The 55710-nt window shown below is 73.2% G+C and carries 42 protein-coding genes (1 of these 42 cut by a window edge); 24 read left to right on the top strand and 18 right to left on the bottom strand.

All coding sequences use genetic code 11. The features are described 5' to 3' along the window. Positions 1–10 precede the first annotated feature (10 nt). Entirely contained in the window at positions 11–1195 is a 1185-nt protein-coding gene (locus AB0472_RS29395; RefSeq protein ID WP_366360753.1) for a C40 family peptidase, read from the top strand. A gap of 18 nt (positions 1196–1213) precedes the next feature. Here AB0472_RS29395 and AB0472_RS29390 read toward each other — a convergent pair whose 3' ends face one another. Next, the gene (locus AB0472_RS29390) at positions 1214–2272 is read right to left on the bottom strand and encodes an NAD-dependent epimerase/dehydratase family protein (RefSeq protein WP_366360675.1); all 1059 of its coding nucleotides are present in this window, start codon (positions 2270–2272) and stop codon (positions 1214–1216) included. Positions 2273–2517: 245 nt separating this feature from the next. On the opposite strand from AB0472_RS29390, the gene AB0472_RS29385 reads away from it, so the two are divergent. From AB0472_RS29385 to AB0472_RS29365, 5 genes are all read left to right on the top strand, one after another. Beyond that, a complete protein-coding gene (locus tag AB0472_RS29385; RefSeq protein WP_366360673.1) occupies positions 2518–3882 on the top strand; it encodes an FAD-dependent oxidoreductase in 1365 nt (454 codons plus the stop codon). A 338-nt stretch (positions 3883–4220) separates the two neighbouring features. Next, the gene (locus AB0472_RS29380; RefSeq protein ID WP_366360671.1) at positions 4221–5372 is read left to right on the top strand and encodes a hypothetical protein; all 1152 of its coding nucleotides are present in this window, start codon (positions 4221–4223) and stop codon (positions 5370–5372) included. A gap of 40 nt (positions 5373–5412) precedes the next feature. Beyond that, the gene (locus tag AB0472_RS29375; RefSeq protein WP_366360669.1) at positions 5413–5697 is read left to right on the top strand and encodes a YkvA family protein; all 285 of its coding nucleotides are present in this window, start codon (positions 5413–5415) and stop codon (positions 5695–5697) included. Positions 5698–6144: 447 nt separating this feature from the next. After that, positions 6145–8640: a SpoIIE family protein phosphatase gene (locus tag AB0472_RS29370; protein WP_366360668.1), complete on the top strand. Its 2496-nt coding sequence runs from the start codon at positions 6145–6147 to the stop codon at positions 8638–8640. An 81-nt stretch (positions 8641–8721) separates the two neighbouring features. Then, entirely contained in the window at positions 8722–11463 is a 2742-nt protein-coding gene (locus tag AB0472_RS29365; RefSeq protein ID WP_366360666.1) for a SpoIIE family protein phosphatase, read from the top strand. Between the two features lie 3 nt (positions 11464–11466). On the opposite strand, the gene AB0472_RS29360 is transcribed toward AB0472_RS29365, so the two are convergent. Next, positions 11467–13302, bottom strand: a complete 1836-nt coding sequence (locus tag AB0472_RS29360; protein ID WP_366360664.1) for a glycoside hydrolase family 15 protein — start codon at positions 13300–13302, stop codon at positions 11467–11469. A gap of 131 nt (positions 13303–13433) precedes the next feature. On the opposite strand from AB0472_RS29360, the gene AB0472_RS29355 reads away from it, so the two are divergent. From AB0472_RS29355 to AB0472_RS29340, 4 genes are all read left to right on the top strand, one after another. Then, positions 13434–13640 (top strand): hypothetical protein, encoded by a 207-nt coding sequence (locus tag AB0472_RS29355; protein WP_352363163.1) that lies wholly within the window; start codon positions 13434–13436, stop codon positions 13638–13640. 118 nt (positions 13641–13758) lie between these two features. Beyond that, complete coding sequence (sthA, locus tag AB0472_RS29350) at positions 13759–15162, top strand: Si-specific NAD(P)(+) transhydrogenase (protein ID WP_366360662.1); 1404 nt, start codon at positions 13759–13761, stop codon at positions 15160–15162. A 294-nt stretch (positions 15163–15456) separates the two neighbouring features. After that, positions 15457–16929 (top strand): APC family permease, encoded by a 1473-nt coding sequence (locus AB0472_RS29345; RefSeq protein ID WP_366360660.1) that lies wholly within the window; start codon positions 15457–15459, stop codon positions 16927–16929. 12 nt (positions 16930–16941) lie between these two features. Continuing rightward, positions 16942–17901 (top strand): hypothetical protein, encoded by a 960-nt coding sequence (locus AB0472_RS29340; protein ID WP_366360658.1) that lies wholly within the window; start codon positions 16942–16944, stop codon positions 17899–17901. A gap of 67 nt (positions 17902–17968) precedes the next feature. Here the strand turns inward: AB0472_RS29340 and AB0472_RS29335 are convergent, their stop codons facing one another. From AB0472_RS29335 to efeU, 3 genes are all read right to left on the bottom strand, one after another. After that, a complete protein-coding gene (locus tag AB0472_RS29335; RefSeq protein ID WP_366360656.1) occupies positions 17969–19120 on the bottom strand; it encodes a HoxN/HupN/NixA family nickel/cobalt transporter in 1152 nt (383 codons plus the stop codon). Between the two features lie 147 nt (positions 19121–19267). Next, positions 19268–20539, bottom strand: coding sequence for an iron uptake transporter deferrochelatase/peroxidase subunit (gene efeB, locus AB0472_RS29330; RefSeq protein WP_366360654.1), 1272 nt, complete (start codon positions 20537–20539; stop codon positions 19268–19270). Between the two features lie 47 nt (positions 20540–20586). Beyond that, the gene (gene efeU, locus AB0472_RS29325) at positions 20587–22701 is read right to left on the bottom strand and encodes an iron uptake transporter permease EfeU (protein ID WP_366360653.1); all 2115 of its coding nucleotides are present in this window, start codon (positions 22699–22701) and stop codon (positions 20587–20589) included. A gap of 310 nt (positions 22702–23011) precedes the next feature. Here efeU and AB0472_RS29320 point away from each other — a divergent pair, with 310 nt between their 5' ends. Continuing rightward, positions 23012–23695, top strand: a complete 684-nt coding sequence (locus AB0472_RS29320) for a phosphatase PAP2 family protein (protein ID WP_366360651.1) — start codon at positions 23012–23014, stop codon at positions 23693–23695. A 37-nt stretch (positions 23696–23732) separates the two neighbouring features. Here the strand turns inward: AB0472_RS29320 and AB0472_RS29315 are convergent, their stop codons facing one another. After that, positions 23733–24650 carry a lysylphosphatidylglycerol synthase domain-containing protein gene (locus AB0472_RS29315; protein WP_366360751.1) on the bottom strand — a complete coding sequence of 306 codons (918 nt, stop codon included), beginning with the start codon at positions 24648–24650 and terminating at the stop codon, positions 23733–23735. 177 nt (positions 24651–24827) lie between these two features. Here AB0472_RS29315 and AB0472_RS29310 point away from each other — a divergent pair, with 177 nt between their 5' ends. Together AB0472_RS29310 and AB0472_RS29305 are read left to right on the top strand one after the other, a co-directional pair. Continuing rightward, positions 24828–25211 (top strand): BlaI/MecI/CopY family transcriptional regulator, encoded by a 384-nt coding sequence (locus tag AB0472_RS29310; protein WP_294007099.1) that lies wholly within the window; start codon positions 24828–24830, stop codon positions 25209–25211. Beyond that, on the top strand, positions 25208–26104 hold the full coding sequence (locus AB0472_RS29305) for a M56 family metallopeptidase (RefSeq protein ID WP_366360650.1): 897 nt from the start codon (positions 25208–25210) through the stop codon (positions 26102–26104). Before AB0472_RS29310 ends, AB0472_RS29305 begins: the two co-directional genes overlap by 4 nt. A gap of 58 nt (positions 26105–26162) precedes the next feature. Here AB0472_RS29305 and AB0472_RS29300 read toward each other — a convergent pair whose 3' ends face one another. Next, positions 26163–28508, bottom strand: a complete 2346-nt coding sequence (locus AB0472_RS29300; RefSeq protein WP_366360648.1) for a glycosyl hydrolase family 65 protein — start codon at positions 28506–28508, stop codon at positions 26163–26165. Beyond that, entirely contained in the window at positions 28505–29239 is a 735-nt protein-coding gene (locus tag AB0472_RS29295; RefSeq protein WP_366360646.1) for a beta-phosphoglucomutase family hydrolase, read from the bottom strand. The genes AB0472_RS29300 and AB0472_RS29295 overlap by 4 nt, the downstream gene beginning before the upstream one ends. A gap of 79 nt (positions 29240–29318) precedes the next feature. On the opposite strand from AB0472_RS29295, the gene AB0472_RS29290 reads away from it, so the two are divergent. After that, complete coding sequence (locus AB0472_RS29290) at positions 29319–29972, top strand: nucleoside/nucleotide kinase family protein (protein ID WP_366360644.1); 654 nt, start codon at positions 29319–29321, stop codon at positions 29970–29972. A gap of 100 nt (positions 29973–30072) precedes the next feature. On the opposite strand, the gene AB0472_RS29285 is transcribed toward AB0472_RS29290, so the two are convergent. The 6 genes from AB0472_RS29285 to AB0472_RS29260 form a co-directional block, all read right to left on the bottom strand. Then, a complete protein-coding gene (locus AB0472_RS29285; protein WP_366360642.1) occupies positions 30073–31890 on the bottom strand; it encodes a hypothetical protein in 1818 nt (605 codons plus the stop codon). Between the two features lie 47 nt (positions 31891–31937). Then, positions 31938–33644, bottom strand: coding sequence for a hypothetical protein (locus AB0472_RS29280; protein WP_366360640.1), 1707 nt, complete (start codon positions 33642–33644; stop codon positions 31938–31940). A 2-nt stretch (positions 33645–33646) separates the two neighbouring features. After that, complete coding sequence (locus AB0472_RS29275; RefSeq protein WP_366360638.1) at positions 33647–34549, bottom strand: carbohydrate ABC transporter permease; 903 nt, start codon at positions 34547–34549, stop codon at positions 33647–33649. Next, on the bottom strand, positions 34546–35457 hold the full coding sequence (locus tag AB0472_RS29270; RefSeq protein WP_366360636.1) for a sugar ABC transporter permease: 912 nt from the start codon (positions 35455–35457) through the stop codon (positions 34546–34548). Before AB0472_RS29270 ends, AB0472_RS29275 begins: the two co-directional genes overlap by 4 nt. 121 nt (positions 35458–35578) lie before the next feature. Further along, a complete protein-coding gene (locus tag AB0472_RS29265) occupies positions 35579–36901 on the bottom strand; it encodes a sugar ABC transporter substrate-binding protein (protein ID WP_366360634.1) in 1323 nt (440 codons plus the stop codon). A 276-nt stretch (positions 36902–37177) separates the two neighbouring features. Continuing rightward, positions 37178–38311, bottom strand: a complete 1134-nt coding sequence (locus AB0472_RS29260) for an ROK family transcriptional regulator (protein WP_366360632.1) — start codon at positions 38309–38311, stop codon at positions 37178–37180. Positions 38312–38634: 323 nt separating this feature from the next. On the opposite strand from AB0472_RS29260, the gene AB0472_RS29255 reads away from it, so the two are divergent. From AB0472_RS29255 to AB0472_RS29230, 6 genes are all read left to right on the top strand, one after another. Continuing rightward, entirely contained in the window at positions 38635–39540 is a 906-nt protein-coding gene (locus AB0472_RS29255) for a BadF/BadG/BcrA/BcrD ATPase family protein (protein WP_366360630.1), read from the top strand. 275 nt (positions 39541–39815) lie between these two features. After that, positions 39816–41747, top strand: coding sequence for a phosphatase PAP2 family protein (locus AB0472_RS29250; protein WP_366360628.1), 1932 nt, complete (start codon positions 39816–39818; stop codon positions 41745–41747). A 37-nt stretch (positions 41748–41784) separates the two neighbouring features. Continuing rightward, positions 41785–43536, top strand: coding sequence for a phospholipid carrier-dependent glycosyltransferase (locus AB0472_RS29245; RefSeq protein WP_366360626.1), 1752 nt, complete (start codon positions 41785–41787; stop codon positions 43534–43536). A gap of 187 nt (positions 43537–43723) precedes the next feature. Next, positions 43724–44647, top strand: coding sequence for a MurR/RpiR family transcriptional regulator (locus AB0472_RS29240; protein ID WP_366360624.1), 924 nt, complete (start codon positions 43724–43726; stop codon positions 44645–44647). Positions 44648–45061: 414 nt separating this feature from the next. Further along, positions 45062–45445, top strand: coding sequence for a hypothetical protein (locus tag AB0472_RS29235; protein ID WP_366360622.1), 384 nt, complete (start codon positions 45062–45064; stop codon positions 45443–45445). Between the two features lie 85 nt (positions 45446–45530). Next, positions 45531–47927 (top strand): SpoIIE family protein phosphatase, encoded by a 2397-nt coding sequence (locus AB0472_RS29230; protein WP_366360620.1) that lies wholly within the window; start codon positions 45531–45533, stop codon positions 47925–47927. On the opposite strand, the gene AB0472_RS29225 is transcribed toward AB0472_RS29230, so the two are convergent. Next, on the bottom strand, positions 47914–48726 hold the full coding sequence (locus AB0472_RS29225) for a peptidoglycan-binding protein (protein ID WP_366360618.1): 813 nt from the start codon (positions 48724–48726) through the stop codon (positions 47914–47916). The genes AB0472_RS29230 and AB0472_RS29225 overlap by 14 nt on opposite strands. Before the next feature lie 185 nt (positions 48727–48911). Between AB0472_RS29225 and AB0472_RS29220 the strand changes: the two genes are divergently transcribed. From AB0472_RS29220 to AB0472_RS29205, 4 genes are all read left to right on the top strand, one after another. Then, entirely contained in the window at positions 48912–49655 is a 744-nt protein-coding gene (locus AB0472_RS29220) for a TetR family transcriptional regulator (protein ID WP_366360616.1), read from the top strand. A gap of 160 nt (positions 49656–49815) precedes the next feature. Continuing rightward, on the top strand, positions 49816–50235 hold the full coding sequence (locus tag AB0472_RS29215; protein ID WP_366360614.1) for a zinc ribbon domain-containing protein: 420 nt from the start codon (positions 49816–49818) through the stop codon (positions 50233–50235). A 52-nt stretch (positions 50236–50287) separates the two neighbouring features. Then, positions 50288–50674: a nuclear transport factor 2 family protein gene (locus tag AB0472_RS29210; protein WP_366360612.1), complete on the top strand. Its 387-nt coding sequence runs from the start codon at positions 50288–50290 to the stop codon at positions 50672–50674. Positions 50675–50902: 228 nt separating this feature from the next. Continuing rightward, on the top strand, positions 50903–53671 hold the full coding sequence (locus AB0472_RS29205) for a hypothetical protein (protein WP_366360610.1): 2769 nt from the start codon (positions 50903–50905) through the stop codon (positions 53669–53671). 33 nt (positions 53672–53704) lie between these two features. Here AB0472_RS29205 and AB0472_RS29200 read toward each other — a convergent pair whose 3' ends face one another. The 3 genes from AB0472_RS29200 to AB0472_RS29190 form a co-directional block, all read right to left on the bottom strand. After that, positions 53705–54100 (bottom strand): PPOX class F420-dependent oxidoreductase, encoded by a 396-nt coding sequence (locus AB0472_RS29200; RefSeq protein WP_366360608.1) that lies wholly within the window; start codon positions 54098–54100, stop codon positions 53705–53707. A gap of 114 nt (positions 54101–54214) precedes the next feature. Next, a complete protein-coding gene (locus tag AB0472_RS29195; protein ID WP_366360606.1) occupies positions 54215–54973 on the bottom strand; it encodes a type 1 glutamine amidotransferase domain-containing protein in 759 nt (252 codons plus the stop codon). A 31-nt stretch (positions 54974–55004) separates the two neighbouring features. Then, positions 55005–55710, bottom strand: partial view of an aminotransferase class I/II-fold pyridoxal phosphate-dependent enzyme gene (locus AB0472_RS29190; protein WP_366360604.1) — the 3' portion only. Its footprint extends 467 nt past the window's final position; 706 of the gene's 1173 nt are visible here — the last part of the coding sequence; its start codon lies off the right edge, out of view — the gene reads right to left on this strand; it ends in the stop codon at positions 55005–55007.

The raw sequence follows: 55710 nt of genomic DNA, 5'->3' as shown, positions 1-55710 counted from the left end.
CAACCCTGCGATGAGCGCAGGCGTCTTCCCGACGGCCGACCCCATGATGAGCGCCGGCGCCTTCCCGACGGCCAACCCTGCGATGAGCGCAGGCGTCTTCCCGACGGCCGACCCCATGATGAGCGCCGGCGCCTTCCCGACGGCCAACCCTGCGATGAGCGCAGGCGCCTTCCCGACGGCCGACGCCATGATGAGCGGCGGCGCCTTCCCGGCCGCGGCGCCCGCCGTCTCCGTCCCCGTCCCCGTCCCCGGCCCGATGGACCCCGGCGGTTTCCGGATCATGTCGCCGAACGCGGCCGCCGCGTACACCGACGTTCCGCCGGTCGGCACCGACACCGCCTACGGCACCGGCATGTACCCCACGGCGGCCCCCGCCGCCCCTGCCGCGCCCATGGCCGCCATGCCGCAGGCCGCCCCCTACGCCGCGGCCCCCGCCGCCGCCTACCCGGCGGGCATGCAGTCCACCGACGGCGCGTACGCCTACGCTGCCACGATGGCCATGCCGACCGCGACGGTCGCGCCCGCCATGGCGGTCCCCGCCCCGGTGCCCACGCCGATGGCGGCACCTGTGGCCGCCCCCATGGCGGCGCAGATGGCGGCCCCCATGACAGCGCCCCCGGCACCGCCGACGGCCGCCGTGCCGACGGTCATGACCGCCCCGCCGGAGGCGATGACGGCTGCCGCGCCCGCCCCGGTCGTCACCGCCCCGCTCCCGACCACCCCGCTGCCGACCGCGGCCGCGCAGGTCCCCGCCGCGGTGGCCACGGCGGCCACGCCCGCGCCCGGCGGCTACGCCGACCCCGCCGCCTTCCTCCAGCGGGGCGTCCCGGCGGAGCCGGGCAAGGCGATGAAGGCCCTCGCGTTCGCACGGGAGCAGATCGGCCGGCCGTGTGTCTGGGGAGCCACCGGGCCGGGGGCGTACGACGCCTCCGGCCTGATCCAGGCCGCCTGGCGCGCGGCCGGCGTCACGCTGCCGCGTACCGCGCCGGAGCAGACGCTGGCCGGCACTCCGGTCACACTGGCCGCCGTCGAGCCGGGTGACCTGGTCTTCTTCTTCGACGACGACAGCCACGTGGGGATCTACGCGGGCGGCGGCACGATGGTGCACGCGCCGAGCCCCGGGGCGGTCATCCGCGAGGAGTCGATCTACACCGCCGGGGAGTCGGCGATCCACCGGGTGATCCGCCCGGCCTGACCTTGGCGTCCGTCGGGCTCAGGCCCTCCGCCGCCGGGTGCGCCAGCTCTCGTGGTGGTCCAGGAGGGTCTGCTCCACGGGCCGGTAGGCAAGGCCCAGTTCGCGGACGCTGCGGCCGTTGTCGACGCGGAAGCGGATGCCGAGGTGCTTGCGTATGTAGTCCTGGGTGAGGCCGAACAGCGGGCCCAGGACGCGTACCGGTGCGTGCGGGAGCGCGGTGCGCGGCAGGCGCGGGTCCCAGGGGTGGCGGGTGCGGATGATCCGGGACATCTCGTGGAAGGACGTCATCGTCTCGTTGGCGACGATGTAACGGCCCCTGGCCGCCGGGTTCTCCGCGGCCGCGACGTGCGCGTCGGCCACGTCGCGGACGTCCGCGGTGGTGAAGCTGAAGTCCGGGGCGCCATAGCAGAAGTACCCCTTGAACAGCTCGTCGAGCAGGAAGAGGCTGCCGGACTCGGAGGCGGGCGTGAGGGACGGGCCGAGGATCAGGCCGGGGTTGATCGCGACCAGGCGCCAGCGGTCCTGGGCGGCCTCGGCGTCCCGGGCGGCGCGCTCGGCGACCGTCTTGGCGTAGTGGTAGGGGTTGTTCGCCACGGTGCTGGTGGTGTTGAAGTAGTTCTCGGTCAGCACCTCGCCGGCCATCTCGCGGACGTCGGCGTAGTCGCCGAAGATCGCGCCCACGGTGGAGGTGAGGACCAGGGTCTCGACCTCCGGCGTGCGCTCCACGCCGGAGAGCACGTTGCGGGTGCCGAGCAGCGCCGGGTCCACCACGTCCCGTTGGCCGTCCCTGATCCGTTCCGGCATCAGGAACGGCGAGGCCACGTGGAAGACGGTCGCGCAGCCGCGGAACGCCTCGTCGAAGGAACCGTCCCGGAGCAGGTCGGCCTCGAACAGCTCGAGCCGGCCGGGGAAGGCCTCCTGGAGCTCCCACAGGGGCCGTACCTTCGCCGCGTCGGAGGCGCGGCGGACGGTCGCACGGACCCGGTACCCGCGCTCCAGCAGCCGCCGTACCAGATGGCTCCCGACGAATCCGCTGCCGCCGGTCACCGCGACGGCCGTCTCCCCGCGTGCTGCCACGCTCTCACCCCTCGCCCTCCGGCCACCGCGCCTCGGTGGGCCGCAGAGGACAGGGTGGTGCATGTGACGTGCGCCCGCCAAGCACCGGGGGCCGGCGCGACCCCCGGAGGCGATAAGCCGGACCCGATACACGTCATAAGATCGGCTTATGACGTCATAGGGCGGACCCGCGTACCAACTTAGGACTGCCTTAGTTTAGGCTTCCCGTTCGAGATCGATTGTCCTCACTCGAAGGGAACCTGATCATGCCGCGCCCCCTGCGGGTAGCCATCGTCGGAGCCGGCCCCGCCGGGATCTACGCCGCCGACGCCCTGCTCAAGTCCACGGTGGCCGCCGAGCCCGGCGTGTCCATCGACCTCTTCGAGCGGATGCCCGCCCCGTTCGGCCTGATCCGCTACGGCGTCGCGCCCGACCACCCGCGCATCAAGGGCATCATCACGGCCCTGCACCAGGTGCTCGACAAGCCGCAGATCCGCCTCTTCGGCAACGTGGACTACCCCACCGACATCAGCCTCGACGACCTGCGCACGTTCTACGACGCGGTGATCTTCTCGACCGGTGCCACCGCCGACCGCGAGCTGCGGATACCCGGCATCGAGCTGGACGGCTCCTACGGCGCCGCCGACTTCGTCTCCTGGTACGACGGCCACCCGGACGTGCCGCGCACCTGGCCGCTGGAGGCAGAGAAGGTCGCGGTCCTCGGCGTCGGCAACGTGGCCCTGGACGTGGCCCGCATCCTCGCCAAGACCGCCGACGAGCTGCTCCCGACCGAGATCCCGCCGAACGTCCACGAGGGCCTGAAGGCCAACAAGGCTCTCGAAGTGCACGTCTTCGGCCGCCGCGGCCCGGCGCAGGCGAAGTTCTCCCCCATGGAGCTGCGGGAGCTGGACCACTCCCCCAACATCGAGGTCATCGTCGACCCCGAGGACATCGACTACGACGCGGGCTCGATCGAGACCCGGCGCGGCAACAAGCAGGCCGACATGGTCGCCAAGACCCTGGAGAACTGGGCGATCCGCGACGTCGGCGACCGCCCGCACAAGCTCTTCCTGCACTTCTTCGAGTCCCCGGTGGAGATCCTCGGCGAGGACGGCAAGGTCACCGGCCTGCGCACCGAGCGCACCGCCCTCGACGGCACCGGCAACGTCAAGGGCACCGGTGAGTTCAAGGACTGGGACCTCGGCGCCGTCTACCGGGCCGTCGGCTACCTCTCCGACAAGCTGCCCAAGCTGCCCTGGGACATCGAGTCGGGCACCGTCCCGGACGAGGGCGGCCGGGTCGTGGAGGAGAGCGGCGGCCACCTCCAGTCGGCGTACGTCACCGGCTGGATCCGGCGCGGTCCGGTCGGCCTCATCGGCCACACCAAGGGCGACGCCAACGAGACGGTGTCCAACCTGCTGGACGACTACGCCAACGGCCGCCTGCACACCCCCGAGGCACCCGCGCCGGAGGCCGTGGAGGCCTTCCTCGCCGAGCGCAGCGTCCGCTTCACCACCTGGGAGGGCTGGTACCGGCTGGACGCCGCCGAGAAGGCGCTGGGCGAGCCGCAGGGCCGCGAGCGCGTCAAGCTGGTCGAGCGCGAGGACATGCTCCGCGAGAGTGGTGCCTGAGGCACCGGTACGTGACAGGTGAGAGGGGGCCGACGCACTGCCGTCGGCCCCTTTCCCGTGCCTGTCCGCCGCGCCTTTCCCGTGCCCGCCCGCCGCGCCTTTCCGCGGCGGGAACGGGACCCGCCCCTGGCGGATGGTCGGGCGGGCCCCGTTCCCGGCACCATTCTCCGAGGCCGGGCGGATCAAGGGCACGGGTGAACCGGCGTCGTATGGCGCACTCGGTTCACACCCCGGGTGCGGGGCGCACTCGCCGTACGCGGGCGGCCCCCGCCCTATGAGACGCGCTCCCGGGCGGTGATACTGGAGGACGCACTCCTCTCCCATCAGCAGATTGGCCCATGTCGAACTCCGCCACCGACCGTGCCGTCCTTCCGCCGACCGTCTGGGCCGCCCGCGGCCGTCACACGGGTCCGGACTCCGAGGAGGTGATCCGCAGGATCCTGCGCAGCCGCAAGGAGACCGGCGTCCTCGACGACTTCGCGGAACCCCCCGTCCCCGAGGACCCCTCCCGACACGTCTTCGAGGCCCGCGGGCGCGTCGACGACGGCGCCGTGACGGTGCGCGCCCGGCTGACCCTCACCGTCGACCCGCAGGGCCGGCAGGCGGGGCGGGAGTGGCAGCTCGTCGCCGAGGCCGACCGGCCCTGGGACGAGGCCTGGCCCTCCCCCGCGGTGCTGTTCTGGCCCGAGGGCGAGGAGGCCGGCGACGGCGGCGAGGCCGCCTGGGACTACCACCCGGCGGTGGCGGGCGTCAGGCTCCGCACGGTCAACCCGCTGCCCGCCGACGACAAGGACATGCGCCGGGTACTGCGGGACGCGGCGAAGGACGCCTGGTGCGTCAACCTCGTCGTGCACGAGGCGATGACCCCCGACGCGCTCGGCCGGCTGCCGCTGGTCCGGCAGCTGCCGCCCGGACTCGCGCACCGCGTCGTGGAACACCGGGCCGCGCCCCAGCAGTTCCGTGCCGTCAACTGGGCGCTGCGCGACCTCGGGGTCGAGGTCCCGCGCGGCGGCGCCGTGCTGCTGCCCCCGGACCCGGCGCCGTCGGACTACGACGCGCAGGAGTACGCGGTGCGCAGCGTCTTCCTGGACGGCTCGGAGCCCACCGAACTGATCGCGGCCGTACGCCGGTTCGCCGCGCTGCCGAAGCCCGCGCCGCGGGGCGCCGAGGAGGCACTGGCCGACCTGCGGGACAACTGGACCCTGATGACGCTGGAGGAGGAGCTGGCGCGCGAGCGCAAGCGCGTCGCGCAGTACGCCGAGGCGCTGGAGGCCATGACCAGGTCCCGCGACCTGTACCGGGAGGCCGCCGAGCGGGCCGACGAGGCGCTCGCCGCCCTCCGCGACACCCCCGCCCCGGCCGCACCGGCGCCCCAACCCGCCTCCCCTTTCCAGCAGTTGACCCGCGCCTTCAAGGGACTGCGGGCTCCGAAGGACAGTGCAGGACCGGTGGCCATGCCCGGGGACGAAACCGGGAAGACGGACCAGTGAGAGACCCCGGGCCGGATCGGGGCGGGACGACAGGACAGCCATGGACACCACCACGACCGTGCTCGTGATCTGCGCGATCGTCGCCGCGGCCCTGCTGGCAGGCGCCGTCGCCGTGCTCGTACGGCTGGTCCGCACCCGGCGCACCCTGCGCCGGGCCGGGCTGCCGACCGGCTCGCGCTGGGTGTTCTGGGGCGCCGTCCTGTATCTGGTGCTCCCCACCGACCTGCTGCCCGACCCGATCTACCTGGACGACATCGGCGTCCTGCTGCTGGCCCTGCGCTCGATGCGCGCGGCCCTGCCGCCCACGGAGGAGCCAAAACTCTGACCGGCCGGCCGGACCGCGAGCTTCGTGGTCACCGGGACGGCCGCGGCGGGCCGCGACGGGCCTGGCCCGTGCCGAGTACATCGCCGGGCCGGAGAGCGGGGGCTCCGTGGACCCGGGTCCGCTCGCGGAGCGCACCCGGAGCTCCGCCGGGGCGGTACGGCTCGCGAGGGCCCGCGGCTCGGCCTGCGGGGCGTGCACCCCGTGGGCGTACCGATGTGGCCGGATGCGGACGCCCTCCCGTTCGCCGATGGGCCCGGATGCGGACGCCCTCCCGTTCGCCGTGGCGGCCGTTCGGGAGGACGGTCGTCCGGTGCCGCGGCCGGCGGACGGGCGCCGAGCCGGCCGGGGCCGCCGCCCGGTCCGGCTCCCGGGGGTGCGTGTCCGGGTCGTCGTGACGCATTCTTGCTGTGTCACCCACCCGGCGGTGCGCGGACGAGGTAGGACCCGATGACTGGGAGCGACGAGCACGTGGGCCGGGCGCGTGAGCGGCTGACCGCGCTGCTGGTCGAGGCCTCGACCGGCGCCCTCGGCGCGGCGGACGCCCACGTCGCCGGGGTGTACCTGCGCTCCGGCGCCCCCGGACTGCTCCGGCTGGCCACGCTGGTGGGACTCCCCGGCCCGCTGTTCAGACCCTGGTGGCGGCTGCACATGGACCGGCCGTTCCCGGTCGCGGACGCCTACCGGCTCGGGACGCGGGTGATTCTGCCCAACGCGACGGAGACGGTGCGCCGCTATCCGCAGTTCGCGGCAGGCCTGCCGTTCCAGTTCGGTTCGGTGTACACACCCGTGCCGGGGGCGGAGCCGTCCTTCGGCGTGCTCACCGTGCTGCTCCCCGGTACCGCGGACACCGTGGACGAACTGCCGGACCTGGACCGGCTGAGCCGACTGGCCGAGCGGCTCGGTGCCGGGCTGCGCGAGCTGGTGGCCGAGGAGGGGGACGCGGCGGTCGCCTGGGAGGGCGAGCCGGTGTGCGTCCGGCCGCCCGCGCCCCGGCCCGGGCCGGCCCGGGTGGGCCGTTTCACCTGGGACCCGGTCACCTCGGCGGTGCACGCCGACGACCGGCTGCACGCCCTGCTCGGCAGGGCGCCGCAGGACTTCCCCGGCACCGGCGCCGAGCTGGCGGTGGCCGTGACGCCCGCCGACGCCGACGACGTACTCACCGCGCTGCAGGAGACCGCGGCCGGCAAGCCGCCGTACGCCCCCCTGCGGGTGCGTGCCGCGGACGGCGCCCCGCTCCTGCTGGAGCTGTGGCCGCCGTCCGGCGAAGCCGACCCGTCGCTGGTCTCCGGGATCGTCGTCGACCCGGGCCCGTCCGCCGCCGCCGACGGAGCGGCCGACCTGCTCCCCGAGGGCGTCTTCTGCCTGGACCGCTCCGGGATCGTCCGCTACGCCAACCCGGCGGTCGTCCGGCTTGCCGGGCGGCCCCGCGACGAGCTGCTCGGCCGGCCCCTGTGGGAGGCGATGCCGTGGCTGACCGGGCCGTCGTACGACGACCACTGGCGCGGGGCGCTGCTCGCCCGCGGTCCGGTGCACTTCCAGGTCCGGCGCGGCGACGCCGTGGCGGGCGACTTCCTCGCCCTGTCGGTGCATCCGGGCTCCGACCTGGTCACCTGCACGGTCGTCCCGGCCAGCCGGATCGACCCGCCCGTGCACCTGTCCCCCGTGGCCGGGCCGGGCGCGCTCGGGCGGTCCGGCGGCTCCTCGATGACCCCGCTGTACCGGCCGATCGCCCTGGCGATCGCGCTGACCGACGCGGTGACCGCCCGGCAGGTGTCCGCGGTGGTGATGCAGGAGCTGCTGCCCGCGTTCGGCGGCCGCCGGCTGGCCATCTACCTGCTCCAGGACCGGCACTTCTACCTGGCCTGGGAGACGGGCTTCCCGCCGGGCTTCCTCGCGCCGTTCGACGGCATGGGTCTGGACGCCCACATCCCCGGCGTGGAGGCCCTCACCACCGGCCGGCCGCTGTTCTTCGAGTCGATGCGGCGGCTGGCGGACACCTACCCGGGTCTCGCGCTGGACGCCGAGGTGGGCTCCCGCGCCTTCCTGCCGCTGATCGCCTCGGGACGCCCGGTCGGCACCTGCATCCTCGGCTTCGAGTCCGAGCGGAGTTTCGGCACCGAGGAGCGCACCGTCCTCATGGCGCTCGCGGGCCTGATCGCGCACGCGATGGAGAAGGCCCGGCGCTACGACAGCGAGGCCGCGCTGGCCCGCGGTCTCCAGCAGGCGCTGCTGCCCCGCCGGCTGTCGGAGCACCCGCGGGTGGAGACCGCGGGACGGTACCTGCCGGGCACCCAGGGCATGGACGTGGGCGGCGACTGGTACGACGTGGTCGGTGCGGGCGACGGCCTCGCGCTGGTCATCGGCGACGTCCAGGGGCACGGCGTGCAGGCGGCCGCCACCATGGGACAACTACGCAGCGCGGTCCGGGCGTTCGCGCTCAGCGACCGGCCGCCCGACGAGGTGCTCAGCGGCACCAACCGGCTGCTCATCGACCTCGACCCGGGCCAGTTCGCGAGCTGCTGCTACCTGCGTCTGGACCCCGCCACCGGGCGCGCGCGGATCGCCCGGGCGGGTCATCCGCCGCCCCTGCTGCGGGCCCCGGACGGCAGCACCCGGGTCCTGGAGATCCCCGGTGGTGTCGTGCTGGGCGTGGACCCGCGGGCCCGGTACCCGGTGACCGAGCTGGAGCTGGCGCCGGACGCGATCCTCGCCCTGTACACGGACGGTCTCGTGGAGCGGCCCGGCGCCGACATCGACGACGGCATCGCGGCGCTGGGTGCGGCCCTGTCCGAGGCCGGGGCGGCGCCGGGGCGGCGCGGCGCCCGTACCCTCACCGGGGTGGCCGACCGGCTCACCGCCATGGCCCGGCACGCCACCGACCGTCCCGACGACGTGGCGCTGCTGCTCGCCACCCGCCGTCCGGGGGCCGCAGACCGGGGGTGACCGGGACAGAACGGGGTATCGGCCCGGTTACCCCGGGGGACGCTCTCGCCTCGCGCGGCCCGGCAGTGTAGACATGGGCTCATGGTCCGTCAGCCCGGCCGGTCCGACACTCGGCCGTCCCGATCCGGGACTCCGCGCGCGCCGCTCGCCCAGCGGGAGCCGAGCGGGCCGGGACGTATCCGGTCCGGACGGCTGTGGTCGGCGCTGAGCGGCCGCAGCGTGGCCTGGCAGGTGTTCGTGCTGCAGGTGGCGATCGTGCTGCTGCTGGTCGTCTCGGCCGTGCTGGCGCTGGTGCTCCAGGTGGAGCGCGACAGCAGCATGGAGGCCCGCAACCGGTCCCTGGCCGTCGCCCAGACCTTCGCCGACGCCCCCGGCACGGCGGCCGCCCTGCGGCTGCCCGACCCGACGACGGTGCTCCAGCCGCGGGCGGAGGCGGCCCGCAAGGCGACGGGCGTGGACTTCATCGTGGTCATGAACACCGACGGGATCCGGTACACACACCCCAAGCCGGACCGTATCGGCAAGAAGTTCGTCGGGACCATCGGGCCCGCGCTGGCCGGCGGGACGGTCACCGAGGAGGTGCACGGCACCATCGGGGAGCTGGTGCAGGCCGTGGTCCCGGTCCGGGACACGGACGGCACGGTGGTGGGCCTGGTGTCGGCCGGCATCACCACCGCGCACGTGGGCGGCACCGCCGACCAGCAGCTGCCGCTGCTGCTGACCGCGGCCGCGGCGGCGCTTGCCGTGGCGACGGCGGGCACCGCGCTGGTCAGCCGGCGGCTGCTGCGCCAGACGCACGGTCTGGGCCCGGACGAGATGACCCGGATGTACGAGCACCACGACGCGGTGCTGCACTCGGTGCGCGAGGGTGTGCTGATCGTCGGCGGCGACGGCCGGCTCATGCTCGCCAACGACGAGGCGCAGCGCCTGCTGGACCTGCCGGCGGACGCCGAGCGCCGCCGGGTCCCGGACCTCGGCCTGGACCCGGAGACGGCGACGCTGATCGCCTCCGGACGGGTCGCCACCGACGAGGTGCACCTGGTCAAGGACCGGCTGCTGGCCGTCAACCAGCGCCCCATCGAGGTGCGCGGCGGACCGCCCGGCAGCGTCGTCACCCTGCGCGACTCCACAGAGCTGCGGGCCCTCTCCGGCCGCGCCGAGGTGGCCCGCGAGCGCCTGAACATGCTGTACGACGCCGGGGTGGGCATCGGCACCAGCCTGGACGTCAGCCGGACCGCCGAGGAGCTCGCGGAGCTGGCCGTGCCGCGGTTCGCGGACTACGCCTCCGTCGACCTGTACGAGGCGGTCCTCAAGGGCGAGGAACCCAAGCCCGGGGACGCGCTGCGGCGGGTGGCGTGCAGCGGCATCCGCAAGGACGCCCCGCTGTACCCGGTCGGCGAGAGGTTCCAGTTCGTGCCGTCCTCGCCGCAGGGCCGCAGTCTGGAGACCGGCGAGTCGGTCGTCGAGCCGCGGCTGCGGGAGGCGCCCGGCTGGCGGGCCCAGGACGTGGAGCTGACCGGCCGGATCCTGGAGTTCGGCATCCACTCGCTGATCACGGTGCCGCTGCGGGCCGGGAACATGGTGCTGGGCCTGGCCAACTTCTGCCGCGCGGAGAAGCCCGCCCCGTTCGACACCGAGGAACTGGCGCTCGCCGAGGAGCTGGTGGCCCGCGCCGCCGTCTCCATCGACAACGCCCGCCGCTACACGCGCGAGCACAGCATGGCGGTCACCCTGCAGCGCAGTCTGCTGCCGCGCAGCCTGCCCGCGCAGAGCGCCCTGGACATCGCCTACCGCTACCTGCCAGCCCAGTCGGGCGTGGGCGGCGACTGGTTCGACGTGCTGCCGCTGTCCGGGGCCCGGGTGGCGCTGGTGGTCGGGGACGTGGTGGGGCACGGGCTGCACGCGGCGGCGACCATGGGGCGGCTGCGCACCGCCGTGCACAACTTCACGGCGCTGGACCTGCAGCCGGACGAGCTGCTGGGCCTGCTGGACGAGCTGGTGGGCCGCATCGACCAGGACGAGACTCCCGAGGACGACGCGGACGCCGCGGCCACGATCACCGGCGCGACCTGCCTGTACGCGATCTACGACCCGGTGTCCCGGCGCTGCACGGTGGCCCGCGCCGGTCATCCGCCGCCGGCGCTGGTCAGGCCGGACGGCACTGTGGAGTTCGCGGACGTGCCGGCCGGCCCCCCGCTGGGTCTGGGCGGGCTGCCCTTCGAGACGGCCGAGCTGGAGCTGGCGCCGGGCAGCAGCCTGGTCCTGTACACCGACGGGCTGGTGGAGGACCGGCAGCGGGACATCGACGAGGGGCTGGACCTGCTGGCGGGCGCGCTGGAGTCGGCGGCCGGCGACACCCCGGAGGAGACCTGTGCGGCCGTTCTGGAGCGGCTGCCGGCCCGCCCCAGCGACGACGTGGCGCTGATCGTCGCCAGGACCCGGGCGCTCGGGGCGGACCGGATCGCGGAGTGGCAGGTGCCGGCCGATCCGGCGGCCGTCTCGGACGTGCGGTCCAGGGTCACCCGCCAGCTGGCGGACTGGGACCTCGACGAGTTGTCGTTCACGACCGAGCTGATCCTCAGCGAGCTGGTCACCAACGCCATCCGGCACGGCCGGGCGCCCATCGGGGTACGGCTGCTGCGCGACCGGACGCTGATCTGCGAGGTCTCCGACGGCAGCACCACCTCCCCGCACCTGCGGTACGCGGCGAGCACCGACGAGGGCGGCCGGGGCCTGTTCCTGGTCGCGCAGATGGCCGAGCGCTGGGGCACCCGCTACACGCCCGCCGGGAAGGTCATCTGGGCGGAGCAGCCGCTGCCGTGATCCTCAGCCCAGCGCGCGGTCCAGGTTGAAGGCGGCGCTGATGAGGGAGAGGTGGGTGAACGCCTGCGGGAAGTTGCCCTGTTGCTCGCCGGTGCGGCCGATTTCCTCGGCGTACAGGCCGAGATGGTTGGCGTAGGTGAGCATCTTCTCGAAGGCGAGCCGGGCCTCGTCGACGCGTCCGGCGCGCACCAGGGCCTCCACGTACCAGAAGGAGCAGATCGAGAAGGTGCCCTCGTCGCCGCGGAGGCCGTCGGGGCTGGCCTGCGGGTCGTAGCGGTAGACGAGGGAGTCGGAGACCAGGTCCTCGGTGAGGGCGTCCAGGGTGGACAGCCACTTGGGGTCGGTCGGGGCGATGAACTTGGCCAGGGGCATCATCAGGAGCGACGCGTCGAGGACGTCGCCGCCCTCGTGCTGGACGAAGGCGCCGCGCCGCTCGGACCAGCCGCGGTCCATGATCCACCGGTAGATGGTGTCGCGGGACCGCAGCCAGCGGGGCAGGTCGGCGGGGAGGCCGCGCCGGTTGGCGAGGCGGATCGCCCGCTCGATGGCGACCCAGCACATCAGGCGTGAGTACAGGAAGTTCTTGCGGCCGCCGCGGGTCTCCCAGACGCCCTCGTCGGGCTGGTCCCAGTGGTCGCAGACCCACTCCACCAGGCGGGTGACGTCGTCCCACTGGGCGCTGGAGATGGGTTCGGCCCATTTGTCGTAGAGGTAGATCGAGTCGATGAGGGCGCCGTAGATGTCGAGCTGGAGCTGGTCGGCCGCGGCGTTGCCGACCCGGACCGGGGCCGAGCCGCAGTGGCCCTCCAGGTGGGTCAGTTCGCGTTCGGGCAGGTCGGAGCGGCCGTCGATGCCGTACATGATCTGCAGCGGGCCGGAGGCGAAGCCGTCGCCGGGGCTGATGTAGGTGGTCACGAACTTCATGAATGCCGCGGCCTCGCTGCTGAAGCCGAGCCGCAGCAGGGCGTAGACGGCGAACGCGGCGTCGCGGATCCAGACGTAGCGGTAGTCCCAGTTGCGTTCGCCGCCGACCTGCTCGGGGAGGCTCGTGGTGGGTGCGGCGACGATGGCGCCCGTGGGCGAGTAGGTGAGCAGTTTCAGGGTGAGTGCCGAACGGTGCACCATCTCGCGCCAGCGGCCGCGGTAGCGGGACTGGTGGAGCCAGCGCCGCCAGTAGCAGACCGTGGTCTCGAACTGCCGCTCGGCCTCGGCGCGGGCGCAGCCGCGGGGGGCGATGTCCGCGCCTGCCTGGTCGAGGGCGAAGACCGCCGACTCGCCCTCGGAGAGCTTGAAGTCGGCACAGGCGTCCGGGCCGTCGCTCTCCAGGGCCACCGTCGAGGTGAGCAGCAGGGACATGTCCGCGGACTCGAACAGCGCGGTGTCACCGAGCGTGCGCAGGGTGTGCGGGTCGGCGCCGTAGTTGAAGCGGGGGGCCACCCGGACCCGGAAGGGCACGGTGCCGCGCACGCACAGCACCCGGCGGATCAGCCGGTGCCGCGCGCGCTCGGCCGACTCGCCCGTCACCGGCATGAAGTCCTGGACCTCGCCGACCCCCTCGTCGGTGTAGAACCGGGTGATCAGAACGTTGGTGTCCGGGAAGTAGAACTGTTTGGTCCGGGCCGGCACCGAGGCGGCCAGCGCGAAGAAGCCGCCGCGCTCGGCGTCCAGGACCGCGGCGAAGACGCTCGGGGCGTCGAAGGACGGGCTGCAGTACCAGTCGATCGTGCCGTTGCTGCCGACCAGGGCCACGCTGCGCAGATCGCCGATCAGGCCGTGCTCGGCGATCGGCAGGTAGCGCGGGCTCCCGGGCGCATTCGGGTAAAACGCCTGCTCGGCCATCGTGACGGCCTCCCCGGAACGGATGTACGGTCACCTTACAACCGAAAAGGGGCGAATTCCTTCCCGGGATGCGGGGTGCGGCCGGGCGGGCAATCGTGAGAGTGTGCACCCCGCTCCGCGAAGGAGGGACCATGTCGACCTCAGAATCCGAAGCGTCCCGGCCGTCCGACGACCGCGCCACCCCGGACTCCCTGCTGCACAGCGCCCCCGGCACCGGGGTGGCGCCCGAGGACCTGGTGATGGCGTCGGGCCGGGACGTCACCCCGGAAACACTGGAATGGGCCAGGAAGAAGATGGAGCGCGAGGGGCCGAACTGCGTCGAGCGGCTCCTGCCCTGACACCGGCGACCCGCGGGGCCGGTGAGGGGCGCAACGGGCCTGGCCCGCGCCGGATTTCACGCGAAGGTTGCCCGTTCACCCTTTCGAAGCGGGGGCGGCTGCTGACAGACTTCGCAGGGTGCCCGACTTCGACATGCTCGTCATCGGTTCCGGACCCGGCGGTCAGAAGGCCGCCATCGCCGCGGCCAAGCTCGGCCGCCGGGTCGCCGTCGTGGACAGCCCCGACATGGTCGGCGGCGTGTCCATCCACACCGGGACCATCCCGTCCAAGACCCTGCGCGAGGCGGTCCTCTACCTGACCGGCCTGACCCAGCGCGACCTGTACGGCCAGAGCTACCGGCTGAAGGAGGACATCACCGTCGCCGACCTGACCGCGCGCACCCAGCACGTGGTCGGCCGCGAGGTGGACGTCATCCGCAACCAGCTCTCCCGCAACCACGTCACCCTCTGCTCCGGCGTCGGCCGGTTCGTCGACCCGCACACCGTCGCCCTGCGCGAACCCAACGGCGACGAACGGCTGTTGACGGCCGAGCACATCGTCATCGCGACCGGCACCCGGCCGGCCCGGCCGGACAGCGTCGAGTTCGACGGTCGCACCATCATGGACTCGGACAACGTGCTGTCGCTGGAGCGGGTGCCGCGCTCCATGGTCATCGTCGGGGCCGGCGTCATCGGCATGGAGTACGCGAGCATGTTCGCCGCGCTCGGCAGCAAGGTCACCGTGGTCGAGAAGCGCGCGGCCATGCTCGACATGTGCGACGTCGAGGTCGTCGAGTCGCTCAAGTACCACCTGCGGGACCTGGCCGTCACCTTCCGGTTCGGGGAGACCGTCGCCGCCGTCGAGCGGCATCCGCGGGGCACGCTGACCGTGCTGGAGAGCGGCAAGAAGATACCGGCGGACACGGTGATGTACTCGGCGGGCCGGCAGGGCCTGACCGACGGGCTCGACCTGGACAGGGCGGGCCTGTCCGCGGACCGGCGCGGCCGGATCACGGTGGACGAGCACTTCCGCACCGAGGTGCCGCACATCTACGCCGTGGGCGACGTCATCGGCTTCCCGGCGCTCGCGGCGACCTCGATGGAACAGGGCCGCGTCGCCGCCTACCACGCGTGCGGGGAACCGGTCGGGCAGATGGACAACCTCCAGCCCATCGGCATCTACACGATTCCGGAGATCAGCTTCGTCGGCCGGACCGAGGACCAACTCACCGCGGACAGTGTGCCGTTCGAGGTCGGGGTGGCCCGCTACCGGGAGCTGGCCCGGGGCCAGATCATCGGCGACTCGCACGGCATGCTCAAGCTCCTGGTCTCACCCGAGGACCGGCGGCTGCTCGGCGTGCACTGTTTCGGTACCGGAGCGACAGAACTGATCCATATCGGTCAGTCGGTCATCGGCTGCGGCGGCACGGTCGACTACCTGGTGGATGCGGTGTTCAACTACCCGACGCTCGCGGAGTCGTACAAGGTCGCGGCCCTCGACGCCACCAACAAGCTGCGGCAGCTCGACCGGCTGGAGGACTGAGGGGCCGGAGGAACCGCTGCTTCCGGTGGGAGAGTTGTCGGCACCAAGTGGCATATGTGATTACTGGTCGGTCATCTTGAAAGGTCAAAGCGTGCCGCTATAGTCACACCCACACACGCGGTGTGACCGTTCGCCGACTCTGGGCATGCGGCCCTCACCACCACCTTTCTCTTCCGACCGGTCCTTGCCCGAGGCCATCCCTCACCGGGTGCGGGGCGGGTCGTGCACCCCCCACCCGTACCGCCGCGGGTCTGCACTCCCGTGCGCCCTGCACGACCGGAAAGCAGCACAACCATGAGCAACAACAGGGGCAGAGGGCTCCAGGCCAACGCCCTCGGCACGTTCGACACGGTGGTCATGGCCGTCGCGGGCAGCGCACCGGCGTACTCGCTGGCCGCGACCACCGCGGTGCTGGTCGGGGCGGTGGGGCCGGCCAGTCCGGCCGCGCTGCTGTGGTGTGCGATACCGATGCTCGGCATCGCGCTCGCCTTCAGCTACCTGGGCCGGATCGACGTGAACGCGGGCGCGAGCTACTCCTGGGTGGGCCGCACCCTGCACCCGTTCCTCGGCTTCGTCAGCGGCTGGGCGCTGGTGGTGTCCGCGACCATCTTCATGGTGGCCGGCTCACTGCCCGCCGGGTCGATGACGCTGTCCCTGTTCCACGCGGACCTCGCCGACGACGTGGCCCTGTCCACCGTGGTCGGCGCCGCCTGGTTCCTGGTCATGCTGGCGGTGGTGCTCGGCGGCGCGCGCCTCACCGTCCGCGCCCAGCTGCTGATGTCCGGCATCGAACTGGCGATCCTGCTGCTCTTCGCGGTGCTGGCCCTCTTCCACACCGGCAACGCCCGCAGCTTCGACTGGTCCTGGCTCGGCTTCTCGCACTTCGACGGGGTCTCCGGCTTCGCCTCGGGCGCGCTCATCGCCGCCTTCTACTACTGGGGCTGGGACGTCACCAGCAACCTCAGCGAGGAGACCCGCAACTCCCGCCGCACCACCGGCCTCGCGGGCCTGATCGGCGTCGGCATCGTCTTCGCCCTCTTCGAGGTGTTCACCATCGCCGCGAACGTCGTCCTCTCCTCGGACCAGATCGACGCGAACAAGGCCAACGTGCTGGGCGTGCTGGGCCAGGAGATCTGGCCGGGCTGGGGCGGCAAGCTGCTCGTCGCCGCCGTGATGCTGTCCACCATCGCCACCCTGGAGACGACGCTCATCCAGGTCACCCGCTCGCTGTTCGCGATGGGCCGCGACCGTACGATGCCGACCGCGCTGGGCCGGGTGCACCGCACCTGGAACACCCCGCACGTGGCGATCGGCGTGGTCGGCGCGGTGGCGCTGACCCTGTTCATCGCCTCCAACGCACTGGGCTCGGTGGGCGAGATCCTCGATGACGCCATCAAGGCGATCGGCCTGCAGATCGCCGTCTACTACGGCCTCGCGGGCCTCGCGGTGGTCGTGGCCTACCGCAAGATGCTCTTCAGGTCGGCCGGCACCTTCCTGCTCGGCGGCCTGTGGCCGCTGTGCGGCGCGGTGTTCATGTTCTGGATCTTCGTCGAGTCACTGGGCGAGCTGAGCACCGCGGCCATCGCGATCGGCGTCGGCGGCCTGGCCGTCGGCCTGGTCCCGATGCTCTGGTACTGGAAGCAGGGCAGCGACTACTACCGGCCGGCCAGGCTGGACGCCACCCGGACGGTCGAGGCCGACTACGTCCCCGACGAACCCGCAACCGTGCACGCCCAGGCATACGAAGGCCTCCCCACCGACTTCTGAGGTACGAGTCAGATGGCGCGCGACCGTTTCGCCCCCGACTTCGACCCGGACTGCGGGGACGCGGCCCTCACCTCGGCCCGGCAGGACATCGTCATCGGCCGCTGGCAGGGACTCAGGGAACTGCTCCGGACCACCGGCCCGCACTGGCTGGCCCGGGGACACCGGGTCCGGCTGCTGGCACAGGCCTGCGCGGGCAACTCCACGTCGGAGTCCTGGCTGGCCGCCGAGCCGCACGGCGCCGACGCGCTGGTGCTGCGGGCGGCGACCGAGACTGCCCGGGCGTTCACCCTGGCCATCTCGGCGGGCCGGGGTGTCCCGATCGACCGGGCCAGGATCGACACCGCCGTGCTGGCCTGCCTGGCCGCCGCCGACGCGTACCCGCAGGACCCGACGCCCTGGGTCTCGCTGATCTCGGTGGCCCGGCTGTACCCGACCGGGGTGCGCCGGCAGGAACTCGCCCGCTGGTGGGACGAGCTGCACCGGCGCGACCCCTACAACGTGGAGGGCCACCTCCAGGTGCTCCACTACTACTCCGCGCGCTGGCACGGCACGCACGGCCTGATGTACGACTTCGCCCGGGACGCGGCCGGGGTCGCCCCGCCCGGCTGCGCGCTGCCCGTCCTGGTGCAGTACGCCCGCGTCGAGGAGTTCCGGTACGCCCTGGACGCGGCACAGGGACAGCAGAACGCGGTCGCGCTCAGCCAGCACTGGAAGCACGACGGGGCGGTCAGCGACGTACGCCGCACCTGGGAGCGCTGGATCGCCCAGCGTCCCGAGGGCCCGGTCGCCCCGGGCGAGCTGCGCGACCTCAACCATCTGACCCACGCGGCCTGCCAGGCGGGCGTCACCGACCTCGCCGTGGAACTGCTGCATCTGCAGGGGCGGCGCGCGACCCGCACGCCGTGGTCGTACACAGGCGACGCGGAGAAGCAGATCGTCAAGTGGCGGGCGGATCTGAAGATGCGTGGTTGACAGGCCGTCCGTGGGCTGCGGCGCCGTCCTCGCCGGTCGCGCGCAGTGCCCCTTACCGGGGTACTGCTCAGCTCTCGGTCTGCTCGGCGAGGCCGCTGGTCCACTTCTCCTCGATGCGGCCCATCTTCCAGACCGCCAGGGCGATCGCCCAGGTGGCGAAGAAGAGGCCGACGATGACGAAGCCGACGGTGTTCAGGTCGAGGCCGGACACCCAGTCCCAGAAGAAGCCGTGCAGGCCCGTCTTGTCGGCGAGCAGGCCGAGGAGTTCGACCGTGCCGATGATCAGGGCGACGGCCACGGACAGGCCGGTGATGGTGAGGTTGTAGTAGACCTTGCGGACCGGCTTGGAGAACGCCCACTCGTAGGCGAAGTTCATGAACGAGCCGTCGATGGTGTCGAGCAGGGACATGCCGGCCGCGAAGAGCACCGGCAGGGTCAGGATGGCGTACCAGGGCAGGCCGGAGGCGGCGCCGGAGCCGGCGAGGACGAGCAGGGCGATCTCGGTGGCGGTGTCGAAGCCGAGTCCGAAGAGCAGGCCGAGCGGGTACATCTGCCAGGGCTTGCGGATCGAGCCGGTGACCCGGCCGAGGAAGCGGTTCATGAAGCCGCGGTTGTTCAGCTGCGTCTCCAGCGCGGCCTCGTCGTAGGCGCCGGAGCGCATCTGCCGGAAGACCTTCCAGATGCCGGCCAGGATGACGAGGTTGATGCCGGCGATGAGGTAGAGGAAGGTGCCGGAGACCGTCGTACCGATCAGGCCGGTGACCTCGTGGAGGTGCGATCCGTCGTCCTGCACCGGTCCGGCCAGGGCCTTCATGCCGAACGAGAGCAGCAGGGAGAGGCCGAAGACGATGCTGGAGTGGCCGAGGGAGAACCAGAAGCCGACCGACAGGGGCCGCTGCCCCTCCCCCATCAGCTTGCGGGTGGTGTTGTCGATCGCCGCGATGTGGTCGGCGTCGAAGGCGTGCCGCATGCCCAGCGTGTAGGCGGTCACGCCGATGCCTATGCCGAAGGACTCGGTACCGACGCTGAAGTGCTGCGGGGCGATGATCCCGACCAGCGTCCCCCAGCCGATGACGTGCAGGGCAAGCACGAAGCCGGCCATCCCGCCGACCCTGATCCACTCCTGCCGGGTCATGGAGCCCCGGACACGGTGCCAGGCCGAGCGCTTGGTCTCGGCCTGGGCGGGGAGGGACGGAGCGGAACCAGGGGCGGCCGTCATCGGGAGGTGACATCCTTCGGTCGAGCGATGGGCAGCTGCCATGGGCAGCCTTGTGCCATCCTCTCGTACTTGCACATCGTTCGCAGCAAGGTCCGCGACAGGCCTTCACCAAGAGAATGCCATGAGAAGGCAAAGGCCGGTCGGCGGTCAGGACGCCAGCAGTCCGCTCCCCAGCCAGTCCTCGGTGTTCCTCACGCCCGGCAGGGCGAAGAAGTAGCCGCCTCCGGTCGGGGAGATGTAGTCGACGAGCGGCTCGTCGATGAGCCGGGTCTGGGTGGCCTCGAACTGTCGCTGGACGTCCTGCTGGTAGCAGCAGAAGACCAGGCCCATGTCGAGGTTGCCGACGCTGTCGATGCCCCGGTCGTAGTTGTAGCCGCGGCGCAGGATGCGGGAGCTGTCGGTCTTCGCGGTGCGCGGGTTGGCGAGCCGGATGTGGGCGTCCAGCGGGATGGCGTTGCCCTTCGGGTCCTTGGCGTAGTTCGGGATGTCGGTCTCCTTGGCGCCGTCCAGCGGGGCGCCGGTGTCCTTGCGGCGGCCGAACATCAGCTCCTGCTCGCTGAGCGAGACCCGGTCCCAGAACTCGACGAGCATCCGGATGATCCGGACGACCTGGTAGCTGCCGCCCGCCGTCCAGGACGGCTCGCCCTGTCCCGCACCGACCCAGATCAGCCGGTTGGTCTCCCGGGCGGAGTCGACGTCCGGGTTGGCGATGCCGTCCTTGAAGCCGAGGAGGTTGCGCTGGGCGCCGGTGGGCCGCGGGGCGTTCTGGAAGCCGTCGATCCGCCACCTGATCTGCATGGCGCCGCGGGTGTGCTTGGCGATGTCCCGCAGGGCGTGCAGGACGGTGTCGGTGCTGTCGGCGCAGATCTGGAGGGACAGGTCGCCGTGGCACTCGGCGGGCTTCAGGTTGTCGTTGGGGAAGGTCCGCATCGGGGTCAGCCGGGCCGGCTTCGCCTTCGCCAGGCCGTAGCGGTCGTCGAACAGGGAGGCGCCGACGCCGACGGTGACGGTGAGCGCGTCGGAGGGGACCTCGGGGCCGAGGATGCCGTTGTCGGCGGGCGGCGCGCCGACGCCGAGGTCGTCGGGGGTGCCGCCGGAGGTGAGGAACCGGGCCCGCGCGGTGATCGTCTTCAGCAGGTCGGCGAGCTCCTGCCGGTTGTCGGCTATGACGTCGAGGGAGACGAAGGTGGCGGCCGCGGGGGCGGGGGTGAGGATGCCGGCCTGGTGGATGCCGTGGAAGGGGACCTTCGCGGTGCCGGTCCCGTCGGCGGCCCGGGCCTCGGCGGTGCCGCCGGCCTGGCTCAGCGCGAAGCCGCCGCCGGCCAGGACCGCGCCCGCGGCGCCGGCGCCCAGCGCCGTCCGCACGAAGGAGCGGCGGCCCGTGCCCATCGGGCAGGACGGGGTGTCGGCAGCGGGCATCGGAGGGTTCCCTTCGTCGTACGGGTGCGGGTGCTGTGCGGGGCTCATCAGGCGGACTTCCTGATCTCCAGGAGGTCCGGCACCGGGGCGAGGTCTTCCAGGAGCTGTCCGGTGGCTCCGCCGATCCGCTGCCGGGTGCTGGTGTCGAGCTGCTCGACCGGGGTCCAGTTCGCGCCCCGGTGCTCGGCGTCCAGGAGCTGCTGGAGGCGGGCGATGTCCGCGTCGACGGCCGGCAGCAGCTTCGGCGCCCGCGCGGTCAGCAGAGGCCGCAGCACGGTGAGCAGTTCGCGGGTGCCGGCCAGGTTGGCGTTCGCGGTGGCCAGGTTGGTGCCGCTGCCCTCGTCGGTGTCGGCGGTCAGCTCGAACTGGAGGGTGTTCTCCAGGATCTCGTGGGCGCGCAGCGGCAGGTCTCCCGGAGCGAAGTCCTGCGTGGGGAAGGCCTTCTGGAGTCCGGCGGCCGCGGCCGCGAGCGCCTGGACCGGAGCCTTCAGCTGCCCTGCGGTCTGCGCGTGCCACAGTCCGTACTCGACCCGGTGGAACCCCGCGAAGTCCCTGTCGGCCACTCCCCCGGGGAGGCCGTCGGCGCGCCCGTTGATCTTCTGGTCGTAGTCCTCGAAGGTGCCGTAGGCGGCGCCGAGCGAGGAGTACGTGAGGTGGGCGGCCAGCCAGTCGGTGCGGGCCTTGGCGAGGTGGTTGCCCGCGATGTCGGCGTCGAGGGTGCGGGTCTGGGCCACGAGGGTGGCCAGCCCCTGCTCGACGTACGCCGTGTAGGCCTTGAGCGGCGCCGCGAGGTCGTTCTCGGACACCGGTACGACCGCCTTGGTGCTGCCCGTGCCGCCGCTGACGGTGACCGACCTGGAGGTGACGGCCCTGCCGCTGGAGGGGACGCAGCGCCAGGCGTAGGTGCCGCCGGCGACCGTGGCGACGAGGTCCCGGGTGGTGCCGGGGGCGAGGCCCTCGACCTCGCCGTAGACCGCGTTGCTGCCCGGGTCGATCAGGTACACCTCGGAGGTCTTGTCCCCGGTGTTGCGCATCCGGAAGGTCTGGCGGCCCGGCTCGGGCGCGGTGAAGCCCTTGCCGCACTCGGTCTCGGAGACGGCGACGGTCTCGCCGCTCGTGGGCTTGGGCCGGGCCAGGGAGACGACGAGGCCCGCGACGACGGCCGGAACGGCGACCACGGCCACGGGCACCACCCAGACGGGCCGGCGCCGCGCGGCCCCCGCGGGCCCGGGTCCGGCGACGGCCGGCTCCGGCGCGGACGTGACGGCGGCCGTGACGACGGCCGGCTCCGGCGCGGACGTGACGGCGGCCGGCTCCGGCGCGGCGGCAGGCGCGGCGGGCACCCCGCGCACTCCCCTCACTCCCCGCACGAACAGGGTCATCACCACGGCGAGGTAGCCGGCGTAGCCGGCCACCTGGAGCCAGGTCATCGCCGGCGTGATGTTGAGGACGCCCTGGAGGAGGGTGCTGTACCAGGAGCCCGCGTCGACGTGGCTGGTGAGGTCGAAGGCGTAGGCGGTGTTGCCGGGGAGGACGCCGCCCTCCTGGAGGTCGCGGAGTCCGTAGCCGAGGACGCCGGCCGCGATCACGATCAGAACGGCGCCGGTGTAGGTGAAGAACCTCGTGAGGTTGATCTTCAGCACCCGACGGTACAGCCCCCAGCAGAGGCCGGCCGCCAGGACCAGGCCGATCCCGGCGCCGGTCAGCGGACCCGCCGACTCGCCGGCCGCCCGCGCCGTGGTCCACAGGAACAGCGCGGTCTCCAGGCCCTCGCGGCCGACCGCGAGGAACGAGGTCAGGACGAGCACGCCCGATCCCATGGCCAGGGCGCCGGTGACCCGCTCCTTGATCTCGCCGGCGAGGCTTCGGGCCGACCGGCGCATCCAGAAGACCATCGCGGTGACGAAGGCGACCGCGATCACACTGAGGGTGCCGCCGAAGGCCTCCTGGGCGGTCGCGGAGAGGGAGGCGGCGGTGAAGGTGAGGACCGCGCCGAAGCTCATCGCCAGCGCGATCGCGGCCAGGACACCCGTCCACACCTGCGGGAGCCGATTCCTGGCACCGGCCCGCACCAGCGTGGCGACCAGGATCGAGACGATCAGCCCTGCCTCAAGACCTTCCCTCAGCCCGATCAGGAAACTCGGAAACGCGTCGTCCCACATCCGCCGCAGCCCTCCCCGGCAGGCCCGTCCCCGCCTCGTGGCTCGAACTTAGTGAAGGCATGCCTTACTCCGCCGACCATGATGACTACACCCATGTAGTCAGCCGGTCATGAACGGGCAATGGTGCGGCAAAAGCCGCGACCGGACACGGACGCGCGCGGCCGGGAACGCCGCCGGGACGACCGTCGTCTACATTCGGGTAGACCGTCTACAGGTTCGTAGTCACCACCCGCGTCGCACCGCACAGCACCGCGTAGTACCGCATCGCACTCGTCACACTCGTCACACCTAGGGGGCCGTCGTCGGCGTCATGGATCGCAAGAGGGCCGCGGAGTTCGCGGGGAGTGCCGCGCTCGGGGCCTGGGCGGCGTTCGCCGTCCTCGCGCTGGTGGTGGCGGGTCGGCACGGCACCCCGCTCGCCGTGGACCGCACCTTGCTGGCCTGGTCCGTCGGTCACCGGCCCGACGTGGCGACGGCCGCGGCCCGGGGGATCACCGCGACCGGCACCGGGATCGTGCCGTACGCCCTGGTCGTGGCGGCCGGGCTGGTCGCGGGCCGGACCCGGCGGCAGCGGCCGGTCGCCGCGCTGCTCGGCGCGGGCTGCCTGGCCCTGGGCCAGGCGGCCCGGTGGGGCGTGATGGAGCTGGTGGCCCGGCCCCGGCCGCCGCAGGCCGACTGGCAGACGTCGGCCTCCGGCTGGTCGTTCCCGTCCGGCCACACCACGACCGCCGCGCTCGCCGCCGGCCTGGTGATCCTCGCGGTCCGGACGAGGGCCTCGCCCGGCCGTGCCCCGTGGTGTGCGGCCATCGCCTGCTGGGGGCTCGCCGTGGGGGCCACCCGGGTGTACCTCGGCGTGCACTGGTGCACCGACGTGATCGGCGGCTGGCTGTTCGCGGCCGGGTGGCTCGGGGTCTTCGCGTGCCTGGCGGCCCGGTGGCTTCCGGACACGTGGGCGCCGGACGGCACGCCGGAGCGACCGGTGGCCGCACCCTGAGCCGGGACGCGGCGGACCGCCGGCCGCAGAGCCGACGTCACAGGGCCCGGCGCCGCACCAGCAGCCCGAGCACCAGCAGGCCCGGCAGCAGCGGCAGCCACATGGTCAGCAGCCGGTAGCCGAGCACGGCGGAGGCGGCCGCGGCGGCCGGGGTCCCGGAGGCGGTGAGGGCGAACGCGAGGGCCGCGTCGAGGGAGCCGAGGCCGCCCGGGGTGGGCAGCAGCGCGGCGGCGCCGCTGGCGGCGAGGTAGAGCAGCGCCACCCGGGCCGGGGGCAGCGGCAGTCCGACCGCCCGGGTGACGGCGAAGAGCACCAGCGCGTGCAGCCCGGCGAAGGCCAGCGAGCCGCCCCACAGCGCGGCCGCACGGACCGGACGGGCGTGCAGGGCCCGGATGTCGGCGGCCACCGCGGCCACCGCGCCCCGGCAGCGCGGCCACACCCGGACGCGGAGCAGCACCAGGCCAAGGGCAGCCGTGGCGGCCACGGCGAGGAGGGTGGCGCCGGTGACGTGCGGGATCCGCAGCAGCCCCGGGCAGGCGGGAGCGAGCACGGCGATCAGCACCAGCCTGACCACGGCCCCGGAGGCCGCCTTGACCGCGAGGGCCGACGCACCGCGGCCCGCCGTGATCCCGCAGCGCATCAGGAACCGCAGGTTCACCGCACCCGCGCCGAGCCCGGCGGGCAGCACGTGGTTGGCGGCCGACGCGGCGAACTGGGCGGCGAACAGCCGCCCGCCGGGCAGCCGCCGGGTGACCGCGCCCTGTTGGGCGAGCGCGGAGGAGACCCAGGTCCCGGCCGCCGCCACGGCCGCCACCAGCAGCCACCTCTGGTCGGCGCCGGCGAGCCGGACCGCCCCGCGCGTCACCACCGGCCAGTGCCGCCGGACCAGCCAGCCCGCGCCGATGAGCAGCACCAGGCAGGCACCGCTCTGCCAGTAGAGTCCCCGGCGGCCCATGACGGCCGTGGCGTTCACGTTCGAGACCATCGAGGCACCCACCCCTGTTCCCCTGCGGCGCGCAGGACCCTCCACGGGCTTCAGGGACAAACACTGACAAACTAACCGGACTTACCGGCGGAGGCCGCGCGGGTACGGCCATACGAACGGCGGCACTACGCGCTGTAAGGTTGTGCCATGGCTGGCACAGGGTCCCGCGGCAGGACGGAGCGGCGCAGCGCCGGAGAGCTGGAGAGCGAGGTCCTGGCGGCCCTGTGGGCGACCGAACGCCCGTTGACCCCGGCCGAGATCCAGACCGAGATCGGCGGCGGACTCGCGTACAACACGGTCCACACCATCCTGAAGCGGCTGTACGACAAGGGGCTCGTCCTGCGCGACGCGGACGGGCGGCGGGGTGCGTACCGGCCGGCGAAGAACGCCGCCGAACTGACCGCCGAGGCCATGCACGAGGCCCTGGACCGGGGCCCGGACCCGATCGCGGCGCTCCAGCAGTTCGTGTCCGGCCTGAGCCCGGAGGAGGAGCGGGCGCTGCGGAACCTGTTCGCCGGAGGCGGCGCATGAGGTTCGACGTCTACACCCCGCTGCTGGTCTCCCTGCTCCTGTCCCTGGTCAGCCCGGTGACGGCGCGCCGGGTCGCGCCGGCGCTGGCGGCCCGCGTCCTCGCCTGCGCCGCGGTGCTGACCGCCGCCGCGGCCACCTGGTCGCTGATCCTCCTGACGACGGCCCTGCTGGGCGACGCCCCGCCGGTGGTCCGGGAGGCCCACGAGGACGGGCACCCGCTGGCCGACCCGGTGCCCGAGGTGATCGGCCTCGCCGCCTGCCTGGCGCTGGTCGTCGTGGTCTGGCGGGTGCAGCGGGCGGTGCGTGCCGAGCGGCGCACCCGGCGGGCGCTGCGGCGGCTGTGCGCGGGGCATCCGCGGGACACCGAGCTGGTGGTGGCGGCCTGCGAGGTGCCGCGGGCGTTCGCGATCCCGGGCCGGCCGGGCCGCATCCTGGTCACCTCGGCGATGCTGGGCGCGCTGGCACCGGCGGAGCGGCGGGTGCTGCTCGCACACGAACGGGCCCACCTACGCCACCGGCACGGCCGTCTGGTGACGGCGGTGACGCTCGCCGCGGCCGCCAATCCGCTGCTCGGCCCGGTGCGTTCGGCCGTGACCTTCCTGGCGGAGCGGTGGGCGGACGAGCAGGCGGCGACGGAGGTCGGGGACCGCGGCACCACGGCCCGGGCGCTGGCCCGGGCGGCGCTCAGCGCGGGGCGGCCCGCGCGCCCGGCCTGCGGCCTGAACTTCACCGACCGGGCGGTCACCCGCCGCATCGCGGCCCTGCAGACGACCCCGCCCCCGTATCTCTGGCCGGCCGCGGCGGCCGTGCTCGCCCTCGGCGCACTGGCAGCGCTGTTCGCGGCGGACGCGACGGGAGACCTGGTACGGCTCCTTTTCGACGCCCTCACGTGAAGCGCCCTCCTCTTCTTGGGCGCCGCACACCTGCCGCAGCAAGACGGGGCGCCGTCGCTCAGGCCGGTCGGGTCGGTGCCCGGTGCGGCGGCTGGGCCGGGGTCGGTCCGGGCCTGGTCGGCGGCACCGCCCGCACCGCCGGGCTCTCCGTGCCGACCGTCACCGGCTCGCCGTGGTGGTACACCGTCAGCGGCGGACCGTCCAGCAGGGTGTACGTCGCCTTGTCGGCGCCGATCTCCACCCGCAGCCTGCTGCCGCGCAGCTGCAGGCTGAAGGCGAGCCGGCGCAGCCGTTCCGGCAGCCGGGGGGCGAAGCGGGCCCCGTCGTCGTAGTGGCGCAGCCCGCCGAAGCCGGCGACCAGGGCCATCCAGGTGCCGGCGAGGGAGGCGATGTGCAGTCCGTCGCGGGTGTTGTGCTCCAGGTCGTCGAGGTCCATCAGCGCGGCCTCGGCGGTGTAGGCGTGGGCGAGCGCGAGATGCCCGGCCTGGGCGGCGACGACGGCCTGGCAGCAGGCGGACAGCGAGGAGTCGCGGACGGTCAGCGGTTCGTAGTAGGCGAAGTTGCGGGCGATGTGCTCCTCGTCGAAGTACGACTCGCAGGTGTACATCGCCAGCACCAGGTCGGCCTGTTTGACGACCTGTTTGCGGTAGAGGTCGAAGTAGGGGAAGTTCAGCAGCAGCGGGTACTGCTCGGGGCTGGTGTTCTCGAAGTCCCAGCGCTGGTAGCGGGTGAAGCCGGCGCTCTGTTCGTGGACGCGGAGCTCGTGGTTGTAGGGGATGTGCATGGACTCGGCCGCGTCCCGCCAGGCGGCGCTCTCCTCCGCGTCGACGCCGAGCTCCGCCCCCTGCCGCGGGTGGCGTTCGACGGCGTCGGCGGCGGCCACCAGGTTCGCGCGGGCCATCAGGTTGGTGTACGTGTTGTCGTCGGCGACCGCGCTGTACTCGTCGGGGCCGGTGACGCCGTCGATGTGGAAGGCGCCGCGGCTGTCGTGGTGGCCGAGCGAGCGCCACAGGCGGGCCGTCTCGACGAGCAGTTCGACGCCGGCGTCCCGTTCGAAGTCGGTGTCGCCGGTGGCGGCGACGTAGCGGACCACGGCGTCGGCGACGTCGGCGTTGACGTGGAAGGCGGCGGTGCCGGCCGGCCAGTAGGCCGAGCCCTCCGGTCCCGCGATGGTCCGCCACGGGAACGCGGCCCCCTCCAGGCCGAGCTGGGCCGCGCGTTCGCGGGCGGCGGGCAGCGTGTTGTGCCGCCAGCGCAGCGCCTCGGCGACGGCACCGGGGGCGGTGTGGGTGAGCACGGGCAGCACGAACATCTCGGTGTCCCAGAAGGCGTGCCCGTCGTACCCGGAGCCGGTGAGGCCCTTGGCGGGTATCGCCCGCTGTTCGGCACGGGCCCCGGCCTGGAGCACGTGGAAGAGGGCGAAGCGGACGGCCTGCTGGACCTCCTCGTCGCCGTCCACCTCCACGTCGGCGCGGGACCAGAAGTCGTCCAGGTAGCCGCGCTGCTCGTCGGCGAGCCCCTGCCAGCCCTCCTGGGCGGCGGCCGCGAGCGCCGCGTCCACCTGGTCGGCCATGGCGGGCAGCGAGCGCACCCCGGACCAGCCGTGGGCGACGAACTTCTCCACCCGCAGCCGCTGCCCGGGCTCCAGGACGGAGGTGACGGTCATCCGGGCCACGTCCACGCCGCTCTCGGCGCGCACCGAGGTCCGCTCGGGACCGGAGACGGTGTGGTCGGCGGCGGCCGCGACCCGCAGGCCGCTGCGCCGGGTGCGGTGCACGAGACGCAGCCGCTGCCCGGAGGCGAAGTCGTCCTCCTGCTCCAGCGGCGACTGCAGCGCCAGCGCCGCGCGGGGATCGCCGTTCGAATCGGGCAGTTGCTCGTTGGCGACCAGTTCGGACTGGACCACGATCCGGCAGCGCCGGTCGACGGCCTCCACCTCGTAGGCGACGGCCGCGATCGCGCGCTGGGTCAGCGACACCAGCCGGGTCGAGCGCACCCGCACGGTGGAGCCGGCCGGGGAGGTCCACTCGCAGGTCCGCTCCAGGACGCCGCGGCGCAGGTCGAGGACCCGCTCATGGGCGACCAGCCGACCGTAGCGCAGGTCGAAGGGCTCGTCGTCGACCAGCAGCCGCAGGATCTTGCCGTTGGTGACGTTGATGACGGTCTGCCCGGACTCCGGGTAGCCGTAGCCGGCCTCGGCGTACGGCAGCGGGTGCACCTCGTGCACGCCGTTGAGGTAACTGCCCGGCAGGCCGTGCGGTTCGCCCTCGTCGAGGTTGCCGCGCCAGCCGACGTGCCCGTTGGACAGTGCGAAGACCGACTCGCTCTGTGCGAGCACGTCCAGGTTGAGCGCGGTCTCGCGGACCGTCCAGGGCTCCACGGCGTACGCCCGTTGGGTGATCACTCCTTGCCTCCCAGCTCGGCGAGGTCCTTCACGACGGTGTCCGCGCCGTGGGCGTACAGGGCGTCCGTCTGCCCGACGCGGTCCACGCCGACGACGTACCCGAAACGGCCCGCCCGACCCGCGTCCATCCCGGCGAGGGCGTCCTCGAAGACCGCGGCGGCGGCCGGTTCGACCCCCAGGTCGTGGGCGGCGGCGAGGAAGGTGTCCGGGTGCGGCTTGCCGGGGAGGTGCCGCTCGGCGGCCACGACGCCGTCGATCCGGACGTCGAAGAAGTGCTCGGCGCCGATCGAGCGCAGGACGTCACGGCAGTTGGCGCTGGAGGAGACGATCGCGGTGCGCAGCCCCTGCGCGCGGACCGCCTCCAGGTAGCGCAGGGTGCCGTCGTAGGCCTCGACGCCCTGGGTGCGGATCTTCTCCAGCAGCAGTTCGTTCTTGCGGTTGCCGAGGCCGTGCACGGTCGGGGCGTCCGGTGGGTCGTCCGGGGTGCCCTCGGGCAGGTGGATGCCGCGGGATTCGAGGAAGGCGCGGACCCCGTCGGCGCGCGGGCGTCCGTCGACGTACTCGTCGTAGTCGGCGACCGCGTCGAAGGGCCGCTGTCCGTCGCGGCCGCGCAGGAAGGCGTCGAAGGTCTCCTTCCAGGCCGCCGCGTGCACGACGGCCGTCTTGGTGACGACCCCGTCGAGATCGAAGAGACAGGCCTGGATGGTGTCGGGCAGACCGAGTGCAGTCATGCCCGGCATCTTCCCCGCCGAACGGCCTTCAGGGGGTGGCGCCCGCCACACTTCCCGGTCCTGATGTCACACTTTTTGCGTGCCGCTGACTTTCGACGACCTTCTCGACCGCGCCTGTTCACTCGCCGGACGGGCGGCGCCGCGCGCGATCCTCGGCATCGCGGGCAGTCCCGGTGCCGGCAAGACGACCCTGGCCCAGCAGCTGGTGCGGGAGCTGAACGGCACCGGTGAGCCGTGGGCCGCGCATGTGCCGATGGACGGCTTCCACCTTGCCGACGTCGAGTTGGAACGCCTCGGCCTGCGGGACCGCAAGGGGGCGCCCGCGACCTTCGACGCGGCCGGGTACGCGGCGCTGCTGCGGCGGCTGCGCGCGGAACCGGACGTCGTGGTGTACGCGCCGGGCTTCGAGCGGGTCCTGGAGCAGCCGATCGCGGGCGCGATCCCCGTCCTGCCGACCGCCCGGCTGGTGGTGACGGAGGGCAACTACCTGCTGCTGAGGGACGGCCTGTGGGCGCGGGTGCGGCCGGCCCTGGACGAGGTGTGGTTCTGCGAGATCGACGAGGGTGAGCGGGTACGGCGACTGGTCGCCCGGCACGAGGAGTTCGGCAAGGGACACGAGCAGGCGGTGGCCTGGGTGGCGGGCACCGACCAGCTCAACGCCGACCTCGTCGCCGCCACCCGTGACCGGGCCGACCTGGTGCTCACGGCGCCGACACTGGACAGCGCCCCGTAACTGGAACGCCCGTAAGGGGCGCTGGCGGAGGAACTGCGCGACAAGCCACGACGGCGCCGCGGCCGTCGGACGGCCTGTCGCGGCACTGCCGGCGAAGCCCTCAACACGCGGCGAGAGCCAGCCCGGGAACCCCGTGCCCGTCCTCGGCCCCGATGACCGCCGTGAACGCCTCGGTGCGCACCGTCAGGTCGCCCTCGAACGTCGGCGTGAAGTCCCCGCCGGGCCCGTACCGCACGGCGAACACGTGCAGGTGCTCCGGCGCACCCGGCGCCGGTTCGGCCTCGTACGCCGTGGAGGCGACCAGGTGGCGCCAGCCCTCGTCCGGGTTGCCGTACCCGCGCGGGTCGGCGGCGAGGAGGAACGCGGCCTGCTCCTGGGTGAGTTCGGCACGCGCGTCGAAGTGGTCGGCACCCTGCCCGGCCGGGTGCGTGAGGCGCAGGGCGCCCGCCGCGGCGACCTCGCCCTCGGCGACGCGGCGCACCCGGTCGCCGTCGTCCGCCGCGTAGGGCAGCCCGGCCAGCAGGTACGGCGCCCCGTTCAGGCGCTCCACGGCCACCGTCACCCACAGCCGGGTGCCGTCCGTGACGTACAGGGAGCGCACGTGGCGCAGGACGTGGTCGCGGCCCACGACCGGTTTGGCGACCAGCTTGGCGGTCAGGCCGTCGGCACGGACGTCCCGGACCCGCACCTCGCCCATCGGCCGGCAGTACAGGAAGCCGTCCAGGACCGGGCCGAAGCCGTGCTGTCGGTTCACCGCCGCCGGCAGGTGGTAGGTGCCGCCCGCCTCGATCAGGGACGGGGTCATGCGCTGGTCGAAGGCCACCGAGACCGATCCGGCGCGGAGTTGATGGCGGGCCGGGGCCGTCGACGGTTCGCGGTACCAGGGGGTGGTGTCCTGGATCTGCCAGACCAGCATCCAGGCGAAGTGCCCGTCGACACCGCCGTCCGGCTTGACCGCGTACCGGCCCCAGGTGGTGTCGCCCCGGTAGCGGCCCAGGTCGGAGCGGATCCGGGCACCGAAGTAGCGCAGCCCGAGCACGGATTCGAAGCCGGAGTGCTGTTCGCTGTAGCGGGGGCCGCCGTTGTCGAAGCCGCCGTTCGGCAGGCGGGCGTCGAGGTAGCGGGCGAGCGCGTCGCCGTCCTCGGCGAACATCTCCGCGCCGCTGATCCGGTGCGCCTGGGCGAGGAAGGAGAGGGAGATCGGGCCGTAGTTGTTGTCGTAGGCGCCGCCGTGCTCGGGCGGCAGCAGCGCGCCCCGGTCGAGGACGCGGTGGGCGCGGATCCTGCTGGTGTAGAGGTCCAGCGCCCGCTCCCGGACGGGCTCGGCCTGCTCGGGCGGGAGGTGCCGTGCCAGCATCAGGCCGCCTACCACGCACCCGATGGCCTGGTTGCCGGCCTCCTGCGGGTTGAAGAAGGTGGCCTCGGTCAGCCAGCGCCAGTAACCGCGGCCCACCTCCAGCAGCTCCGCGCGCTGTCCGTCGTCGACGAGTCCGTCGGCGAGGTCGAGGATGTTCACGGCCTGGAGCAGCGCCCAGACCGTGCTCGGCCAGTCCCCGATCGGGTGCGCACCCGCCGCCAGGACGTAACGGGCGTACGGGAGGCCGGAGTTGCGGACGGTGAGGTTCGGGTAGCCGGGGTTGTCCCCGGTGTGGACCCGCTCGCGCAGGTGGAAGGCGAGGCTGCGGCGCACCGCCTCCGGCAGCCGTGGGTCCCTGGACCGCTGCCAGGCCAGGGCCAGCAGGGAGGTGACGCCGAGGGAGGTGTCGCCGATGTCGTCGTCGGCGTCGGGGTGTTCGAGGTTGCCCTCGGGGGTGAGGCGGGCCAGCGCCTGTTCGACGACGTCGGCGAGGACCGCGTCGTACGCCTCGAGGGTGGACGGCAGGTCGTGCAGCGGGCCGAGCTGGCGCGGCAGGTGCATCGGAGGAGGTCAGCCCTTCGTTCCGGAGGTGGCCTTGGCGGGGTTCGTCAGGGGCGGCGGGCGCGCAGGGCGACGGTCAGTGTCTGCGGGCCGTGCCCACCGAGGTAGACCCGGTTCCCGGTGGTCGCGTCGGTGCCGCCCACCACGGTGTGGTCCTGCCCCGGGTCGTACCGCAGTACGTCCGTCCGGTCCGGCCCGGCGAGCGGTTCGCCGGTCTCGACGACCGCCTCGACCCGGATCTCGTCGGCACCGGCCCGGTAGCTCATCGGCCCGCCCGTCAGGCACCAGCGCCCGTCGCCGATCGCTGCGGCACCCTCGGGCACGCCGCCCGGCCGGAAGGTCAGTTCGAGGGCCCAGGGCACCCGTGGTCCGTCGATCTCGATCCGCAGGTCGACGCCGTCCTCGCGCAGTTCGGCTTCGACACGGGTCGTCTGGGAGACCTCGTCCCGGGGCCGGTCGGGGAAGGCCATCGCGGCCGAGAAGCGTCCCTCGTCCGTCATCCGGTAGGCGCCGTCGGCCTGTCGCCGGTCCGGCGGGAGCGGCTGGTAGTAGGCGGCCGTCAGGGTCTCGGTGAGCCGGTAGCGGTTGCCGCCGAGCTGTTGCACGTCTTCGGCGCGGAACGGGCCCAGGTCGAAGAAGCCGCGGGAGAGGCGGACCGCGTCGAGGACGGCGTCGCCGGCGAACAGCCGCAGGAAGGTGGGGTTGCAGGCGAGGCCCGAGCGGATGCGCCGGTGCCGGGGCACGTCCGAGCCGCCGTACAGGACGCTGTGCGCGGTGGCGGAGGCGTGTGAGGCGAGGCGCGCCGTGGTGAGGTACCGGGCGCGGGGCAGGGGTTCCGGCGCCGGTGCCGGCAGCGTGCGGCACAGGTCGGGGGTAAGGAGGGTCTGGGCGAGCAGGACGGGGTCGTCGATGCCGGCGGCGGCCGCCAGCCGGGCCGCCCGGCTGAGGTCGCCCCGGCCGGTGCGGATCGCGAGCAGCCGGTAGTGCGGCAGGTAGGGCGCCAGCGGGTAAGGGTGTCTCTGGTCCTGTCGTCGCGAGTGGACGGTCTCCACCGTGCCGTCCGGCCTGATGAGGTCCAGGGTCGCGGTGAGGTTGCGTTCGACGGCGTCCCGCAGGTCGTCGCGGCCGAGGACGTCGGCCAGGAGCAGCAGCGACGGGTTGGACACGTGGGACGCGTAGACGGCGCTGCGTTCCGAGTACAGGCCCTGCGCGTCGATGTCGACGCCCTCGGCGAGCCATGCGTCGATACGGTCGAGCAGCCGGCCGTCCGGGAACGAGCGGTGCAGCCGGGCCAGCGCCGCGCAGAGCTCCCAGCGGTGGTTGGGGGTGTGCACCCCGCCGGTCAGGAGAGCCGCGGTGGCGGCGCCGGCGATCTCGGCGAGCGCGGCCGTGACGTCGCGCAGTTCCGGCCCCGCGCCCGCGGCGAGGACGTGTGCGTCGCACACGTCGTTGACGGTGAACGCGGAGTCGGGTGGTGACTGGACGTTGTCGCCGCCGGCGAAGAGGCCGGTGCCGGTCTGCGCGGCCCCGAGGGCGCGGAGGTGGGCCATCGCGGCGGCGACGGCCTGCCCGCTGCCGTGCAGTGCCGAGTCCGGGGAGCGGTAGGCGGCGACCAGGGTCTTCACCCGGCGGGCCAGGACACGGTGGGTCGCGTCGACGAGCTCTCCGTCCGGGTCGGCCGCCAGCGGGGCGGCGGACCGGTCGGCCGCGCCGGCCGCCGCGCGGACGAACTCGTGGTCGAGCGGGGTGGGCACGGTCAGTCCTTCAGTCCGGCGTTGATGTCGGCGCTCATGACGTACCGCTGGAACACCAGGAAGACGAGGATCAGCGGAATCATGGAGATGACGGATCCGCCCAGCAGCACAGACCAGTTGATGTTCTGCGCCCCGACGAGACTCTGGATGCCGATCTGCACGGTGAACTTGTTCGGGTCGTTGAGCATCAGCAGCGGCCAGATGTAGTCGTTCCACCGCCACTGGAAGGACAGGATGGCGAGGGTCAGCATGATGGGCCGGGAGATCGGCACCATGATCCTCAGGAAGATCGACAGTTCACGTGCGCCGTCGATGCGGGCGGCCTCGACGAGTTCGTCGGGGACCGTCAGGAAGAACTGGCGGAACATGAAGCATCCGGTGGCGGTGAGCACGGCCGGGAGGATGATGCCGCCGAAGGAGTTGTAGAGGCCGAGGTCGCGGACGACCAGGAACTCCGGGGCCAGCATGACCTCGGACGGCAGCATCGTGGTGGCCAGGATGCAGAGGAAGAAGGCCTTGAGCCATTTGTTGTCGTACTTGGCCAGCGCGTAGCCGGTGCAGCAGCTGACGCCCACCGTGAGGATCGTCGTGATCACGCACACCAGGGCGGTGTTGATGAAGTACTGGGAGAAGTTGGCGCTGTCCCACGCGGCCTTGTAACCCGACAGGGTGGGGTGGTGCGGAACCACCGTCAGCGGGAGGGAGAACAGGTCTCCGGCCGGCTTGAAGGAGCTGAGGATGAACCACAGTACCGGCAGCCCGTAGAGGGCGGCCAGGATCCACAGCAGGGTCGTCGCGGGTACCGCGCGCCGGAGCCCGCCGTCGCGCCCGCCGCGGGGCCGCTTCTTGGACAGGGCCTTCGCGGAGCCGGCGGCGACCGGGCGCGGCGTGTCTGTGGTGGTCATCGGTTCTCCATCCGCCGGTTGGCGACCAGCTGGATGATCGCGACGGCCATCAGGATGAGCATGAGCACGAACGACGCGGCGCTCGCGTAGCCGATCTGGCCCCGGTTGAATCCGGTCTGGTAGATGTACTGGACAAGCAGGTTGTTCGAGGTGCCCGGTCCGCCGTTGTTGAGGGAGACGAACAGCGGGTACTCCTTCATCGCGTTGATCGTGTTCAGGAGGATCACGATGAAGGACGTCGGCGCGATGCTCGGCAGCGTGATGCTGATGAACTGGCGCCAGGGGCCCGCGCCGTCGAGCGACGCCGCCTCGTAGTAGGAGGTGGGCACGTTCTTGATCGCCGCGATGAACAGCAGCATCGAGAAGGCCGTGCCCCACCAGGCGCCCGCCATCACGACCACGCCCAGCGACAGGTCCGCGTTCGACTGCCACGCGATCGCGTGCCCGCCGAGCTTCTCGATGACGTAGTTGATCAGTCCGAAGTTCTCACCGAACAGCCAGCGCCACAGGACACCGACGACGATGGGCGAGATGAGCCACGGGATGAAGAAGACGACCCGGGCGATCGAGGCACCCTTCGCCTGCTTGCTCACCACCAGGTTGGCGATGAGGAGCGAGAGCACGAAGTTCAGCGGCACGACCAGCACGGTGTACAGCAGCGTCCGCGTCAGCGCGTCGTAGAAGGAGGAGTCGCCGAACAGGTTCGTGTAGTTGTCCAGCCCGACGAACTGGAACGCCCCCACGCCCGTGTAGTTCGTGAAGGAGTAGACGAGCCCGATCACCGCCGGCCACACGAAGAACAGTGCGAAGAGCACGACATTGGCCGCGATGAGGACGAGCGGCGCGAAGGTGTAGGTGCTGCGTCGCCTGGGCGGGCTCCCGGACACGTCCGAGGCGCGTTTTGTCATCTTCCTGACTCCGTGCTGTGGGGATGGATTGCGTGAGCTCAGGCCGTGAGCCCGTGATCGTGGGGGCGCCCGGTCCGGGCGGCGGTGGGTCGACCCCGCCGCCCGGACCACGGGCGGCCGGTCAGCCGCCGACCTGCTGGTTGTAGCCGTCCACGATGTTCTGGAGGGCCTTGTCGGCCGACTGCTGGCCGTTGATCGCCTTGCCGAGCTCCGTCTTGGTCGGGTCGGTGGTGAGGCTCTTGCCCTTCAGCACCCAGGCGCTCTGCGCGTTGTTGAAGTAGCCCGAGATCGGGTCGTAGAGCGGGATCTCCTCGTTGTACAGCTTGAAGGCCGCCTGCGCCGCGTCGGAGGTGAAGGGGTACTTCGGGCTCAGGCCGCTCTCGACCGGCAGGAACCCGGAGGTCTCGACCAGTTCGGTGTACTGCTTCGGGTCGTACACCCAGGACATGAACTTCTTCGCGGCGGTGGCCGCGGCACCGTTGTTGTTGAAGCCCACCATCATGCCGCCGCTGTTGACGTCACTGGCCTGCACCGGCTGGGCGGGGGTCGGGACGCTCGCCCACTCGAACTTCTTGATGCTGTCCGCGAAGGAGGCGACCTGCCAGACGCCGGACCAGTAGGCGACCACGTCACCGCTCTGGAACATGGCGGACGGGTCGGCGCCGCTGGTCCACACCGACTTCGGCATGGTCTTGTCGTCGTTGAGTCCGACGAAGTACTTCACGGCCTTCTTGGTCGCGTCGTCCACCGAGAACTTGCCGGAGGAGTCGGCGTGGACGTACTTGCCGCCCATCTCGTACACCATGGCGCGCAGCCGGGACGGCGACTGGTCGAAGGTCAGCGAGTACTTGGCGCCGGTCTTCTCCCGGACCTTGTTGGCCGCCGCGATGAACTCGGTCCAGGTCCAGGTGTCCGAGGGCGAGGTCGGGACGGAGACCCCGGCCTTCTCGAACAGCGTCTTGTTGATGAACAGGCCGGACGCGGTGACGTCCGAGGGGATGGACAGCACCTTCCCGGACGAGTCCTTCGCGAGGAAGTTGGCGTTGATGTTGTAGCTCTTGTCGTTGGCGACGGAGCTCAGGTCGATCAGCTTGTTCGACCAGATCGGGTCGAGCGCCGGCACGTCCGCGACGTCGGGCAGCGAGTTCGCCTGGGCGGCGTTGTGCAGCTTCGTCGGGTAGCCGTCGTAGGGGATGTTGACGAGCTTGACGTCGACGCCGGTTTCCTTCTTGTACTGCGCCACCAGCTTCTTCCAGCCGGCGTCCTGTCCCGGAACCGTGGAGATCCAGAACGTCAGTGACTTCGAGGTCCCGCCCGAGCCGGACCCCGACCCACAGGCGGAGAGCAGCAGGGCTCCTGCCGAGGCCACGGCAGCGAGGGGAATCAGGCGGCGCATACCGCCGCGGCCGAGTCGGCTGGAGCGCCGCACACCCACAGTGGTCATCTTCGATCCCATTTCGTCGAACGGACGGAGCACGGCGCCGGCTGAGGCGGCACTGGTGCATTTTGAAGGAAAAGTCGCTTTCCGGGGGCCGCGGCCTCGCCCGGCCGCATCGTCCACGCGGGGTGAGGTCCCCGGCCGTCCTGGCCGTCACCGCACGGGCACGCCCTCGTGCGGTTGCCGTACGTCGTGTACGGGCTGGGAGGCTCGCCCCAAGCCGGCGTCCCGGCCGACTTAGAAAGCGCTTGTCCGGACATTGGCAGACCGATCAGGAAGCCGTCAATCCTTCACCCGCGCGCCTTCGGTCACGGTTTGGACTCCCTTGGCCACGGCGAGCCGGGCGGCGCCCACCACGGTACCGAGATCGCCGATCTGGCTGCTGACCACCTCGGTGGGCCAGCTCAGCCGCCCCAGCTCGGCCCGTACGCCGGGCAGGACCTGGGGGTCCGCGCCGGTGCTGCCGCCCAGGACGATCAGCCCCGGATCCAGTACGGCGGCCACCGCCGCGGCCAGCCGGCCCACGTCGGCGGCGTGCCGGGCGACCAGGGCGCGTGCGGGCTCCCGGCCCTGGGCCGCCAGCGCGAAGAGCCGTTCGGCGGTGTGCGGGCACGGGCCGTCGGTTTCCGGCCAGACCTCGGCGGCCCGGCGCAGCAGGGCCTGCGAGCCGACGTAGGCCTCCAGGGCCTCCTGGCGGGGCTCCCGGTCGTCGTCCCAGGGGTAGGGCAGCCGGGCGAGCTCACCGGCCGCGCCGTTGGCGCCGCGCAGCACGTGGCCGCCGATGACGATGCCCAGACCGATACCGACGCCGATCCGCAGGTAGCCGAAGGTGTGGCGGCCCCGGGCGGCGCCCTCGTGGAGTTCGGCGAGGGCCGCGCAGTTCACGTTGTTCTCCAGGTGGACGGGGACCCCCGGCGGCAGGGCGACGGAGACCGCGTCGAAGACCGGCCCGGCCTTGGCGGTCGCCGGGCGCATGCCGGTGCCCGCCCGGTCCGGGGCGGTGACGTCACCGATGGCGACGACGATGGCCCGCAACGGGGCGCCCGCCGGCAGCGCGGCGAGCGCCTCGCGGACGGCGTCGGCGGCCCGGGGGCGCGGGGTGTCCGCCTCGGCGAGCAGGGTGCCGTCCAGGGCGCAGGCGCGCACCCGGATACGGGCCGGGCCGAGGTCGACGGCGAGGACGGAGCCCGCGGCGGGCCCGAGGCCGTAGACGGCGGCGGAACGGCCGGTGCCGCTGGAGGCGGTGCCCGAGTGGGTGGCGAGCCCGGCGCCCTCCAGCTCCGCGACGGCGGCGGAGACCGTCGGCTTGGACAGGCCCGCGAGGCTCGCGAGCTGCGGCCGGGTGGCGCTGCCGGCCTGGGTCAGTACGGCGAAGACCGCGCCGGCGCTCTCGGTGAGCCGGGGGGCCTCAGCCACGACGTGTTCCACAGTTCCCCCATGGGTCAGGGGCCGCGCTCCCCCGGGTGGCGGGAGATGCGGCGATGCGGTGCCGTTGTGCCGCGCGGTTCTGGCCTCGACAGCGTCCGTTGATCGAGTCCGCGGCAACTCTTGACGCACTGTACTTCGTTAGTTAACTTCCTAACGAAGTACACGGTACTCGCCTGCCGTGCTCCGCAAGAAGCCCGTCCCGGGGCTTCCCGACGTGCTCGACTCCTGTTCGGCCAGGAACGGTTCGCCCGCCGTCGCAGCACAGCGCAGAGCTCTTCGGCGCTGTTCGCCCGGACGACGAAAGAGGATCCGTGCAGGACACATCTTCTCCCCCGCTCGTGGTCGGGATCGACGTGGGCGGCACCAAGACCCAGCTCCGCGCCCTCACCGGCGCGGACCGGGTCGCCGACCTCGTCCGTCCGAGCAGCGGCTGGCGGCCGCACGACGCGGCCGCCGCGGCCCGCTGGCTGACCGCACTGGTCCACGACGCGCTGCCCCCCGGCACCCGCCCGGCCGCCCTGGCCGTCGGCGGGCACGCCTGCGAGACCCCCCGTCAGTGCGCCGGCATCGCCGCCGCCCTCCGGGACCTCCTCGACGTGCCGGTCCGGGTGGTGGGCGACGCCGAGCTCCTCGTCCCCGCCGCCGGCCTGGACAAGGGGGTCGGCCTGGTCGCCGGCACCGGCTCGGTGGCCGTCGGCCGCCAGGCCGACGGCAGCCCCGTGCAGGTGGGCGGCTGGGGTGCGGTCCTCGGCGACGAGGGGGGTGCCGCCGGACTCGTCCGGGACGCCGCCCGCGCCGTCTGGGCCGCGCACGACCGCGGTGCAGCCCCCGACGCCCTCGCCGCCGGACTCGTCGCCGCCTTCGAGGTGGCGGAGGTACCCGCGCTCGGCGCCGCCCTCGAGGGCGCCACCGACGTCTCCGCCGAGTGGGGCCGGCACGCCTCGGTGCTCTTCGCCGCGGCCGACCGGGGCTCCCGGCTCGCCGCGGACGTGATAGCCGACGGCGGCCGCGCCCTCGCCGGCCTGGTGGCCCGGCTCGCCGCACGCGGTCTCGCGGTGGACGACGTGGTGGTCGCGGGCGGCACGATCCTGTCCCAGCCGCGCCTGTACGACGCCTTCGCCGACGCGCTCGCCGAGGCCGTCCCCGGGGCGCGGCCGCAGCCGTTGCGGCTCCCGCCGGTCGAGGGAGCGGTGGCGCTGGCGCGTTCGCTCCTGTGAGAAACCTGTCCGCAGCCCGTGGGTCCAGCAGCACTGGACCACGGGCCGTTCGAGGCTGCGAACACGCAGGTCCGAGGCGGTTCTTCCGGTGAACCACGGGGCCGTCGTTCAACTCGGGGCCATACGGCGGTCGTCGGGCGATGGCCGCCGGTACACGAACTCGCCCTAGAACTTCGCTCGTTCAACACTTTTCGCACGCGAACCCACACGCTCGCACGCACCTGGAGCAGCGGCCGTCCGCGTGAACTCCCCCAGGACTCAAGAGAGGCACACCCATGCCGTCACCTGCCGGGCACCACTCCGCTTCTCCGACCCGTGGAACCGCCGTCGGCCGACGGGGGTTCCTGAAGACCTCGCTCGGTGCGTCGGCGGGTGTGCTGGCGGCCCCGACCTTCGCCGGCTGGCTCGCGGCCGCCGACGCCAAGGCCGCCACGGCCCTTGCGTTCGTCGACGACTACAAGACGAACATCAGCACCAACCTCACCGCCGACACCAACGCGGTGGTCCGCATCCTCGGCGGCTTCGCACGGATCTGGAAGACCGGCTCCGCCTGGAACACCGGCAGCGTGCTGCGCGCCGACATCCTGCGCGACAACATGCGCTACTGCGCGAAGACCACCAGGAAGCGGAGCGCCGCCGACGCGAAGAAGGCGTTCGTCTACGACCGCCAGCACCAGAGCTACGCGATGATCGCCGGCCTCGGCCCGCTCGCCGGCCTCTACAAGGCCGGTTCGCTCGCGGTCACCTCGATCACCAGTGCCCCCGACGGCACGCCCGCCACCACGATCAACGACGCCGTCCCGGCCGACGCCCCGGCGGGCGCGGTGCTCGGCGCGGGCTCGCACGACTCGGCGCTCGGCAAGGTGGCCACCCTCGTCGACACCCTGCGCGGCAACTACGCGTCCGGCAACCCGTCCAAGTACGCCTACCAGTACCCGCGTCCATGGCGGATGAACGAGGACAGCGAGGTCGTCGACACCGGGCGGACGGACGCCTACGGCTTCCCGGTCTACGACTCCGACGTGGTCGTGGCCCCGCAGCTGCTGCGCCAGCGCAGCACCTCCCCCACCGACGACGGCGGCTTCCCCTCCGGCCACACCAACGCCTTCCACCTGGCGGGCCTGGCCTACGCGTACGCGGTGCCGGAGCGCTTCCAGGAGCTGGTCACCCGCGCCCTGGAGCTGAGCGACACCCGGATCGTGGCCGGCATGCACAACACGGTCGACGTGATCGGCGGCCGCGTCATGGCCACCGCCCTGGCCGCCGCCACCCTCGCCGACCCGGCCAACGCCGACCTGAAGGCGGCCGCCCGCGCCCAGGCCCTCGCCTACTTCGCGGCGCAGACCGGCTCCACCGCCGACACCCTGTACGCCTACGCCCACTCGGCCGGCGTCGAGACCGACCCGTACGCCGACCGCGAGGCCAACGAGCGCGCGGCCACGCCCCGGCTGACGTACATCCTGCACCGGGAGGGCCTCGAGCTGCCGTTCGACGTGCCCAAGGGCGCGGAGGTGCTGCTGGAGACCCGGCAGCCCTACCTCACCGCCGACCAGCGCCGCGAGGTGCTGCGCACGACCGGTCTGCCCTCCGGGTACGTGCTGCTGGACGGGCCGGAGCAGTGGGGCCGCCTCAACCTGTTCGCCGCGGCGGACGGTTACGGCGCCTTCGACGCGGACGTCACGGTCACCCTGGACGCCGCGGCCGGCGGCTTCGCGGCGGCGGACACCTGGCGCAACGACATCGACGGCCCCGGCGGCCTGACCAAGAAGGGCACCGGCACGCTGACCCTGACCGGCGACAACGACTACCGGGGCGGCACCGTGCTGGCCGGCGGCACCCTGGTCGCCGGGTCCGGGCAGGCGCTGGGCCGCGGGGACGTCCGGGTCTCGGCCGGTACCCTGCGGGTCGCCGGGGAGCTGTTCGTGCGCGGCACGTACACGCAGGACGCGGGCGCCCTCGCGGTCACCCTGGCCAAGGGCCGCAAGGCGCCGCTGACGGTGAAGCACCTGGCCGTCCTGGGCCGGGGCACCACCCTGTCCCTGAACCTCGACACCGAGCGCCCGCCGGCCGCGGGCAGCATGCTGCCGGTCGTCGACGCGCCGCGGCTGCGCGGCCAGTTCGACACGGTGGAGCTGAACTCCGGCACGCTGCGGGCCGTACCCGTGTACACGGCAGACGGTCTGTCGGTACGACTCGTGAAGCGGTGACGCGCCCGGTGGCGGGAGCGGTGCGACAGTAGGGCCCATGACTGCTCGCGATCGCTCCCGTCACCGCGGGCCCGGTGTCCCCGCGGGGCGGATGATGGCAAGCGAACAGCAGTCGGTCCTCGAACCCGACGTCCCCGACCTTTCCGTCGGCGCCGGGCCGCTCCCCCGGCGCCCCGCCGCGGCCCGGCTGACCGCCGCCCTGCGCGCCCGCCGCCGGTGGCTGGTGCCGGTCCTCGTGGTGCTGCTGCTCGGCCAGATGGCGGCGGCCATGGTGACCACCGCGGTCCAGCAGACCCCCACCATCGACGAGCCGGTCTACGTGGCCACGGCCACCGACTACCTCCACGAGCACCGGCTGCGCTACAACGTCGAGCACCCGCCGCTCGGCAAGCTCGTGATCATGGCCGGGATCGCCGTCGCCGACCCCCACTACGACCCGTCCTACCGGGGCGACCAGGGGCAGGTGGGCCGGCACCTGCTGTACTCGTCGGGCAACGATCCCTGGCGGGTGATGCTGTGGGCGCGGCTGCCGGTGATCGTGCTGACGCTGCTGTTCGGTCTGGTGGCGTTCGCCTTCGCCCGCGAGGTCCTCGGTACGGCCGCCGGGCTGCTGGCGCTCGCCCTGTACTGCTTCTCGCCGGACGTCGTCGCGCACGGCTCGCTGGCCACCCTGGACGTGCCCTCGGCCGGGTTCGTGCTGACGTCGGCGTGGCTGGTGTGGCGGGCCCGGCGCCGGCCCCGGCTGTACCTGCCGGCGGCCGGGGCCGCGCTGGGGGCCTCGGTGGCGACGAAGATGAGCGCGCTGCCCGCGATCCCCGTGCTCGTGGCGCTGGCGGTGGTGTCGGTGTGGGGGGCGCGGCCGGGTCGTGCGCTGCGCGCCCTCGCGGCCGCTGCCGTGGTGACGGTGACGGCGGTCGCCGTCGTCTGGCTCTCCTACCTGGCGGTCGATCCCCGGCTGCGCGCGCTGCCCACCGAGCCGGTGCCCGCGGTGCACGGTCTGCGGGGCCTCCTGACCGGCCTGCTGCCCTTTCCGGAGTCCTACCGCGACGGCATGCGGATGCAGTTCGCGCTGGAGGACTACCCCTGGCAGGGCTATCTGTTCGGGCACCTCTACACCGGCTCCCGTTGGTACTACCTGCCGGCCGCCGTGCTGGTGAAGACCCCGCTCGGCATGCTGGCGCTGTGGGCGGCGGGCGCCGTCGCGCTGGTGGCGGTACGGCGGCTGCGGCGGGCCGCGCCCTACCTGCTGGTGCCGCCGGCCGTGCTGCTGGCCTCGGCGATGACCGGGTCGCGGGACTTCGGGACGCGCTACGCGGTCTTCATGCCGATGTTCCTCGCGGTGGCCGGGGCCGCGGCCCTGACGGTGCGCCGACGCTGGGCACGGCCGGTCGGCGGGGCGCTGGTGCTGTTCGTCGCGGTGAGCTCGCTGCGGACGTTCCCGTTCTATCTGCCGTACGCCAACGAGGCGTTCGGGGGTCCGGCGAACACGCACCGGTGGCTGCACGACTCCAACGTGGACTGGGGGCAGGACCTGGGCAGGCTCGCCGACCGGCTGGCGGAGCGCTACCCGGGCGAGCGGATCTGGCTGGTCTACAAGGGCAGCGGCGTCCCGGCGTACTACGGGATCCACGCCGCCGACCCCCGCAAGGTGGCGCCGGGTCAGGTGCACGGGCTGCTGGTCGTCTCCGACTCGTCGGCCGCCAAGGCGCGGGGCAGGCTGGCCGAATTGATCGACACCAGCCGTCCGGTCGATGATGTCGGTCATTCGATCACCATCTATCGGCGGTGACCGTACGATCCACCCCATCCGCCGGCGCGGGCCACCGCATCCGTCGCCGGTGAGGCACCGGAATCCCGGTGCTGTTTCCGCATCCCGGGTGTCCGGCGCCGGGACGGTCCGGCGTACCGCACAACCCCTGGTCACCACGGTCCGTGAGCTATGTTGAGTCCTCGTGGGAGACAAAGGAGGCGCTTCGGTGCCATCGCCGCAGCAGGCACGTGCACAGGCATCCGCGATCACCTCGGGCAAAACCGTGCCGGAGGCGGAGGCCGCGCCCACCTCCCAGCTCCGTGAGCTCTTCGACGGCCCCCGGCTCTCCCCCGGCCAGCGCCGCATCGCCCAGTACCTGATCGACCACATCACCGAGGCGGCCTTCCTGTCGATCACCGACCTCGCCGAGCGGGTCGGGGTCAGCCAGCCCTCGGTGACCCGGTTCGCGGGCGCGGTCGGCTTCAGCGGCTATCCCGCGCTGCGCGAGCGGCTCCAGTCGATCGCGCTGCGCACCCTGGCGGGCGGCACCGGGGCCGCCACCGAGCAGCGCAGCAACGAGCTGCAGGCCGCCGTGGACGCCGAGATCGAGAACCTGGAGAACCTGCGCCGGGACTTCGCCGACCCGGACCGGGTGATCTGGATCGGCCGCGAGCTGTCCCAGTCGTCCCCGCTGACCGTGCTGGGCCTGCGCATCTCCGTCTCGCTGGCGGAGTACTTCGCCTACGCCGCCCGCCGTATCCACCCCGACGTGCGGCTGGTGACCCGGGGCGGCAGCGTGGCCTACGACGCGCTGCTGCAGTCGCGCGAGGCGGGCGGCACCTGGGTGCTGGCGTTCGGCATGCCGCGGCACGCGCAGGAGACGCTGACCGCGATCCGGGTGGCGCGCACGGCGGGACTGCGGGTCGCGCTGGTGACCGACCTGGCGCTCGGCGCCCTCGCCGACGAGGCCGACGTCACCTTCAGCACCGGCATCGGGTCCCGCCTCGTCTTCGACACCTACGCGGCGCCCGGTCTGATGGCCGCCGCCCTGCTCCAGGCCATGACCGACGCCGATCCCGGACGCACCCAGGCGCGGCTCGAGGAGTACGAGCAGGTCGCCGAGGAACACCAGTTCTTCCTCAAGGACTGACCCCGCTCCGACGTCCTCGCGGGACCCCGTAAGGGGAGTATTCACCTGATTTCACGCATGAATGTTTTCATGCGTCTTGCAAACCGGACGGCATATATAAATACTGCTGATGGATCACCCACCCGGCCCACTCCGGGCATGTTCCGCACCCGAGGACGCACCGCTCGCTCGCACCCGCCCCGAGAAAGCCGACGGACCGCCCATGCGCACGCAGCACCACCCGCAGTGCCGGCGGCCGGCGTCCGGGGCCTCGCACGGACACCCCCAGCCGCCGTCTCCTACCCGCGTCGGCGCCGGGGTTGTTCGAACGGGCATCGCCTCTGCGATCCGCCCGCGGCGGCTCCGGCCATCCCCTAGGCCGGAGCCGCCGAGAACCCCGTCGAGCACCCTCACGACGCCGCACACCCGGAAGCGATGACCATGACTGTGACGACGACCGCGCGCATCAGCCCCGACTGGCCCTGCCAGGTGAAGGCACCGGGCAGTTACGACTGGGAGCGCTCCGCCGCCAGGTGGCTGCGCGAGCTGGTCCCGGCCCGCTACGCCAGCTATCCGGCACTGATCCGGCACCCCGTGCTGCTCGCCCGGCACGCGCAGATCCAGGTCCAGCAGGAGGTCCGGGTGGCGCGCACGGCACTGCAGACCGCACGGGCCGAGCTGCCCCTGCTGGGCCTGCCGGAGTCGGTCATCGAGCACACCATCAAGCTGTACGCGGCGGAGGTCATGCAGCTGCAGCACATCGCCCGCAGCGTCCGTGTGGTCACCGAGGCGCTCGTCGGGCACAGCACCGGCCGCTGACGAATATCCCTTCACGGATGCCCATGTCCTTCACGGATCGGCTACGAGTGTGATCGGGCGCACCGTCCTGTGCGATGCTCGACCCGTGACGAGCGAGTACGTGCCTGCCGTGGACACCGGTGCCGTCGCCGAGTCGGCAGCCCTGGCCAGGATCGTCTCCAGGCAGCGCGCCGAGCTGGACCGGCTGCGGGAGTCGGCGGCCACTTCCGCGGTGGTGGAGCGTGCCAAGGGTGCCCTGATGGCCACCACGGGCTGCTCCCCCGACGCCGCCCACGAGGCGCTGGCACGGCGGGCCGAGACCGGCAACCGCACGCTGCTGGAGGAGTGCTGGCTCACCCTCGGCGCCCTGATGCCCACCCCGCCCGCCGCCACGGTCCCCGACGCCGAACCGCTCGCCCCGGCCGCGTCCCCCGGGACGCCCGCCGCGCCAGGCACCGCCGAGGTCCTCGGCCGGCTCGGCACGGCCCTGCTGCACGTCGGATCCCCGCAGGAGCTGGCCGAGGCGCTGCACGAGCACCTGGCACCCCGGGTCGACGCCGACGCGGTGCTGCTGTACCGGCGGCTGTCCGGCGGCGGGCTCGAACTCGTCGGGCACGCGGGACTCGACGCGACGCTCGCCGCCCGGTGGCACCAGGTGCCGCCGCTCCACGGGATCGCCCCGCTGGAGGCGCTGAAGGCGGGCGAGCCGCTCTGGCTGGAGCACTTCGCCGAGGACCGGCAGGTGTACCAGCTCATCGACGAGCCGCCCCGCCACTGGCTGTCCCGGGCCTGGGTGCCGGTGACGACGGACACGGTCCTCGGGGTGCTGCGGCGCCCCGCGGCCCCCTTCGCCCGCGCGGACCGTGAGCTGCTGCAGTCCGTCGCCCGGCTCGGCGCCGGCCGGCTCGGCGCCCTCGGCACCCTCGACGCCCCCTCGGAGCCGGTGACCTCGGGGCTCGCCACGGCGGTGCAGTCGGTGCTCGACGCGCTGCCGGGCGCCACGGTCCTGCTGACCCCGCTGCGCACCGCGGCCGGGGAGGTGGAGGACTACCGCATCGAGGCGGCCACTCCCGGTGCCGTGGACATCCTGGGCCGCACCGGCCGGGAGCTGATCGGCTCGCACATCCTGGAGAGCTATCCCTCCGTCGCCGGGGAGTCCCTGTGGCAGGGGTACCTGAAGACGCTCGCCGGGGGCGACCCGTACGAGGGCGAACCGTTCGTCTACGAGGAGATCGTCGCGGGCATGACCGTGACCGCCACCTATTCGGTGCGGGCGGCGCGGCTCGGCGACGGGCTGCTGGTGACCTGGCTGCGGCACGACACCGAGGAACGGCAGGAGCAGCGGCTGGCGGAGCTGCAGCGGCTGGGCAACCTCGGCTGGGCGAACTGGAACCTGGTCACCCGTCAGGTCAACTGGTCGTCCCAGGTGTACACCATCCTGGGCCGCGACCGGGGGCGGGGAGCGGTACCGCTGGACCTGCTGCCCGACCTGGTACTGCCCGAGGACGCCCCCGCGCTGGCCCGTGCCGTCGCCGGACTCGCCCGTTCCGGCCGGTCGTTCGACGTGCCGTTCCGGATCAGGACCGGGAACGCGGTACGGCATCTGCGGGCCGTCGCGGAGGCGGTCAGCGCCGCGGACGGCACGGTCGTCGAGGTGCACGGCTTCGTGCAGGACCTCACCGCGCAGCGCAGCGCCGAACTCGCCCTGGTGGACAGCGAGCGCGCGATCCTCGTACAACGCGGTGTCCTGGACGCCGAGCGCGCGCTCGCCGCCCGGCTCCAGCACGCGCTGCTGCCACTGCCCAGCAACCCGGTGCAGCTGCACGGGCTGCGCGTCGAGGTCGCCTACCTGCCCGCACAGGCGGGGGTGCACGTCGGTGGTGACTGGTTCAGCGCCATCGAACTGCCCGACGAGGCGGCGCTGTTCGTGGTCGGCGACGTCGCGGGACACGGTGTCGACGCCGTCGCCACCATGGCCCAGCTGCGGTTCACCGCCAAGGGCATGGTGAGCACCGGCTCCTCCCTGACCGGTGCGCTGGCCCGGCTCAACTTCCTGCTGCTGCACTCGCGCGACGCCCAGTCCACCGCGACGCTCGTCCTCGCCCGCTACGACCCCGCCGAACGGCGTCTCGCCTGGGCCCAGGCGGGGCACCCGCCGCCTCTCCTCGTGCGCGGGGGCAGGGCCCACCACCTCGACCGGCCGACCGGCATGCTGCTCGGCGCGTCGGCGGATCCGGTCTACGAGTCCGCCGAGTTCCAGCTGGAGCCCGGCGACCGGCTGCTGCTGTACACCGACGGCCTGGTCGAGCGGCTCGGCGAGGACATCGACGCGGGCCTGGACCGCCTGGCCGCGGCCGCGCTCGCCGCCGGCCCCGCCTCCCTGGACGCCCTCCTCGCCGCGATGCTGACGGGCGAACGGCGCGACGACGTGTGCGTGCTGGACATCCGGGTGCCGGTGGAGGGCGAGGAGCAGTCGCCGCCCCGGGCGGTCAGCCACCGGTGAGGCTGGTGCGCGACTCCAGGGCGCGGCGGGTGTCGTCGCCGTAGACACCGCGTTCGTCGCCGCTGATGCCGTACCAGACCTGGAAGCGTTCCACGGCGGCGGTCAGGGCGGCGTCGTAGGTGCCGCCGGTGGAGCCGTCGCGGTAGACGTCCGGGATGCGCAGCAGACGCTGCTCCAGCTCGACGACCTCGGGGCCGGTGTCGCCCTGGCGCAGGGTGCCGGCACCGTCGGGGTCGGCGGAGGTGTCGGAGGCCGGCGGCGTGGAGGCCGGTGCCGTGGTGGCCGACCGCGACGGCTGGGCGGCCTCGGCGGTGCCCTCCCGGCCGGGCAGCAGCAGGGCGCATCCGAAGCCGACCAGGGCGGCCGCGCCGACGGCCACCACGACGGCGGCCCGGCGCAGTCCCGGTCCGAAGCCGAAGGCCCGGGACGGGTCGGCGCCGTGGCCGTACCCGTGGCTCCCGGGTGCGGTGCGGGGGCCGTCGGTGACGGGCGGCAGTTCCTGGGTCTCGTCCTCGGTGCCGGAGCCGAAGGAACCGGCGCCCGGGCCGAAAGAACCGGTTCCCGCACCGGTGCCGGAACCGGCGGCCGGTTCGAAGGCCTCGAACTCCGCGGGGCCCCGGCTCCCCGCCGCCGCCTCCGTCGCGTCCCCGGTCCCGCTCGTCCCCCGGGCGGCCTCCGCCTCCGCGTGGAACTCGCGCATCAGCTCCGCGAGGGTGTCGAGCCGGCGGGGACGCAGGACCCGGACCGGTTCCAGGACCGGTCCGCGGTGCGGCTGTTCAGGGTCGGGCGGTGTCGACACACTGCTCTCCTTCCACTCCCCGTGCGGACGGGGGGTCCACGATCCCCGAGAACACATACGGGAGGACCGCCCCACCGGTTCAGCCCGGGAGGGCGAGCGGGCCCGGGACGGCGGATAGAGCACTCAGTCCCCCGTCCTGCTGCACCGAGTGCCATGCCGGTCGGCGGAATGCTACGTTCGCGTCCATGAGCTCCAGCAGCGTGGCACCGCCCGCCAAGCCGCCCATGCGGGACGCCCTGGTGGCGGCGGCCTTCCAGCTCTTCCTGGAGCACGGGTACGAGCAGACGACCGTCGACGACATCGTCGCCCTCGCAGGGGTCGGGCGCCGCTCGTTCTTCCGCTACTTCCCCTCCAAGGAGGACGTGGTCTTCCCCGACCACGAGGGGTGCCTGGCCGACATGACCGCCTTCCTCGCGGCGGGCGACCCGCGGTGCGAGCCGGTGCGGCGGGTGTGCGACGCGGCGCGGCTGGTGCTGCGGATGTACGCGGAGAACCCGACCTTCTCGGTCCAGCGCTACCGGCTCACCAAACAGGTCCCGGGGCTGCGCGCGTACGAGCTGTCGGTGGTGTGGCGCTACGAGCGCGCGCTCGCCGAGTACCTGCGCGGCCGGTACGCCGGCCGCCCGGACGGGACGCTGCGGGCGGACGTCGTGGCGGCGGCCGTGGTCGCGGCGCACAACAACGCGCTCCGGTCCTGGCTGCGTTCGGACGGCCGGATCGACGCGGAAGAGACGGTCGGCCACGCCCTCGGGTACGTGCAGGCCGCGTTCGGCACCGAGGCCGCCGCCCCCACCGCGGGCGGGGCGTCGGCCGCGCTGTTCGGCGGCCCGGCGGAACACCCGGACGACGTGGTCGTGCTCGTCTCCCGGCGGGACGCCCCGCTGTGGCGGGTGGTCCAGGAGATCGAGACCGCGTTCGGCCGCGCCTGAGTTCCGGGAGACCTCATATTAGGGGTACGCAGTGCCTTTACGGTTGGCACTGAGTGCCATACTCTGTCGACGTGCACGGTGGCACGGCCAACCGGGCACAGGCGTGCCCGGCCGGCTCCGGACACGCGGGATTCCGGGCGAGCGCAGGGAGTTGACCAGCGTGTACCACCACTCGACGAGCGCCGTGCAGTCGGCGGTCGGATTCGCGACGGGCGTTCTCGACCCCGCGCCCGCGGACCACGCCAAGGACGCCATCGTCTACCAGCGCTGCACCTGGTGCGGCACCGCGACGTACCACCGGCTGCTGTGTCCGGTGTGCCAGGGCAGCGAACTGCGGACGGAGCGCAGCGAGGGCACGGGCACGGTCCGCCACTCGACGGTCGTGCACCGCAACACGCCGGCCGCGCGCAACGTGTCCCTGATCGAGATGGCCGAGGGGTTCGTGGTACGGGGCCGGGTCATGGGCCCGCCGATCGGCATCCACAGCGGTGACCGCGTCAGGCTCTCCACGGCCAAGGACCCGGTGCGGGGCGAGCCGGTCTTCCAGCTGCTGGACGAGCCGTACCGGGCCTGGAGCTGACGGTCGGAAATCCGGTTGCCCGGCGACCGGACCCCCGGGCGAGGATGGGCCCATGGACGACATACAGGCCCAGGTGGCGGCTGCGATCGCGGGCGAGCTGCGGCTGATGGATCCCGCGGTGCGCGCCTCCCGCGAGCTGGCGGCCGAGCTGCTGGACCCCGAGTTCGTGGAGGTGGGCGCGTCCGGCCGCAGGTCCACGTACGAGCAACTGCTCGCCGAACTGCCGGACAAGCCGGGCGCGTCACCGGACGGCCCCCGGTACGAGCCGTCCGGCATCACCGGTACCGTCCTCGCTCCCGGCCTGGTACAGGTGACCTTCGAGGCCCGCCTCGGCAGCCGCCGCTCCCGCCACAGCTCACTGTGGCGCCGACACGACGAGCGAAGCGCCTGGCGGATGTACTACCACCACGCCACGGTCGTACCGCCCGGCGTCGAGTAACGCGCGAGGGGCAACACCGTCGAGTCCGCATGCGGGCGGACCGCCCCCGAACTCGACAGGTGCCGCCCCGCCCGCACGCGACCTGTTCACTCCGGCCTCCCCGAGGTGATCCGTTCACTCCGGACCCACAGGCAACCCACAGACTCCACTCCCCGTCCTCCGGAGGGCGAGGGGCTTCCCCGGGACGGCTCGGGGCGGCTCGTGCTCGCCTTCCGAGGAGGAGGAACATTGGTCCGTACCCGACGCATATGGGTCACCGCGGCGGCGGTGCTCGCGCTCGCGGGAGGAGTGTCCGGCACCACCGCGCACGCTCAACAGGCCCCGGTCGCAGTCACGTCCGGCGGGAAGCTGCCACCGGGCTGGCACATCGACCGGGGGCGGCAGGCTCCCCAGCTGGTGTGGCGGTCCGGCAGACGGGTGCCGATGGGGGACGCGCGGGTCGAGTTCCGTGCGGACGGACGGCTGTTGGGGGTGCCGAAGCCGGAACGGGACGGGCGCAGCTTCCGGCTCGGCCTGCGCGGGGGACGTGCGGGCGCGCTGAAGAACCTTCAGGTCTGGTCCGGCGGACGCCAGTTGGACACCCGGACGGGCCCGGACGCGTCCGGGCCCGCGGCGGCGGCCCGGCCCCCGGCCCCGCTGCCCGCCAATCCGGTGGACCCGGGCAGGCCCGGACCCTACCGCACGAAGACGGGCTCGTACCGGCTCAAGTCGGTGCGCCTGCCCGGGTTCTCCGTACCGGTCGAGATGCAAGCGGCGGTGGTCGCGCCCACCGGGGCCTCCGGGGCCCGCCCGCTGGCCCTTTTCCTGCACGGCCGCCACGCCACCTGCTACGCCCCGCAGGGCGGCTCCGACGACGCCTCCGGCGCCTGGCCGTGCCCGGCCGGGACGCTCCCCGTGCCGAGCCACCGCGGTTACCTGCGCGACCAGCAACTGCTCGCCTCCCAGGGCTACGTGACGGTGTCGATCTCGGCGAACGGGATCAACGGCCAGGACTGGCAGGCCGAGGACGGCGGCGCGCAGGCCCGTTCGTCCCTGATCCGGCTGCACCTCGGGCACTGGGCCGACTGGGCGCGCGACCCGCGCCACGCACCCCCGATCGTGCGCGAGTCACCCCGCGCCGACCTCTCGCGCGTGCTGCTGATCGGCCACTCGCGGGGCGGCGAGGGCGTCAACCGGGCGGCGATGGACAGCCTGTACCCGCCGCCGGCCGGCCAGGACGGCTACCACGGCCCGGTGCGCTGGCACATCAGCGGGACCGTGCTGATCGGCCCCACCGTCTTCGGCCAGAACCCGGTGCCGGACGTGCCGTCGCTCACGATCCTGCCGGGCTGCGACGGCGACGTCTCCGACCTCCAGGGCGAGGTGTACGTCGACGGCACCCGCGCGGTCGGCAAGGGCAAGGCGCTGCACAGCGCGGTCTACGTGATCGGCGCCGACCACAACTTCTTCAACACCGAGTGGACGCCGGGGCAGGCGCAGGCCCCCGCGGAGGACGACTTCTCCGACGACCCGGACCACCCGGACCCGGTCTGCTCCCCGCACGCCGCGACCCGGCTGACGGCCGATCAGCAGCACCGGGCGGGCTCGACGTACATCGCGACGGCGGCCCGACTGTTCGTCGCGGGCGACGACCGGGCCCGTCCGCTGCTGGACGGTTCGGGACGGCGGGCGCCGTCGGCGGACCCGGCGCGGGTGCTCGCGCACGCGGTCGGTGCGAACCGGGGTGCCGGGTTCCTGCCGGACGGCAAGGTGACGGTGACCGGCGGCCGGCTGTGCTCGGCGGTCGATCCCGACCCGGCGGTGTCCTGCCTGGGCGCGGCTGCCACGGGCATCTCACCGCACTTCGCGCAGTGGGAGACGGGACGGGAGGCCGGCCGGCACGCGATCGCGCTGCACTGGACGTCCGCCGGGTCTGCGGCCCGGGTCCGGGTGGCGCGGCCGGTCTCGCTCGCGGGTGCCGACTCGCTCGCGCTGCGGGTCTTCGTGCCGCCGAACTCCCGGGGCACGAGTCTCGACGTGTCCGTCACCGACAGCCACGGCCGACGGGCCACGCTGGGGCGGGTCCGCGTCGACGGCCTGCCGGGCAGCGACCGCACCGCCTCCTACTGGGCGCGCGAACTGCGCGTACCGCTCACCGCCGCCCACCGGGCCGGGCTCGACCTGCGGTCCGTCACGTCCCTCGGCCTGACGCCGCGTTCGGGGTCCGGACAGGCCTGGCTGATGGACGCCTGGGGCTGGCGGCCGGGCACCCCGGCGGTCCACCCGGCCGTGCTGCCGCGCGTCGACGTCGGGCGGCTCACGGTCGACGAGGGCGACTCGGGCGTCCGCACCTACCACGTCCCGGTACGGGTGTCCGGGCGGGGCAGCGGGCAGGTCCGGGTGTACGTCGTCGACCCGGCGACCGGCACCGCGAAGGACCGCCTGGTCACGGTGGGCCCCGGCGGTCACGGCATCGACGTGCCGGTCGAGGTGCGGGGCAACACCCGCTACGGCGCGGACGTGCCGTACGACGTGCTGGTCAAGGCCGTCCACGGGGCGGTCGTCGGCTCGTACCGGGGCGGGGTGACCGTACGCAACGACGACCCGGCGCCCACCGTCACCGTGACCCCGCTCGCGGACCGGGTGACCGAAGGCTCGGCCCTGAAGTGGCGGATCTCGCTGTCGGCGGCCGCGGACACGGACATCGGCGCGCTGTTCGTACCGGTTCCGGTCGGCAGCGGCGGCACCGAGTTGTCCACCAAGGACGTCGACCCCACCTGGCTGGCCGACGTCTCCGGCGCGGAGCCGGACCCGGAACGGCCGCTGTCCCAGGTTGACGGGCTGTACCTGTGGCTGGACGTGCCCGCGGGACAGACCGGCCTGGACGTGACCGTGCCGACCGTCCGGGACCAGGTCGCGGAGCCGGCCGAGTCGGTGACCTTCCGGCAGACGGACGACGGCGGCGACCCGCTGCCCGGCGGACCGACGCTCACCGGCACGGTGCTGGACGCCGCGTAGCGTCGCCCGCGCCCTGAGAAGGTCCCGGCCTCCTCAGGGCGCCAGGGTCACCCGGATGCCGACCGTGCCGTCGACGCCCCGGCGCAGCCTGCTGCCGAGCAGGGTGAGGCGGCCGGTGATGCCGTACTTGCGGGCGATGAGGCCGCGGTAGCGGGCGGCGGTGGCCGCGTCGGTGATCTCGGCGGTGGCCGGTACAGGGTCGCCGGTCGGGTTGCCGCGCAGGTCGCAGGGGCCGACCGTGACGTCGGCGCGGCGGCGGATGCGCTTGACCTTGAAGGAGTCCGCGACCGTCCAGACGCCGAGCGCGTCCCCGTCCCTCACCACCCACACCGGGGTCGGGACGGGGGTGCCGTCCTTGCGGTAGCTGGTGACCAGCAGATACTTCCCGGCGCCGAGCCGGTCGAGGGCCGTCCCGGTGATGTCATCCATGCCCGGAGTCTAGGCGGATCCGGAACCGCGCCCCACGAGGGGCGGGGAACTGCGCGAACGGCCCCCACCGGACCGCGGCCGACGAAGCGCGCAACCGCGCAACCAGCGGAGCGTTCAGGAGTCCGCCCGCCCCTCGAGAAGTTCGAGATACCTCCGCGCGAACAGGTACGCGTCACCGGGCCACCGGGCCGACAGATAGCTGCCGTCCTCGACGACGAAGGCGTGCGTGTCGTCGGTCGCGGTGCCACGCCGGGTGAGCTCGCGGGGACCACGCTCGAACTGGGCGACGGGGTCGGCCAGGGCGGCCCGCACCTCGTCCTCCACGTAGGCGGGGTAGGTCCGGTAGTAGCGGCCCAGTCGCCACGCGGTGGTCATGTAGGCGGTGCGTTCCATGTACTTGGGCAGGCAGGTGGTGCGGCGGCCGGACAGGACGCTGCGTCCGGTGGCCGGGTCCCCGGTGCGGGCGAGGACGAGGACGCCGTGGCAGATCGCACCGACCGGGCGGCCGAGCGTCCAGAACTTCCGCACCTGTTCGCGCAGTTCGGGTGAGCCGAGGTACTGGCGCATGCCGGGCGCGTGACCGCCGGGCAGCAGCAGCCCGTCGAAGCCGCCGACGTCGAGGCCGGACCAGCCGGCCGTGGCGGTGAACTCCGGTGCGGCGGTGAGCTGTTCGTAGAACCGCTTGGGTTCGTCCTCGGCACCGAGCTGCCCGAACAGGACGCCGGTGAGCAGCCGGGGGTCGGCGGCGGGCCGGGTGCCGGCGCGCTCGGTGGCGAAGACGACCTCGTGGCCGGCTCGGGTCAGCTCCCGCCAGGGCACGGCCACCTCGGTCACGTCGAAGTCCCGGTCCGGCAGCGGCATCAGCACACGCATGCGGCCATGATGTCAGCCGCGCGGTCACGCCTCACGCGAGTGCCGCCGCCATCCGCCGTACCGCCTCCGTGATCACCTCGGGCGAGGTGGCCAGGTTGAACCGTACGTGCCCGGCGCCGCCGGTCCCGAAGGGGAGGCCGGAGTTGACGGCGACCCGGCCCCGCTCCAGGAAGACCTCGGAAGGATCGTCGCCGAGGCCGAGGGCGCGGCAGTCGAGCCAGGCGAGGTAGGTGGCCTCGGCGGGCCGGTACCGGATGCCGGGCAGGTGGCGGCCGAGCAGGCCGGCCAGCAGGCGCCGGTTCTCGTCGAGGCCCGCGAGCAGGGCGTCCAGCCAGGCGGTGCCGTCGGTCAGCGCGGCCGTGTGGGCGATGACGCCGACGTGGCTCGGACCGTGGCTGACCTCCTCCGGCAGCCGGGCGAGGTCGGCGGCCGCTCCGGGTCCGGCGAGGGCGAGGGCGGCCTTGAGGCCGGCGAGGTTCCAGGCCTTGGACGCCGACATCAGGGACAGCCCTCGCTCGGCGCCCGGCACGCTCAGGTACGGGACGAAGCCGACGCCCCCGGCGGTGAGCGGGGCGTGGATCTCGTCGGCGACGACCCGGACGCCGTACCGGTCGGCGAGGGCGGTGACGGCGGTGAGTTCGTCGGCGGTGTGGACGGTGCCGGTCGGGTTGTGCGGGCTGCACAGCAGATACCCGGCCCGGCGGCCGCCGAGCCCGCGGAACGCCGCCTCCAGCACG

It is taken from the genome of Streptomyces sp. NPDC086777 (genome assembly GCF_040702065.1).
Lineage (GTDB): Bacteria > Actinomycetota > Actinomycetes > Streptomycetales > Streptomycetaceae > Streptomyces.
Note: the sequence above shows the minus strand (reverse complement) of the source record. Positions and strands in the feature narration are given on the sequence as shown.

What these genes read in the sequence shown, in the direction of transcription:
- AB0472_RS29275 (WP_366360638.1), bottom strand. Translation starts at nt 34,549, where the DNA reads ATGACCACCACAGACACGCCGCGCCCGGTCGCCGCCGGCTCCGCGAAG.
- AB0472_RS29370 (WP_366360668.1), top strand. Translation starts at nt 6,145, where the DNA reads ATGACTGGGAGCGACGAGCACGTGGGCCGGGCGCGTGAGCGGCTGACC.
- efeU (WP_366360653.1), bottom strand. Translation starts at nt 22,701, where the DNA reads ATGTGGGACGACGCGTTTCCGAGTTTCCTGATCGGGCTGAGGGAAGGT.
- AB0472_RS29270 (WP_366360636.1), bottom strand. Translation starts at nt 35,457, where the DNA reads ATGACAAAACGCGCCTCGGACGTGTCCGGGAGCCCGCCCAGGCGACGC.
- AB0472_RS29340 (WP_366360658.1), top strand. Translation starts at nt 16,942, where the DNA reads ATGGCGCGCGACCGTTTCGCCCCCGACTTCGACCCGGACTGCGGGGAC.
- AB0472_RS29250 (WP_366360628.1), top strand. Translation starts at nt 39,816, where the DNA reads ATGCCGTCACCTGCCGGGCACCACTCCGCTTCTCCGACCCGTGGAACC.
- AB0472_RS29385 (WP_366360673.1), top strand. Translation starts at nt 2,518, where the DNA reads ATGCCGCGCCCCCTGCGGGTAGCCATCGTCGGAGCCGGCCCCGCCGGG.
- AB0472_RS29355 (WP_352363163.1), top strand. Translation starts at nt 13,434, where the DNA reads ATGTCGACCTCAGAATCCGAAGCGTCCCGGCCGTCCGACGACCGCGCC.
- AB0472_RS29295 (WP_366360646.1), bottom strand. Translation starts at nt 29,239, where the DNA reads ATGACTGCACTCGGTCTGCCCGACACCATCCAGGCCTGTCTCTTCGAT.
- AB0472_RS29310 (WP_294007099.1), top strand. Translation starts at nt 24,828, where the DNA reads ATGGCTGGCACAGGGTCCCGCGGCAGGACGGAGCGGCGCAGCGCCGGA.
- AB0472_RS29305 (WP_366360650.1), top strand. Translation starts at nt 25,208, where the DNA reads ATGAGGTTCGACGTCTACACCCCGCTGCTGGTCTCCCTGCTCCTGTCC.
- AB0472_RS29365 (WP_366360666.1), top strand. Translation starts at nt 8,722, where the DNA reads ATGGTCCGTCAGCCCGGCCGGTCCGACACTCGGCCGTCCCGATCCGGG.
- AB0472_RS29245 (WP_366360626.1), top strand. Translation starts at nt 41,785, where the DNA reads ATGACTGCTCGCGATCGCTCCCGTCACCGCGGGCCCGGTGTCCCCGCG.
- AB0472_RS29360 (WP_366360664.1), bottom strand. Translation starts at nt 13,302, where the DNA reads ATGGCCGAGCAGGCGTTTTACCCGAATGCGCCCGGGAGCCCGCGCTAC.
- AB0472_RS29285 (WP_366360642.1), bottom strand. Translation starts at nt 31,890, where the DNA reads ATGCACCTGCCGCGCCAGCTCGGCCCGCTGCACGACCTGCCGTCCACC.
- AB0472_RS29345 (WP_366360660.1), top strand. Translation starts at nt 15,457, where the DNA reads ATGAGCAACAACAGGGGCAGAGGGCTCCAGGCCAACGCCCTCGGCACG.
- AB0472_RS29335 (WP_366360656.1), bottom strand. Translation starts at nt 19,120, where the DNA reads ATGACGGCCGCCCCTGGTTCCGCTCCGTCCCTCCCCGCCCAGGCCGAG.
- AB0472_RS29195 (WP_366360606.1), bottom strand. Translation starts at nt 54,973, where the DNA reads ATGCGTGTGCTGATGCCGCTGCCGGACCGGGACTTCGACGTGACCGAG.
- efeB (WP_366360654.1), bottom strand. Translation starts at nt 20,539, where the DNA reads ATGCCCGCTGCCGACACCCCGTCCTGCCCGATGGGCACGGGCCGCCGC.
- AB0472_RS29380 (WP_366360671.1), top strand. Translation starts at nt 4,221, where the DNA reads ATGTCGAACTCCGCCACCGACCGTGCCGTCCTTCCGCCGACCGTCTGG.
- AB0472_RS29200 (WP_366360608.1), bottom strand. Translation starts at nt 54,100, where the DNA reads ATGGATGACATCACCGGGACGGCCCTCGACCGGCTCGGCGCCGGGAAG.
- AB0472_RS29265 (WP_366360634.1), bottom strand. Translation starts at nt 36,901, where the DNA reads ATGACCACTGTGGGTGTGCGGCGCTCCAGCCGACTCGGCCGCGGCGGT.
- AB0472_RS29315 (WP_366360751.1), bottom strand. Translation starts at nt 24,650, where the DNA reads ATGGGCCGCCGGGGACTCTACTGGCAGAGCGGTGCCTGCCTGGTGCTG.
- AB0472_RS29375 (WP_366360669.1), top strand. Translation starts at nt 5,413, where the DNA reads ATGGACACCACCACGACCGTGCTCGTGATCTGCGCGATCGTCGCCGCG.
- AB0472_RS29235 (WP_366360622.1), top strand. Translation starts at nt 45,062, where the DNA reads ATGACCATGACTGTGACGACGACCGCGCGCATCAGCCCCGACTGGCCC.
- AB0472_RS29220 (WP_366360616.1), top strand. Translation starts at nt 48,912, where the DNA reads ATGAGCTCCAGCAGCGTGGCACCGCCCGCCAAGCCGCCCATGCGGGAC.
- AB0472_RS29320 (WP_366360651.1), top strand. Translation starts at nt 23,012, where the DNA reads ATGGATCGCAAGAGGGCCGCGGAGTTCGCGGGGAGTGCCGCGCTCGGG.
- AB0472_RS29210 (WP_366360612.1), top strand. Translation starts at nt 50,288, where the DNA reads ATGGACGACATACAGGCCCAGGTGGCGGCTGCGATCGCGGGCGAGCTG.
- AB0472_RS29395 (WP_366360753.1), top strand. Translation starts at nt 11, where the DNA reads ATGAGCGCAGGCGTCTTCCCGACGGCCGACCCCATGATGAGCGCCGGC.